A 57,671-nucleotide genomic window follows, 5' to 3' on the forward strand; every position below is an offset into this window, starting at 1 on the left:
CAATATGACTTATCACATTGTCTTCTTCCCTCTCTATTATAAACGGTTTAATTTGGAAATTGTTTCATAACTTTTACTTTTTTTCAAAATTTTATATGTTTTTTTAGGACGATCATATCCATACATTGAATACCATTTTCAAAAATCGCTTCTTCATAGTTATCTATGAAATAATTTTTTAGAATAGTCTCGATCCGAAAACCGCATTTTTGATAAAGAGCTAGCTGATTTATACTTGAATTGCCTGTTCCAATCACTACATGATGCTTACCGCTTGCCTCACTTTGCTTTGTGACAAAATGCAGGAGCTTTTTTGCTATTCCTCTTCCCCTATACTTAGCTTCCACAGCTATATTAACAATTTCATCTTCTTCTCCTCTTGGAACAACGACAATAACTCCAACCAATTCATGCTGATATTCCGCCACAAAAACGATACCAGTCTTAAGATATTCAGCTATTTTCATTTTTGAAGGGTCTGCTTCAAGAAGGAGATGATATGGTGCTTCCTCTGTTTCAAGGAGCTTCCGAATTACGATTTCCATAACTTTATCAACGCCTGTGTCCCACTGTTTTCTTCTCCAGATTGTGCTAGCTTTTCATATAGTTCATGTGCAAGCTTTAATCCAGGAGTTTGCAAATCCATATTTCCCGATTCTTCAAGGGCAATTCCCATATCTTTAATAAAATGCTTTACAAAGAATCCAGGTTCAAAATCATCAGCTAACATCCTTGGGGCGAGATTACTTAGTGACCAGCTTCCAGCCGCTCCTGTCGAAATACTCTTTAGGACATTAGCTGGATCCAATCCTGAACTTTCAGCATAAGCAATCGCCTCACAAACTCCAATCATCCCTGCTGCTATTGCGATTTGATTACACATCTTAGTATGCTGACCTGAGCCTGATTCCCCTTGATAAACAATATTTTGCCCCATTGTCTCAAAAATCGGTAAACAATACTCATATGCATCCTTATCACCGCCGACCATTATAGCAAGTCGTGCTTCCCTTGCACCGATATCACCACCTGAAACAGGAGCATCAAGAGCAAATAATTTTTTCCCCTTTGCTTCTTGATATATTTTCTTTGCTAAAGCAGGCTTTGAAGTTGTCATATCAATAATATATGTACCTGGACGAGCTGATTGAATAATGCCGTCTTGGCCTAAATAAACTTCCTCCACGTCTTGTGGATAACCAATGATCGTAATAATGACGTCACAATCGCCCGCTAATTCCTGAACAGTATTTTTCCATACTGCACCTTGCTCGATAAGCTGTTCAGCCTTTTTCTTTGTACGTGTATAGACTTGTAAAGGATAACCAGCGCGAAGAATATTTTTCGCCATGCTTTGTCCCATAACACCTAGTCCAATAAATCCAACGGTTTGCTTCATTTTTGTTCCCCCTTATAAGAAGTAATAGTTACATTATAAAAGAATAAAGTAGTATTTTACCATTTTTTTCACAATCATTTTAACAATATAAATTTTCTCTTTTTGGTTAAAATAGGATGGATTCTACAACGCTTGCAAAAAGGAGAAAAAAATGGGAACAGAAAATCATGCAATACCACATGATAGAAGCTTAGATAACAGCATTGCTCTCATGCGTGAAGGCTATCACTTTATGCAAAATCGTGTCAATAAATACCATTCAACTATCTTTGCAGCACGACTTCTAGGGGAAAAAGTTATTTGCATGACAGGAAAAGAAGCTGCTGAAATCTTTTATGATACCAATCGCTTCAAGCGAAAAGGAGCAACTCCAAAGCGGATCCAAAAAACACTTTTCGGTGAAAATGCAATCCAATTAATGGATGGTTTAGCACATACACACCGAAAAAAATTATTTATGTCCCTTATGACTCCTAAGCATCAAGCAGAGCTTGCAGCACTAACAAAGACCCACTGGGAAATGGCACGAAAGAATTGGGAAGAATCTAAACAAGTCATTCTTTTTGACGAAGCAAAGCTTGTCTTATGTCGAACAGCTTGTAAATGGGCAGGTGTCCCGTTAAAAGAGACTGAGGTTAAAGAACGTGCTGAGGATTTCAATGCAATGATTGATGCGTTTGGGGCTGTTGGACCACGTCATTGGAAAGGAAGAAGAGCCCGAACACGTGCTGAACATTGGATTCAATCGATGATCGAGGATGTCCGTGCAAATAAGATAGAGGTACAAAAAGGGACTGCTATGTATGAAATGGCTTTTTATAAGGATGAAATCGGTCAACCATTGAGTTCATTAATAGCAGCAATCGAGCTGATTAATGTTTTAAGACCTATTGTTGCAATTTCAACCTTTATCACATTTGCAGCATTAGCATTGCATAATTATCCAATTTGCAAAGAAAAGCTTTTTGAAAGTGATGATGCATATTTAGACATGTTTGTTCAAGAGGTACGACGCTTTTATCCGTTTGCCCCAATATTGGGAGCAAGAGTTAAGAACAATTTCATATGGAATAATTGCAATTTTGAAGAAGGGACATTAGTTCTCCTTGATGTTTATGGAATCAATCATGACCCTACTTTATGGGATAAGCCAAATGACTTTCACCCAGAACGATTTAAGCAATGGAAAGGCAACTTATTTGACTTTATTCCTCAAGGTGGTGGGGCTCCTGAAACAGGGCATCGTTGTCCTGGTGAAGGGATCACAATTGAGGTTATAAAGGCCAGCGTTCAATTTCTCGTTCATCATATAACCTACCAAGTACCTACACAAAACTTACATATTCCAATGAATCGCATGCCAACGTTTCCTGAAAGTGGCTTTATCATTGAAAATGTCAAAGAAAAGACCTCCATAAGATAAAATCTTTTGGAGGTCTTCATCCCCTTTATATAGACTTTACCATTCCGCCATCAACTAAAAAGGTTTGTCCGGTCATATAGGTGTTCATATCAGATAAGAGGAAACAAACATACGTAGCAAATTCCTCAGGCTTCCCATATCTTCCTAATGGAATTGTTTTGTTCATCATGTCCTCTATTTCTTCTTTTGTTTTCCCTTGCTTATTAGCAGCAATCTCATCAAGTGATGCAACTCTATCAGTAGCAATTCTACCTGGTGCAACTGTGTTAATCAAAATCTCATATTGTGCTAGCTCGCTTGCAAGTGTCTTCGTTAACCCAATCATTCCAGTTCTAAACGTATTTGATAAAATTAGTCCAGGAATTGGCTCCTTTACTGAGGAAGAAGCAATATTAACAATTTTCCCACCATTCTTTTTCATATAAGGTAATGTTTCCCGAATGAAACGTATGTAGCTTAGAAGATTTAACTCAAACGCATATTGCCAATCATCATCTGACATCTCTTCAAATGTTCCAGCAGGCGGACCACCAGCATTATTTACTAGTAAATCAATTGTTCCAAATTTTTCAACCGTTGCTTTTACTAATTGCTGAATTTCCTCCTTCTTCGTTACATTACATGCCTTATATTCAACTATTCCTTTGTTTACCTCAGTTAAATCTGTTTTTACCCTACTTAATTTCTCCTCATCTCGACTTGATATCATGACATTTGCACCTAGTGATGCAAGTTGCTCTGCAATTGCTTTTCCTAATCCTTGGCTTGATGCAATAACAAGTGCAGTTTTCCCTTGAAAATTACTGTACATATTTTCACCTCATCAATTTAGATCAATAGTATTACAGTTAATCTGCTTCTTTACCTTATTATTATGACTTATCATATTAATATAAAACAGATTCAATTTTATATTTATAGAGGAAAAAAAGTAGTGTTATAGAATCATTATCTAGAGGTGATTGGTAATGTTTAGGAAAGAGATGTATTTGTTTCATGATAATAAACCAGTCAAAACATTCTTTCGTCAGTATACAGAAGATGACTTTGAGCAATTGATTGCTATACAAAGGGAAAGCTTTCCACCGCCATTTCCGCCTGAATTATGGTGGAATAAAGCGCAGTTGCATAACCATGTAACAATTTTTCCAGAAGGTGCTCTTTGTGCTGAGATTGATGGAACGATTATTGGCTCGATAACTGGATTAATCGTACAATTTGATCCACTTCATCCCAATCATACATGGGAGGAGATAACTAATAATGGATACATTCATAACCATAACCCAAATGGAAATACGTTATATATTGTTGATATATGTGTTGCTCCGCCATATCGTAAATTAGGAGTAGGGAAATGGCTAATGCAATCCATGTATGAAACGGTCATTTCATTAGACCTCGACAGATTGTTAGGTGGAGGAAGACTTCCTGGCTATTCTAAGGTTAGTCATGAAAAATCAATTGATGAATATGTAAACAATGTTCTGAACGGAACATTAAAGGACCCGGTCATGTCCTTCTTATTGCGTTGCGGACGTACACCTGTTTGTCCAGTTAAAAATTACCTTGAAGATAAAGAATCTTGTAACTATGGCATGCTAATGGAGTGGCGGAATCCGTTTAAGAGTTGTTAACTGTCGTTCCTATTACAATTCGATAATTAATTGGAAGATATAAACAGAGGTGGTTATGAACAATGAAAAACGATAGAGATTTACCTGATAAATCTTATTTTTGAAGGCATTGAAAAGAAGGCTAGATGAGAGTCATATTGAAAGGACCAAAATTGTAGAAAAACTCTCGATTAACTACGCAGGCTTTCGAGGAGAACAATCGATTGAATATTACTCACTTTAATAGATAACAAAACAAATCGAATATTACACGAATATCAGGCTACAGAGAATCAATAATTGTTATTTTCAAATCGATTACCTCATCGTTAGCCAAAAGTATTGATAATTATGTAAGTAAAACATATAAAAGGGATACTTTATTTCGATAGAAAGTTTAATCAACTGCTCCGAATTGATGACTCGAGTAAAGAAACAGGCTTTCCTGACCCTATCCTTCAAGTAAACCGCCAAAAATCACAACTACAATATTTTCTCCGAAAACACAATTTACCTAATGTTCCAGTTATTCCATTAGTGATTATAAGTTATCCTTCAACAATCATTAAAGTAACTCCAGATCATAAAGATGTATCCCAAGTTGTCATACATTCAGGAGCATTACCATATAAAGATAGGAAATATATTCTAGAGATTTCCAAACTTAAAGAATCGATACGAAATACTGATTTGGAAGTATATTTAAGTAATTGAAAGTATTTGTGAATTAATGGAAGTATTTATTTTTACGAATGAAGATTATTCACAGTAATAGAGAAAAAGACAGGCTATATGCCTGTCTTTTTCAAATTATACATTAAATGTCTCTTTAACAAATGCAACGACTTCTTCAGTTGTGCTCATGCCAAGAACTTTTTCTTTTACAGATTGTGCTTCTGCTTTTGAAAGTCCTTTAATTTGAGTACGTGCTGGAAGAATTGATGTTGCACTCATAGAGAATTCATCAAGACCAAGTCCTAATAATAATGGGATAGCGATCGGGTCGCCAGCCATTTCTCCACACATACCAGCCCATTTGCCTTCTTTATGTGCTGCATCAATAACCATTGAAACAAGACGTAAGATTGCAGGGTTGTATGGTTGATATAAGTATGATACACGTTCGTTCATACGATCTGCTGCCATTGTGTATTGGATAAGGTCATTTGTACCAATACTGAAGAAGTCAACTTCTTTCGCAAATTGGTCTGCCATAACTGCTGTTGATGGAATTTCAACCATCATTCCAATTTCAATATTGTCAGATACTTGAACACCGTTAGCTACTAGCTTTTCTTTTTCTTCTAAAAGAATCGCCTTAGCTTCTCTAAATTCAGAAACAGTTGCAATCATTGGGAACATGATACGTAGGTTTCCGTATGTGCTAGCACGAAGTAAAGCACGTAATTGAGTGCGGAAAATATCTTGCTCTTCCAAACATAAGCGAATTGCTCTAAATCCTAAGAAAGGGTTCATTTCTTTTGGTAGGTGTAAGTATGGTAATTCTTTATCTCCACCGATGTCTAAAGTACGGACAACGACTGGCTTTCCTTCCATTCTTTCAAGAACAGCTTTATATGCTTCAAATTGCTCGTCCTCAGTTGGAAGCTGGTCTCTTCCCATGTATAAAAATTCTGTACGGTATAATCCGACTGCTTCACCGCCATTTTCGATAACACCTTTTACATCATCAGGTGTTCCGATGTTTGCAGCAAGTTCAACATGTTGACCATCTTTTGAAACAGTTGGCTCATTGACTAATTTAGCCCATTCAGCCTTCTGTGCTTCATATTTAGCGCGTTTTTCTTCATATTGAGCAATGACTTCTGCTGAAGGGTTAATGATAACATCACCATCTAAACCATCAACAATAACCATTACGTCATTTTCAATACTTGAAGTCGCTTGTTTAGTCCCTACAACTGCTGGTATTTCCATTGAACGAGCCATAATCGCTGAATGTGATGTACGACCACCAATATCAGTTGTAAAACCTTTAACAAATTGACGATTTAATTGAGCAGTATCAGAAGGTGTTAAATCCTCAGCAATAATAACAACCTCTTCAGAAATAAGGCTCGGATTTGGAATTTGAACACCAAGTAAGTGAGCAATTACACGTTTTGTTACGTCACGAATATCTGCTGCACGTTCTTTCATGTATTCATTATCCATAGATTCAAACATTGAAACAAACATATCAGCTGTTTCTCTCATTGCGAATTCTGCATTTACAGATTCTGTGTTAATTTTATCTAATACAGGATTAAGTAATTCGGGATCACTTAATACTAATAAATGTGCTGCAAAAATTTCTGCTTTATCAGCACCTAGTTCACGGTTTGCATGTTCTTTAATTTTTTCAAGTTCTTCTTTAGATTGGCTGATCGCTTGTTCAAAACGTTGCTTTTCAGCTTCCTTATCAGCAATCTCCCTTTTTTCGATCGTAAGCTCTGGCTCTTCTAAACGGTATGCTTTTGCAATCGCAATACCTGCTGAAGCTCCGATCCCTTTTAGGTTATTACTCATTATTCGCCAAGCCCCTCGTTTTTCAATGTTTCTGTAATTCCAGCAATTGCTTCATCTGCATCTGAACCAGCTGAAATAATCTTAATTTGGGCACCTTGAGGAATTCCTAAAGACATAACACCCATAATTGATTTTAAGTTAACAGTCTTACCGTTATATTCTAAGTTTACATCTGCATCAAATTTGCTAGCCGCTTGCACTAATACTGTTGCAGGACGTGCGTGAATTCCTGTTTCTGCTGTTACTGTAAATGTTTTTTCTGCCATTTTTCATCAATCTCCTTTAAAATCTTTCAATATTCTACAAGTTTCTATTTTAACAGTGAATGAACTCAAAAGACAAGTATGTCGTATTAGAAATAGAAATTTAATCATATTTTGCGCCTTACTATTCGTTTAGTAAGGCACAAAATAGCTTAGATTAACCCTCTATAGAAATAATATTTTCATCTTTTGCATTTACTTTACCAGTTGATTGAAGCTTAATTGATTGACCTTCTTTAAGATTTGTAAACACAATCGGTGTCATAATAGATGGTGCAAGTCCCTTCACTTTTTCGATATCGACTTCAAGTAGTTTTTGACCTTGTTCGACAATATCCCCTTCTTTTACAAAGGTTGTAAAGCCTTCACCTTTAAGATTAACTGTATCAATACCAAAGTGGATTAAAATTTCCTTTCCACCATCTGATTGGATTCCAATCGCGTGCTTTGTTGGGAATACATTCAGAATTTTACCATTTACTGGTGAGACAACTGTACCTTCTGTTGGTAAAATTGCAAATCCATCACCCATCATTTTTCCAGAGAAGACTTGGTCAGGTACTTCTGAAATTTCTTTTATTTCACCTGTTAGAGGTGCAACAATTGTTTCATTTACAATTTCGTTTTGCAGGCCATCTGCTACTACATCTTCTACTTGTTCACGAACTTCTTGCTGTTGAGAAGCTGTTTTTGTCACGCGAGGTTTCTTTCCTGCCATTACATCTTGAATTTGTGTTTTTAAATTATCCGATTTTGGTCCGAAAATTGCTTGAATATTATTTCCAACTTCAAGAACACCTGAAGCACCTAATTTTTTCAAACGATCTTTATCGACATTTTTCGCATCATTTACAGTAACACGTAAACGAGTAATACATGCGTCTAAATGTTTGATATTTTCTTGTCCACCTAAAGAAGCTAAAATTTGCACTGGTAATTCGCCAGCATCAGTTGTTGCTGCAGAAGAATCATCAGAAGTTTCAACTGATGCATCTTCACGACCTGGAGTCATTAAGTTCCATTTGCGAATCGCAAAGCGGAAACCAAAATAGTAAATAACTGCAAGAACTAAACCAACTGGAATTACTAACCACCAATGTGTTTGTGGATTTAACATACCAAAGAGAATAAAGTCAATTAATCCACCGGAGAATGTCATCCCGATTTTAACGTCTAAAATATGCATAGTCATAAATGATAATCCGGCAAAAATAGCGTGGATTCCAAATAGTACAGGTGCTACGAACAAGAATGAGAATTCAAGTGGTTCAGTAATACCTGTTAGGAAAGATGTTAACGCTGCAGAACCCATTAGGCCGGCCACAATCTTTTTATTCTCAGGTTTTGCTTCATGATAAATCGCTAAAGCTGCTGCTGGAAGACCGAACATCATGAATGGGAATTTACCAGTCATGAATGTACCTGCTGTTAAATCTTGTACACCATCTTTAATCTGGTTAAAGAAAATCGTTTGGTCACCACGTACAGTATCACCTGCAGCGTTAACATATGAACCAAACTCAAACCAGAATGGAGAATAGAAAATATGGTGTAAACCAAATGGAATTAATGAACGTTCAATGACACCAAAGATAAATGCAGCCAACGTTCTATTTGCATCTAATAAGTTTGTTGAGAATGCATTTAAGCCTGACTGAATTGGTGGCCAAACAAAATACATAATGATACCAAGAACAACAGCTGAAGCTGCAGTCGCAATAGGTACAAATCGTTTACCTGCAAAGAAACCTAAGTATTGCGGAAGTTCAATTGTAAAGAATTTATTATACATATAAGATGCCAATACCCCTACAATAATCCCGCCAAATACACCAGTTTGCAATGTCGGTATACCTAATACATTTCCATAAGCTGCACTATGGTTTGCTAAAAATTCAGCTAAAGCAGCAGAATCTGTCGGCATTACGCCTAAGCCTTTTAAAATACTGCTCATCGTAATATTCATAATTAAATATCCGATTAATGCAGCAATCCCTGCTACACCATCACCATTTGCTAAGCCAATTGCAACCCCTACAGCAAATAATACCGGTAAATTAGAGAAAACGATATTTCCCGCATTTTCCATTACACTTGCTATAAGAACTACCCAATCACTTGTTAGAAATGGAGCAAGATTAGTTAGTGTTTCGTTTTGCAAAGCATTTCCTAATGCTAGCAATAGACCAGCAGCTGGTAATAACGCAACTGGTAACATGAGTGCACGTCCAATCTTTTGAAGGACGCCAAAAGCATTTTTAAACATAATAAAATAAACCTCCTACCTTTTAATTAAGCAACAAGATAAACAAGAAACAAACAGAATTAACCGTTTACAGTTAACCTGCAAACAAGTCAAAACAAACAAAAAAGGCATGGTGAACAGGTGCTTAATTTACTAATAGGTATACTTCCCCAAAATAGCAAATAAAACACGCTTGTTCACTCATGCCTGATCGAATCAGTAACACGTGAATAAGATCGGTTACATTTATTTATTTGTTAAACGGTATAAGTGCATTGTTAAATATACGGTTTCTGCTTCATAAACAGGTTTCTTTAATACTTGTTGCATGACTTTAATCATTTTCCATGAAGTATTGTAGCATAAAGGATATTCCTTTTTCAACAAAAAAGATAATTTTTCTGGTTCAGCTAAAGATTCACCGGAGTTTACCCGCTCAATTGTATAGCGTAAATGTCGGACTAGTCTTAAATAATTCACACTTTCTCTATCAACAGTTATTTTAAGGGACTCCTCAATAACATCTGTTAAATGGCTTATTAGCTGTGAGTATTGATTTACCTCTGATAACGGCTTATTTGTGATAGAGCTATGGATATGCAAGGCAATAAAACCAATTTCTCCATTTGGTAACTGTACATTCAACCTCTTATTTAATCGTTTTATAACATCAGTAGCAAGTTCATACTCAAAAGGATAGAGAGATTTCGTTTCAAGCAAGAAAGGATTCTTTATATCCATCCCTTGTTGCAAACGCTTTAACGCAAAGGTGATATGGTCAGTTAATGCAATATGAATATGCTCATTAAGTGGATGGTTCACTCTTTCCGCAATATAACGTATCTCATCTTGAATAATCTCGAGCATTTCATCATCAATATCAGTCAATAGCATTTTATATTGCTCTTGTTCTTTTTTGTTTGTTAATACAAACATTTTTTCAATATTATCTTCTTCAATTACATCTCCTGGTTTCTTGCCAAATCCAATTCCTTTTCCTATTAAAACAACTTCGCCATATGACTGATGTTCAACAATTAAAACATTGTTATTTAATGATTTTTTTATGATAAAGGACCCCGTCATGAATCCACAACTCCTTTGCAATCCAATCCTTCATATCGTACAAGAGATATATGCCCTTTCCAGCTGTTGTATAAGTTCTTGTATTTTCTCTTCTGTTATTTTGGCTTTCTTTTTGAAAAAAAACATGTAAACTCCACCTACCATAAAATTATCAATTATGTATTAACTAAACGATTCCTTTATTCTCCATTTACCTAATTGTACCATTTGCTCTTGAAAGTAAAATCTCAAATTTTAAAAACAATGAACTTTAGCAAAAGTGGATGACTCAAAACCAAAGGGTCAGACCCCTCATCTAGAATTAAGAAACGAGAGTTAAAAGGATGGTGGAGTGTTTTTCATATATTGTTCTTAATAAAAAAAGGGCTGAACCCAGCCCCAACAACTAATTGGTTAGTTTTTTAAATATATCGCAAATTGTTCTTGATGAGATTATAGCTTCAAAGAATAAAACTGACTATTTATTTTTGACAATAATCATATTTACGGTTGAACGACTCCAACACCTGCATATTGAGTGACCATTGATTTTACATCCTCAACAGGAGTTAGCGTATAATTGTATGGGACTGTGTAATTTGTAGTGGATGATGTTGGTTGGCTGCCTGTGCTATTAAGATAAAGATTGTTTGAAACATTCCAATAACCTGTCTCGTCGCTGTACCAAAAACCTAATGGGTTATGTGAATTTTCAAATACATTGTTTTCGACAAGGAGTTCCGCACCCATTCGTGCATTTATACCTGAACCATCAATTCCTTCATAATAGTTGTTATAAAGATGTCCTTTGCCATAACGGAAGCTAGGAACACGGGAGTTTAAGTTTTTAAAATGATTATGGTGGAATGTGATATTTCGATCGGCATTATCACTATCTGATGAGCCCATCAACATTGCTTTCCACCCATCATGTACATAGTTCCAAGAGAAGGTTATATTATAAGCGTCACGCTTTACATCGAAAAGCCCGTCATAATAATCTTTGTCTACATTTAGGCTAGCATAAATCTCATTATGATCGACCCAAATATTACTAGAAGGACCTTCAATTGTTACGGCATCTTTATCGCCAGCTCTAACTTCGTGAATCGTGAGGTTTCGAATGATGATATTATTTGCTCTCCATACTTTGATGCCAATTCCATCAAATTCACCGTTTGTACCAACGCCTAATATGGAAACATCAGAAACATCTTTGAGGTTGATTTTACTATCAGAGGTGTTATTGGGTGTAATCGTTCCATTCACATAAATCGTTAAAGGTGTATTATCATCCTTATTATTTAAAGCTTGGATGATTTCATCTCCAGTCTGAACGGTAACCGTATCTCCACCTGCACCGCCAGTTGTTCCACCATTAGAAGTAGCAAAGCCTTTCATACTGAAATCAGGAGTAGCAGCAGAAACAGATTGAAAAGACAAACCAACAACTAAAATTATCATTGAGATACTTGCAATAAACATCTTTAATAATTTTGTTTTCATCTTTCTCCTCACGTCCTTTATTTAATTTATCTTTTCAAGCAAATTCTAGATGCAAATGGTCTACCCTCCTTCCAATTAGGATTAATGAAATCATAACACGTAAGCGTTATCATAAAATAATCATTACATCAGATGTTGAGTATTTAAGTAAAAAATTACCACAATAACTAAAACCTTTCTTAAATCTCCGTTTTTTTCCTATGACTGGACTATGCATTAAGTAGGACTATTACAGGTGCTCAAGGAAAACTAGGAATGATTATGTATGACTTTTCATTCAATAAAAAATGTAGGCACCTAACGAAATGATTACTAAGCTTTTCAAATTGTTAATTATAAACAAAAAAGATCTGATGCATTATCAGACCTTTTTGTTAAGATAAACGATTTCTTTATCTTTATTTATAAAATTTCACTCGATCTTCAAGTGGCTGGAATTCTTTATCACCAGGCTCTGCAGTAGGGTTACCGAAAGGCATTTGTGCAATCAATTTCCATTCAGCTGGGATATTCCATTCCTTTTTCACTTCATCATCGATAAGTGGATTGTAATGCTGTAATGATGCTCCTAATCCTTCTGCCTCTAAACCAGCCCAAACAACTAATTGATGCATTCCAGAAGCTTGGTTTGACCAGATTGGGAAGTTTTCAGCATATAGAGCAAATTGTTCTTGAAGAGATTTAATGACTGCTTCATCTTCAAAGAATAAAACTGTTCCATATCCTGCTTTAAAAGAGTCCATTTTTTGTTGAGTTCCAGAGAAATCTCCTTCGCCAACTACTTTGCGTAAAGTTTCAGTTGTAATATCCCATAATTTATCATGAGCTTCACCAGTTAATACAACAATACGCGCAGATTGTGAGTTAAAAGAAGAAGGTGTATGCTTCACAGCAAACTCAACGATTTCTTTAATTTTCTCATCAGTTACTTGTACGTCTTTATTAATTGCATAATAAGAACGTCTTTCTTTAAGAACAGAGTAAAAATCCTTTGACATACTATGTATCCCTCCAAAAATATTGTCTTTAAATTGAATATCTTGAAACAAGGATTATTTTAAACTAGTAAGTGGGATAGTGTCAAATAATTGTTTTTTTATTTTTTTGTAAAGGATGTCTGTAAACTTTGTTTCGTTTAATTAGTAGTTGTTAAGGGTATTTGCATTTGCAGTGCCCACTTTCCGCGGGGTGGGCGGTGAGCATTTGTTGTAAATACTGCAGGGTCTCACCTATCTCACGCATCCTGCAGGAATTTCGACTTACACTCAAAATCAACCTTTACAAACTTTAGCTAAAAAATAACTTTGTTTTAGAAAAGAGCTCTTTCATCTAAAAAATTGAAATAAGCTCTTTTGTATAAGAATGACGTTCCTTACTAAATAACTGATCACGGTTAAATTGTTCGATAAGCTTGCCGTTCTTCATCACCATCATCCTCTGGCTCATTTGGCTGACAGCGGCAAGATCATGTGAAATAAACAAGTAAGATAGATTTAAAGTTTCACGAAGCTCTGTCAATAATGAAAGCACCGCTCCTTGAGAAATAACATCGAGGCTCGCAGTTGGCTCATCGAGAACGATAAGCTCAGGCTCAATACTGATGGCCCGGGCAATTGTGACACGTTGTCGTTGGCCGCCACTTAATTCATGGGGATATCGATCGGCTAAATCAGGAGTCAGTTCAACAGCTTCAAGAAGTTGCTTTACAAAGGCCTCTTTAGAAGTATAGGAAAAATGGCTAAGATTAAGCTCCTTCCTATATTGAACAAATGGATCAATCAAGGAATCTTTTATTTTTAATTTTGGGTTCAATGCAGCAGATGGATTTTGAAACACGATTTGTATCTTTTTTCGATATGGTAACAGCTGACGTTCATTAAGCTTCTCAATCGGTTCACCCTTAAATTGAATTGATCCACTATCAATTGGTTCAATTCTTAACAAGCAACGAGCTAATGTACTTTTACCACAACCACTTTCACCGACAAGTCCAAGACATTCCCCTTTGTTTAGCTCAAATGAAAGGTTACTCACCGCAGCTTTACTACCTTGATATGATTTTGTTAGCTGTTTCACAGTAAGGAGATTCATCCGTTATTGACCTCCTGTAACCCTGATGGGAGGCCTCGTCCAAGTGTAGGCGCCGCCTCAATCAGCTTCTTAGTATATTCATGCTGCGGGTGGTCAAGTATACGATGCTTTCCACCTGCTTCAACGATTTGGCCCTCTTTCATAACAGCTAAACGATTCGCATATCGTCTGACATGACGCCAATCATGTGTGATGAATAAAATTGCACAACCTGTTTCGTTTTGCCGTTTTGCAAGCAACTCTAAAATCCTGTGTCCTGAAACACTATCAAGTGCCGTAGTTATCTCATCAGCAATCAATAAGTCCGGTGATAATAAAAGGGCTATTGCGATTGAAACGCGCTGGAGTTGTCCACCACTAAGCTGAAATGGATATTGATTGTACAAAGCGTCATCTAATCCAACTGATTCAAGAGCCTCCATTGACTTGTTTTGTCTTGCTTTTGCATCGAGAATACCATGAGCTCTCTGATATTCGTCAAAATGCTGACCAATCGTTCGAAACGGTGTAAAAGAACCCTGATAATCCTGAAAAATATAGGACAATTTTTGACCGCGAATATTCCTTATTTGTTTTGCTGATAATGACAGCAAATCTTCTCCTTTAAAAAGGATCTTTCCCTCAACCCGCAAATTAGGAGAAAGCATTTGTCCAATTGCTTGTGAGAGGATGCTTTTGCCGCTCCCGCTCTGCCCAACCAATGCATACCATTCTCCTTCACGGATGGAAAGAGATACGTTCTGAACGATTTTCTTTTCTTTACTGCTAATGGATACATTGTCAATCGATAAAGTCATTGCTACACCTCTTTCTTCACATCATAATAGTCTCGCAAATAATCCCCAAGCATATTTGTTAATAACACAACTATTACAATAGCTAACCCAGGATAGATCATTAATTCAGGCCTTGACTGAAAGTATGGGCGTGAGTCATTTAGCATTGCCCCCCATTCAGGAGTTGGTGGCTGTGCTCCTAGCCCAATGTAAGAAAAAGCAGAAATGAGCAAAATAATTTTACCGAGATCAAGACTTGCCAAAACGAGGACATGCCCAACAATATGCGGAAATAAATGCTTACGGATAATTTTCATTGAAGATAAACCATTTGTACGGGCAATCAACACATAATCTTTTTGGGATTCTGATAGAACCGTACTTCGCACAAGACGCGCATAACTAACCCATTTGACCATCACAATAGCAAGGACAAGATTACCGATGCCTGGTCCAAGTAAACCGCTCAGAACAATCGCAACAATCATATCGGGGAAAGCTAGAAATGCATCCGCAATTCGCATAAAGATCCGATCAACAATTCCTCGCTTATATCCGGAAATAAGACCAAAAGGGATTCCAATGATAAGCGCAGCAACAAGCGCAAGCAAGCTATAACCAATTGTCTGTTGCCCACCTAGCAAAAGCCTTGTTAGTACATCACGCCCTAGTTGGTCTGTTCCAAGTGGATGCTGAAGACTCATGCCTTGAAGTCGTCCATCAAGATTTGTTAATGTTGGGTCGTGCCGCAAATAAAAGAAGGCATAAATGACCATTACAATAACAGCCCCTCCGCAAATCATAGCCAATATCGCTTGCCAGCTATTCCTTTTTACCTTGGGCAAATGCATCGACATTTGTCTCATCAGTTGATTCTCCTTTCTTTTAGTCTCATTTCCGGATTTAAATACCTATAAGATAAATCCACACATGTATTTACAACAAAAACGATAATGGCCATGATTAATATATACCCTTGAATTAACGGATAATCCCGTTGACGTATCGCATCAACAACAAGCTTTCCGATCCCCGGATACGCAAACAATACTTCAATCACCACTACACCACCGATTAAACTTCCTAAGCTGACTCCAAATACAGTAATAACAGGTGGCAGGCTATGGCGAAATGCATGTACTAGAAAAATTCGCCGTTCTGATAGCCCGCGCGCTCTTGCAGCACGAATAAACTCCTGACTAAGCGAATCAAGTAAGCTTGAACGAAGCAAACGAACATATACGCTAGAGATAGCCAAGCCAAGTGTCAATGATGGTAAGATCAAAGAAACAAACCCTTCTCTCCCCATTGTTGGAAGCCAATTAAAGCGGACACCGAATAAATCAATTAAAATAAGACCTAGCCAGAAGCTTGGAATTGCAGCACCAATAATCGATAATACTCGACTTACTTGATCGATCCAACTATCTCTATATAGGGCAGATAAAGAGCCAAGTGGAACAGATACGATGAGCATAACAATTAATGCGCCGGCGGCTAGTTCGATCGTAGCAGGCAATCCCATTAAAATCATATCTATAACAGGTTGACGAGTGACATATGACGCCCCAAAATCAAGTTGGATAAATTTAAGGAGCCAAAGCCCGTACTGAACAAGCAATGGCTTATTAAATCCCAGCTCTTCTCTTAAAGTCTCTACTTGCTCCTGACTAACAGATAACTCATCAACATTCAAAATCGTTAAAACAGGATCACCAGGTGCCATTCGAACAAATAGAAAACTAACAAATGTAATAAATAACATAAAAAATAATACTTCAAAAAATTTCCGAGTAAGAATTTGGACCATTTACTTCACATCCAACTCGTTAGTAATCATGTAATACTCACTACGCGTTGTTAGCCAATTTTTAACCTTGTTTTCGTTGTATGCAACAATCGTCGATGGATGCAAAACAAATGAATTAATCACATTGTCATGGACATAATCAGCAGCCTGTTCTGCTAAAGTTGCCCGCTCCTCTTGATTGACTGTTTGATTAAGCTTGTCAATAATCGCCGTCAGTTCAGGCTCCTGGGCACCACTAAAGTTAAGAGCACCAGTTGGATGATAGGTTGCATTTAAATAATAGCCAGCATCTCCACGAGGAGCTGTTAAATTACTGTATGTGGCTAAATCCCAGTCACGGTTTGACGCCATGTATTCCTCTGGAATATCAATTTGGCGAATCTCCACATCAATGCCAATTTTTTTCGCATCCGATTGAAACACTTGGGCAATTAAAGGCAAGTCCGCTCGCGCACTATAGGTTAAAAGAGTAAACTTAAGCTGCTCTCCGTCTTTTTGCATTTTCCCGTCTTCAAGTGTATAGCCCGCTTCCTCTAAAAATTTAACCGCTACATCACTCCCGGTTTTACTCTGCTCATACGTTGGTGCAAATGGTAATGATGGTAAAAATGGACCGACAGCAGGTTCTGCGTAACCTAATAAAATTGTATCAACGATCTTTTGACGGTCAATCAGTGCATCTACAGCACGACGTACATTGATATCCTTCAAACTTTTACGTTCCATATTCATCGTCATTTGATGTACGCGGAATGTCGCAGTTGATTCAACTTTAATCCCTTCTTGTGCCCTTAATGATTCCAAGCTCTCTACTTCAGGGCGATAGACGATATCTACTTCCCCAGATTTCAGCGCTAGCGAACGGGCATTTGCATCCTCATTAAAGGAGAAAGTCACCGAGTCAAGCTTTGAGGCTCCATCCCAATAATTATCGTAACGTACGAGTTCTAGCTTGCTTCCAGGTGTAAATGATTTTAACGCAAAAGGCCCTGTCCCAATCGGTTTACCTACAATATCCTCTTCTGTTACATCAATGATCGAAACATTGGGATTAACAAGTTCTGAAACAAATTCCGGAAAAGGCTCCTTAGTTGTTATATGTAATGTATAACCATCTGCTTCAATCTTCTCAATTTTAAGTGCGTTCTGTATTGCCACACTCTCCTTTAACGCTCGTTCAAGAGAGGCTTTCACCGCTTTTGCATCCATTTGTTTACCATTTTGAAACGTGACATCTTCACGAAGCTTAATTGTCCAATGTTGCCCATCCTTACCTTCCCAGCTTTCTGCTAGCCATGGTGCAACCGTTAAATTTTCTTCATCTAATCGCACTAGAGTTTCCGTTATTCCTGCTCTAAGTGGGACATAACTTGAATCAACATGAGGATCTAGAGAATTAGTAGAGAAATTATAAAGAAAATGAATATGCTTATCCTCTGCGTTTTTCTGAACAGTTCTTTCAGAAACTTCTGTACAAGCACTTAACAAGCTAACACAAACTAGTAAAATACTTAATTTTAGTAAGTGAGTTTTTATGTATTTGCCGAAACTACTAAACTCTAAAAAGCCGTTCGAATTATTGCTTTTCCATAAGTTCATTTTTTTCCTCCATATTATTATTTCTTTTCTAAAAAACCGTAATGATTTCGATTTGAATTCTATCGTAATCATTACGATTTGACAAGTGGTAATTTCATTTTTCCTAAATCTTTTAGTATTGATCTCTGATTGTCTTATAAATACTTGCTTTTTAAATTATTTGTAACTACTCAACAATAAACGGTGGGAGTGGGTCGTGAAATTTGCTCCAGTCTTGAATCATCTCTTCGTCTGTTAGAAGACATTCATCTAAGGCCGCTTCAATTTGTTCTTTATTTAAATCTATTCCGATGAGAACAAGTTCATTCATTCGATCTCCATAAACTTCGTCCCAACGTTCGAGCAATTCAGGATCTTCTTCAAGAATTTTAGCTTGCTCCTGCTTAGATGCTGCAGCAATCCATTCACCAGCTCCTTGAAATATAATTGATGGTCCAGCTTGTGAAAGTAAGCCTGTCATATTATTACGGGTAGCCAGCCAAAAGAATCCTTTCGCACGGACAACTTCCACTGGCCAGTTTTCTAGCCACCTTAACCATCTTTCTGGATGGAATGGTTTTCTTCTTCGATAAACAAAGGAGGAAACCCCATATTCCTCTGTCTCAGGAGTATGCTCTTCGTTCAGCTCCTTGATCCAACCAGCAGCTTGACTAGCACGTTCAAAATCAAATAAACCTGTATTCAAAATACACGATAACGCCACAACAGAATATGCACTTTCAATTATCCTTGCTTCAGGATTCAATTTTTGTAAGACTAGTTTCAATTCCTCAATACTTTCTCGATCAACTAAATCAATTTTATTTAACACAAGAACATTAGCAAATTCAATTTGATCAATGAGTAAATCGACTATTTCCCTAGTATCCGTTTCATCATTTCCCTGCTTTCGATCTAGCAGACTTTCCCCTGAAGCAAAGTCATGCCAGAAACGATTTGCATCAACTACTGTGACCATCGTATCAAGCTCGCAGTATTCAGGTAGGTTAATCTTTAAGTTTTCATCAATATAGGTAAACGTTTGGGCAACTGGTATAGGCTCAGAAATACCTGATGATTCAATTAGGATATAATCAATGTCACCAGCTTTTACAAGCCGCTCTACTTCTACAATCAAATCCTCACGTAACGTACAACAAATACAGCCGTTCTGCATTTCAACTAGCTTTTCGTCAGTTCGGCTAAAGCCTCCTTTTTTAACCATTGTGGCATCTATGTTAACCTCACTCATATCGTTAACAATCACCGCAACCTTTAAGTTTTCTCTGTTTTGTAATACATGATTTAATAAAGTCGTTTTCCCTGATCCTAAATAACCACTTAGAACGGTTACCGGTACCTTTCTTTTCATCTAATCTCCTCCTAATTCGTATTCATTACGATTTAAAATTCATAGCCTAGCCACTATTCTCTCCGCTGCCTGCCTAGCACCGGAAATATTTCTAGCAATAGGGCCCATCTCCAACTCTGCCAACGGTCCCATTACATATAAATGAGGACACCACTCTAGGGCTTTATTGACAATTGGATAGCCGCAATGGGCACATGTTAAATGTTCCTCTTCAATTAGTCTCTCTATCCATCGATGACCAGGTCTTGTTGGTAAAAAACCTGTTGCAAGTAATACATGTCTAACTTGAAGTGAATTCGAGATTACGTTAAGATTCAATGTTTCCTTGTCTAAAGTAAATGAAGTAACTTCACCATCAATAATATGTAGCTTCTCTTTTGCCTCTAGTCTCTTCATTGCATATAACACATCTCTTGGAACAGAGCCTTTGAATCTAGCTCGTTTAATTTGCTCTCGACGTATTCGATAATCCTTCACCCTACTAAATGGTCCCTGACGCTTTAACCCTAACCAACCAGGATCGCTATCAAAGTCATGCACACGAAATGAATGACGTTTTATTAAAGATACTTTCCCAGGAAACTGTTGAGATAGCTTAATAGCTAGATGAGCAGCGGTAATCCCTCCGCCAATAATCGCAATAGGTGCTTTCAGCTTTGAAACATCCTTCATGTTTTCATCAAATATATGATGAACCCTTTTCGGACAATTGACAGCAAGCTCCTCTGCCCAAGTAGGAATCAAAAGCTGTTCATTCACGCTGATGGCAATAACGACATTTTTGGATTTAAACATTTCTCCGTTTTCCGTATACACTTCCCAAAAGTCCTTTCCTCTTTGAACCTTTCCAACTAATCCTTTATGCCAGCATTTCTTTAAACCTGTTTCGAATATTACTTTATCGCAATGCTCATTAAACAATTCTAATGAGGGACGTTTATAGATCCCATAGAAATCTTTATGTACATTTGATACTTTCCTTGCAAACTGCTGTAAACTAAAAGGATCAATATCAATGTGATGAACAGACGGCGAACGAAGATAGGACATTGATATTTTAGCAGTATTTTGCTTCCATCTAGTCATAGGTTCGCTATGAGGATCGACTATACAAAGCTTTAATGGTTCGACTTTTTTATGTTTAATTAAATAGGTAGAAATAGTACATCCGTGAATACCACCGCCAATAACTAACCAATCTAGCATTTACTTCCTCCTATAGCACAAATCGTAATAGTTACGATTTATATTTTAATCAACATATCTGATAAATACAAGTTTTTTCTAGACCCAATATATTTATTTGAAATTCCTTTCCATAAACAGGCATAAGAAACAGCCCCCTACGAAAAGTCCAATATTCTTTTCAACAGTTCTAAGGTATGATAAAGTATGTCCATACAAATAATCCTATTAACAAAATTTGAATGCGAACAACTTTGAAGTGAGTGAGTGAAATGAAACCAAAATATCAAGTTCTTATTGATGATATAAAAAGCAAAATACTTTCAGGTGATTACAGTGTAGGAGAACAAATCCCTACTGAATCTGTCCTGCAGGAAACATATAATGTAAGCCGTCACACAGTTCGAAAGGCCATATTAGAACTATCGAACGAGGGATTTTTAAGAAGTGAAAAAGGATCAGGTACTTATGTAAAAAGCCAATATCAATCAAAATCAGGTGGAAAGTCCAATAAAAAAACAATTGGTGTCATCACTACCTACATTTCTGATTATATATTTCCTTCAATTATTCGTGGAATTGAAAGAAGACTAAACGAAGATAATTATTCACTGCTATTAGCTAGTACAAATAATGATGTCGAACAGGAAAAGAAAGCATTGGAGATGATGTTATCATTTGGTGTGGATGGCTTAATTGTGGAACCTACAAAAAGCAATATATATAATCCAAATATCTCTTACTACTTATCATTTAAGGAACAGGATGTACCATTTGTCATGATCAATGCTTATTATGAAGAGCTGGATGTTCCTTTCTTTCGTCTAGACGACGCAGAGTCTAGCTATCTTGCAACAAAAGAATTGATATCAAAAGGACACACACAAATCGGGCTAATTTCAAAAATAGATGATTTACAAGGAAAGTACCGAATGAAGGGATATATCAAGGCACTAGGAGAAGCAAAATTACGTTTTCAACCAGAGCATGTGCTTTTGTATGATACAGAAACAAAGCTTGACTTATATACGAACTTAAAAGAGCTTCTTACTAAAAATCGAAATGTATTAACTGCCATTGTTTGTTATAACGATGAGGTAGGATTAGAACTAGTAAATGTATGCAGACAACTTGATATTTCTGTTCCTGAAAACATATCTATTATTGGCCAAGACAATTCTTATATTGCTAAAAATGCTAACATTAAACTAACAACATTAACACACCCCCAAGAAAAAATGGGAAGAGATGCAGCTGATTGGGTCATCAAAAAGTTGCAGGGCAAAAAGGATTTACCTAATGAAAACTATTACCAACCAGAGTTAATTGAAGGTGAAACTGTAAAAGAGCTAAATAAACAGTAGTTTTGACCTTTTGTAGTTAGTAAACAACCCCTTCTAATTACTCACACCCTCCCACATTATCTCAGGTTGCCAGAAAACAATATACTAAACTCTAAAAGGCTTCTCAAAAAATAATTTAATGAGAAGCCTTAAATTTTGGATTTTAATAGTAATTGGCTCTGCTTACCTCAACTATATGGATTTTCGGCTAAATATAAATAATGAACTAATTTATCAATCAACTATATCATTTTGATTCCCTACAATAATAGGAATGGCAATACAAGTAATATTGTAAAGTGAAGCTCCTTTCAAATATTTGTCCATACAAATTAATATTTCAATACCTAACAACTTAAAGGATACTTTCAATTTAATTATTTAAACATAATCAACCAGGTTCTTCTACCCCTTCTTAATCATTGATTAATTCTTCATATATCATCTATTTTACAGGAACTTATTAAAATTCCGAACAGTTCATTATGTCTACCTTCCGGATGATATTATTATATTCAATCATTTATCACTTATCAATAAATTTATACGAACAAATAAATTTATAATTGACAGATGTACGTTCAATTGCTAAGATTTTATACATCAAGACAGTTTCTTATGAATTTTCAGAAATGAAACCCCTTTATGAAGTTGAATTAGCAGATTCATAAAGTAATTCAACCTATTACATTATCAATTTAAGCGTTATCACGCATTATTAAGGAGTGTTTTAAGATGACAGAAGAAATATTAAATCCAATTGTTTTACAACGTGCAGATCCTTTCGTCTATAAACATACGGATGGCTATTATTATTTTACAGGCTCTCATCCTCTCTATGATCGCATTGTTCTAAGAAGAGCAAAATCGTTAAATGATTTACAAGAGGCTAAGGAAGTAGCTGTTTGGTGGAAGCATGAAAGCGGACCTTTAAGTGAGTTAATATGGGCTCCAGAAATTCATCGGGCAAATGGAAAGTGGTATATTTACTTTGCTGCAGCACCTGATACAAATATTGATGACGATACGTTCAACCATAGAATGTACGTTCTTGAAAACGCATCCGATAATCCACTTGAAGGAACTTGGGTTGAAAAGGGTGAAGTTAAAACGGAAATGTCAACGTTTTCTCTTGACGCTACAACATTTTTCCATAAAGGTGAACAATATTATGTCTGGGCACAGCAGGACTTAAATATTAAAGGACACTCAAATCTATATATCGCAAAAATGGAAAACCCTTGGACATTATCTACTAAACCAGTGATGCTAACCAAGCCCGAGCTACCATGGGAAATCAAAGGCTTTTGGGTAAATGAAGGGCCTGCTGTTTTAATTAAAAACGGAAAAGTATTTCTTACATACTCAGGAAGTGCCACTGGAGTAGATTACTGTATGGGGCTTTTAACTGCCAGTGAAGATGCTGATTTATTAAATCCTGATTCATGGACGAAAAGTCAGGAACCAGTATTCCAAAGCTGCCCTGAAAATGGTCAGTATGGACCGGGACATAATTGCTTTACAGAGTCTCCTGATGGTAAAGATACGATACTTGTCTATCATGCTCGTAACTATACAGAATTAGTCGGAGATCCACTTTATGAACCAAATCGTCAAGCACGCGCGCAAAAAATTGAGTGGGATGAACAAGGAAATCCGATATTTGGTGTACCCGTTCCCGATAAAAGATGGACTCCTAAGACACCAGAAGTTTTAAAATAGGAAGGAATTAACTAACATGAGTAACTTAAAACAACTTAAATTCTGGAACTTCGGCGGTATGTACTATTTTTACTTCATGATCTGGGCTTTAATATTTGCCTTCTTACCATTTTGGCTAAATAAAACAGCACATCTGGATACGAGTGTTTCAGGTTTAGTATTCTCAGCAATGGCTGTAACTGCCCTTATCTTGGAACCGCTTTATGGATTAATCCAGGATAAGCTAGGCTTAAAGAAATATTTATTCGGTTTCGTTGTTTTATGCCTGTTATTTATTGGGCCGTTCGTTCAATTTGCTTTTATTCCACTTCTTCAAATTAATGCTGTATTCGGTGCAATAGTTGGTGGAGCATTTTTAAGCTTGTGTTTAAACGGTGGTGTCGGGGTTGTTGAAGCATATATTGAACGTTCTACACGGGCAAGTAATTATGAATATGGGCATGTTCGTCTATTCGGTTCATTAGCTGGTGGAACAGCTGCATTTATTGGTGGAATCATGTTTGTACGTAACCCTTATAGTATTTTCTGGGCATGTACGGTTTCTGCCATTGTTCTAGGTGTACTCTTATGGGCACTTCGTGTCAAAAATGTAGATACTAGTAGTGAAGATTCTAAAGAGAATGAAGAAACTCCTGTTACAAAAGAAAATATCATGAACGTATTTAAAAACAGAAGCTTTTGGGGATTTTGTATCATGATGATTGGGATCGCCACAATGTTTGACGTCTTTGATCAACAATTCCCAAATTACTTTACTAGCTTTTTTGATGATGCATCTAGAGGAGAGCTCGTATTTAGCCGTATTGCCTCGATACAAGTCTTTATCGAAGCAGGTTTTATGGTGTTAACACCATGGTTTATTAATAAAATCGGAGCGAAAAACGGACTGATTCTAGCAGGGATTATTTTATTTATCCGTATTCTAGGGTCTGCATTTTTCACAGAGATTTGGATGCTGTCACTCTGGAGAATCCTTGCATCTATCGAAATGCCATTAATGCTTATTTCTATCATGAAATATATTACAGGTGTATTTGATGTTCGACTATCTGCAACTGTCTATATGCTTGGATTTAACTTCGCAAAACAAATTGGTATCACCATCTTCTCTTATGTAATGGGCTCCTTATATAAGACAATGGGATTCCAAAACTCGTATGTTATTATGTCATTGATGGTAATTGTATTCGTTACCATTGGTGCGTTAATTATGAAGAGTGAAAGACACCAGCAGCCTACCGTTAACAATAACTTGGTTGCAAGTAGATAAGTTTCTTGAATATATCAATTTCTAAGCTTGGCACAATTAGTTTTTTCTAGCTAATTGTGCTCTTTTTATTACTAATTATAGCTCTATGTACCTTCGTCGTCCAATTTACACTACTTTACTAACATTAAAAGATCATTTTTTCTAAAATTGCTTTTGGTGTTCAAAGCAATATACCTCTCCATTAAACCGCTCCTTATTTGTTAAACAATATTCCTTAACCTTTACTGTTAGAGGAGTGCCACATACTTTACACTTAGCTGTAGGAGAGTTACCAGAGCTTATTATGCTACTTGTTGATGATTTAAGAGCTTGTACATGTCTTTCTCTAATTTCATTATCCGTAATGTTTGTCTTTAATATCCGCTGATACAATCCCTCAATATCATCCTCTGAATATACTGGAGAGCTATTTTGCAGTTTTAACACATTTAGCTTCCTCGAAATAAATTCAGATAGCTCGATATCATATACGATTAACTCATTAGATTGAATCTTTCTTAGCTCTAAATCCACCTTGAACGTACAGCGTTTTGTGAATGAGATCATTGATACGATGTTTGAGCTATCTATCTCAGCAATTTTTTTAAGTGCTGAAATATGACCATAGTTTTGATGAAATGGATTCATCATTTGGTATTTCCCATCGACTGACCATGTTTTCCTGTCTTTACCACCGTATATAGTGCCTTGATAATTTTTCGTTTCAATAATAAATACAGCATATGGTATAAATACAATATGATCGATTTGCGAATACCCTGATTTTGACTTTGGGTTTGGGATAAGAATATCACTTAAATATTTGCTATCCTTTGGAAGTTGATCTAGTTGAATATTGATTTTATATTCTCCAATATCACCGATTCTATTAGGTTGTACCTTGACTTTCCTAGCTTGTTTTTCATCAGTAGTTTTCGGTTCGTTTCTTTTAGTTGAAGTGTTACTAGACCCTTTTTTGAATAGCTTTGAAAACATCATATGCCCCCTGTTTTATGTATTTATGGATATCACCCCTAATATCGGTATTTTCGTAATGTTTTTTACATTTTTAAGCATTCTTAAAGAGCAATAATAACAAAAAAAGACTACCTCCTTTTTATTTAGGAAGTAGTCTATATTTTTTAGAAAGGGTGAGAAATAGGTTTAACTATTTCTAGATGTTTGGCTTTGGGAAGCCTTACATCATGCCGCCCATTCCACCCATTCCGCCCATGTCAGGCATTCCGCCGCCAGCGTTTTCTTCTGGCTTGTCAGCGATAACAGCTTCAGTTGTTAAGAACATAGCTGCTACAGATGCTGCGTTTTGAAGTGCAGAACGAGTAACTTTAGTTGGGTCAACGATACCTGAATCGAACATGTTTACCCACTCGCCGTTAGCAGCGTTGAAGCCGATGCCAACTTCTTCTTTCTTCAAGCGGTCAACGATAACAGATCCTTCAAGACCTGCGTTGTGTGCGATTTGACGTACTGGCTCTTCAAGTGCACGTAGGATGATGTTAACACCTGTTTGAGTGTCGCCTTCTTCTTGGATTTCAGCAACTTTGTTATATACGTTCACAAGTGCTGTACCACCACCAGAAACGATACCTTCTTCTACTGCAGCACGAGTAGAGTTAAGAGCGTCTTCGATGCGTAGTTTACGTTCTTTTAATTCTGTTTCAGTTGCAGCACCAACTTTGATTACTGCTACACCGCCAGCTAATTTCGCTAAGCGCTCTTGTAATTTTTCTCTGTCAAATTCAGAAGTTGTTTCTTCGATTTGAGCACGGATTTGGCCAACACGGCTAGAGATTTGACTTGCATCTCCTGCACCTTCAACGATTGTTGTGTTTTCTTTTGTAACAACAATTTTAGAAGCGCGACCTAATTGTTCAATTGAAGCTGATTTAAGGTCTAGACCTAAATCTTCAGTGATTACTTCACCACCAGTTAGGATTGCGATGTCTTCTAGCATTGCTTTACGACGATCACCAAATCCTGGAGCCTTAACAGCTACTGCATTGAATGTTCCGCGTAGTTTGTTTACTACAAGTGTAGCTAATGCTTCACCTTCAACATCTTCAGCAATTAATAATAGTGGCTTACCTTGTTGAACAACTTGCTCTAATACAGGTAAGATTTCTTGGATATTTGTGATTTTCTTATCAGTGATTAATACATATGGATTTTCAAGAACTGCTTCCATTTTGTCAGAATCAGTTACCATGTATGGTGATGCATAACCACGGTCAAATTGCATACCTTCTACAACTTCTAATTCAGTTGAGAAGCCTTTAGATTCTTCGATTGTGATAACACCGTCGTTACCAACACGTTCCATAGCTTCTGCAATTAATTTACCTACTTCTTCGTCAGCTGCAGAGATTGCTGCTACTTGAGCAATTGACTCTTTACCTTCAATAGGTTTAGAAATTGCTTTAAGCTCTTCAATTGCAACAGCAACTGCTTTTTCAATCCCTTTACGAACGACCATTGGGTTAGCACCAGCAGTTACGTTCTTTAATCCTTCACGGATCATTGCTTGAGCTAAAACTGTTGCAGTTGTAGTACCGTCACCAGCAACATCATTTGTTTTGCTTGCTACTTCAGCAACTAGCTTAGCACCCATGTTTTCAAATGCATCTTCTAATTCGATTTCTTTTGCAATTGTTACACCATCATTTGTAATTAATGGAGAACCGAATTTCTTTTCTAATACAACATTACGTCCTTTTGGTCCTAATGTTACTTTTACAGCATCTGCTAACGCGTCTACCCCACGTAACATCGAACGACGAGCTTCTTCGCTAAATTTAATATCTTTTGCCATTTTAACTAGACCTCCTCAAATTTTTTAAAATGTATTCTATGATATGTTTGCTGCTTTCTTATCCGATAACAGCTAAAATGTCGCTTTCACGTAAAATTAAGTATTCAGTACCTTCATATTTCACTTCAGTACCAGCATATTTTGAGAAGATAATACGATCGCCTTCCGCTACTTCAAGAGCTACTTTTTCTCCGTTATCTAACACACGGCCTGTACCAACAGCAACTACTTTTCCTTCTTGTGGCTTTTCTTTTGCACTATCTGGAAGAACGATACCACTAGCAGTTTTTTCTTCTGATTCAACTAACTCGATAATAACGCGATCACCTAATGGCTTTAACAAGTGAAACAACCTCCTCAAATTTCTTGAAATTATGATAATTTTTCCTTTTTATTAGCACTCAGCATTCGTGAGTGCTAACACAATTTATATATTATATAAGATTTCTTTTAATTTCAAGTCTGAAGTGAAAAAAATTTTGAGAAACTTTTCTACTAGATTATGTCTTATTATAGGGAAATTTAAACATTGTTTGTCTATTTTTCAAATGTTCTCATACATATGATTAAAGTAAGGTATGATACAATAAGCAAGGATAACTAAGGCAAGAACATCGCTACTATTAAGAGCTCTTTTTTCCGAGGGTCAGTAAATCAAAGGAGGCTTTTATGAAAAAAAATTATTGGTTTATTATATTAACATATATCGTCATGCAATTCTCTGGAATTGTAGGAATCAAATTGTTTGCCTTATTACATATTGGAAACACAAACGCAGAGTTGGTGGCATATTGGACCATTTTCAGCTTTACAGTAGCCTTAATTATTACTCTCCTTTTATTAAGAAACGATCGGGAGGATGCGAGACTACTTCGGGGTGAACCCGCTTCAGTCGGGAGCTCAATTGGTTGGGCTATTGGTGGGGTATTTTTAGCACTATTTGCCCAAATGATTGCTGCCAATCTAGAAATGTATCTCTTTGGAATAGAACCTGGCTCGGAAAATACTCAAACAATTGTGAAGTTAATCAAAGCATCATCACTATTAATTATCGTAACCTCTGTTATTGGGCCAATTCTAGAGGAAATTATTTTTAGGAAGATTATTTTCGGTGTTATTTATCACCGTTCTAACTTCGTGATTGCGGCATTAATTAGCTCTTTTCTCTTCTCCATCTTACACGGAGAACCTGAACACTTTCTAATTTATGCTTCAATGGGCTTCACCTTTGCCTTTCTTTATGTCAAAACAAAAAGAATCATTGTGCCAATTTTTGCTCATGTTGCCATGAATACGTTAGTCATTATTATGCAATTTGTCTTAGCCGATCAAATTGAAAACCTCGAGAAAACATTAGAACAAATGGAACAAATGCAAGTGATTATTGGAGGCTTTTTATTGTGAGAACAAATCCTATCTCAATGGGAATCTTTTATTTAGTAATGGGATTGTTATTTATCTATTTAGCAATTTCAACTGCAAATGCTAGCAAAGGAATTTTCAGCTTTCCTACTATTCTTTTAATGCTTATGGCTACCTTTGACATCGGTGTAGCAATTAGAATATTTCTCTTCACTAGAAAAGTGAAAAAGAATAATAAGCAAAAATGAGGATATCCGAAGATTGGGGACTGACCCCAATCTTTGGATGATCCTCATTTTTTTGCATTTTCCTCTTCAAATTTTACCTTTTGTGCCTTTCGATAAGAAATTCGGGAAACCCATATACTTATTTCATACAAAATAAACAAAGGAATTGATACCATTAAATGAGAGGTCAGCTCTGGAGGTGTTATCAATGCCGCTATAACTAGTAAGACAAAATACGCGTATCTTCTAATCTTTGATAGAAACATAGGGGTAACAATTCCTAGTCTTGTAAGAAACATAACAACAACTGGTAATTGGAATAGTACACCAAATGGAATGACTAGCTGTAATAAGAAAGTAAAGTATTCATTAATCCCGATGACTTGGTTTATTCCTAAATCATTTGAGATTCTTTCCATAAATTCAACGACAAACGGAAATAAAATAAAATAAGAAAAGGCCACTCCTAATAAAAATAACCCTACTGAAATTGGAATATAGCTTAAGGTGACCCGTCTCTCCTTTTCATAGAGACCAGGACTTACAAAAGACCATAATTGATATAGTATGATCGGTGACGTAAGAACAAAAGCAATGATAAACGCAAATTTCATATAGACCATTAACGGGTCTGTTAAGTTAAAGGAGTTTAATGTTAAATTTCTTGCTTCATCAGTATGCTGCAAATAGATAATAATCGGTCTTGAAAGCAAAAAGCCAGCTATTACCGCTATGAAAAAGAAAACGACAACAATAATCAGTCGTTTTCTTAGCTCCGCAATATGTTCAAAGACCGACATTTCATTTTGTTTCATATCGGTTTCATTCCTATCTTACTTGACTTCTTCCTTGTTTTTTCCCTTTTGATCCTCATCGTCATCTGCTAACCCTTTTGTTGCATTCTTAAATTCTCTTAACGTATTTCCCGCTGCTTTACCTAGCTCTGGTAATTTTTTCGGTCCGAAAATTAATAACGCGACGATGACAATTAACACTAGACTCCCAAATCCTATGTTTGGCATAATGCCACACCTCCTTATGTTTATAGAAAGCTTTCTTTAAGATTTTTCATCAATCGGATAATGCTTTAAAAAGTAAACAAGTGATTGTAGCTCAACGGCAAGATCGATATGGTGAATTCGTATTTGATCAGGAACATTTAATCTTGCTGGTGTAAAATTAAGTATTCCTTTAATCCCTTTTACAATGAGACGATCGGTTATCGCCTGTGCTGCTGGAGCTGGGACAGTTAAAATAGCGACCGTTACATCATCAGGTAAAATCTCTTCAAGATCGTCTAAATTATATACCGGTACTCCACCAATCTCCTTCCCGATTTTCTCCTTATCAATATCAAATGCTAAAGAGATGACCGTATTATTATTTTTCGTAAAATTATAATGCAAAAACGCAGTTCCTAAATTCCCAACACCAATTAAGCAAACATTTGTTGTTTCATCCTGGTCTAATGTTTTTCGAAAGAATGACAACAAATAGTTCACATTGTATCCATAGCCTTTTTTACCTAGTGCTCCGAAATAGGAAAAGTCTCTACGAATTGTTGCAGAATCTACCTTTACTGCATCACTTAATTCTGCTGATGATACTCGCTGTTTACCAGACGAGTGTAGATTTTTCAGAAACCTATAATATAAAGGAAGCCGCTTCGCTGTCGCTTGTGGTATTTTTGATTGTTCTATATTCACTCTTATCCCTCACATTCATTCAAAAGCGTGACTTCGATTTTATTACCCATATCTTTTTTCTTCATCCTAACTCCAATGAGGGCAGGAGTTTATTCATTTCTTCTTTTATCATTTATGTAATAATAATCGTGAAGTCTTTACTTGCTGCTATTGATTGGAATCCCTTCTACTAGTTTCTGTAGAAGTTCCCGCTTTTTCCACCAGTTTTTTCTACTAAAAAAGTTGGTCCGATAATCATGCCTTTATCAACAGCTTTACACATATCATAAACGGTTAAGGCTGTTATGCTTGCAGCAGTTAACGCTTCCATTTCAACCCCTGTACTCCCTTTTGTTTTGACAGTTGTTGTAATAAGAAGGATATATTCATTATCCTTGATATCCCACTGAAATTCAATATCAACACCTTTTATCGGAATGGGATGACACATCGGGATAACCTGTGACGTTTGCTTTGCTGCCATAATTCCAGCTACTTGCGCAACGGAAAGTACATCACCTTTCCCCATTTCATAATTGTTTATCTTGTCATAAACATCCTTTGTAACCTGAATGCTCGTCTTCGCCTTCGCTGTTCTTGCTGTGTCATTTTTTTCGGTTATATCAACCATTTTCGCTCTACCTTGTTGGTTAAAATGCGTAAATTCTGACATATCTATTTCCCCTTATACGTAGACTATACACTATTTTTTATCATCTGTCTGTTTAGTATTTGTGAAAAATTTACTGAGATCATCACTCAAGTACAAGTCTTCTTCTTTCTTTTTTCATTTCTAATGATAGTAAATTTTTTTATTTAAAAGAGTGGTGGGAAAAATCCCCTTTAGTCTCAATGTTGCCCAATACATGTGATTTAAGCTACACTTAAATTATTAGTAGAGGTGAATGTTATGATTTTATTACAAATAAATCAGCTTAGTAAATCTTTTGGTGCTGACCCTATTTTAACCAATATTAAGCTAGAAGTACAAACTAAGGATAAAATAGCGATCGTTGGCCGTAATGGTGCGGGAAAATCAACGCTATTAAAAATTATCGCTGGCAATATGTCCTATGACAGTGGAGAAATTATTAAACCTAAGGGTGTTTCAATTGGTTATTTAGCTCAAGATACCGGTCTTGAATCACAATTATCTATTTGGGATGAGATGCTTACAGTCTATAAAGAGCTTCAAATAATGGAACATGAGATGAGACAGCTTGAACAAAAAATGTCGGTTATCGACCCTAGCAACAATTCTCGTGAATTTGAACAACTATTAAAAGAATATGATAGCCTTCAAATTACCTTTAAAGATAAAGGTGGCTATCAATATGAAGCAGACATTCGTTCCGTCCTGCATGGTTTAGGGTTTAGTCATTTGGATTCCGCTACAAAAATTTCCTCATTAAGTGGGGGACAAAAGACTCGTCTAGCTTTAGGTAAGCTGCTGTTAACGAATCCTGACTTATTAATTTTGGATGAACCAACAAACCATTTAGATATTGAAACATTAACATGGCTTGAACACTATTTACAAAACTACTCTGGTGCCATTTTAATTGTTTCACATGACCGTTATTTTTTGGATAAAATTGTAACACAAGTATATGAGATTAGTCGCCAAACGAGTACAAAATATCTCGGAAACTATAGTAGCTATTTAAAATATAAGCAAGAGAATTATGAAAAAGAATTAAAGGCATATGAAAGACAGCAAGAGGAAGTTGCTAAGCTGCAGGACTTTATTCAACGGAATTTAGCCCGAGCATCAACTACTAAGCTTGCTCAAAGTAGAAGGAAAAAATTGAATAAAATGAGTTTAATGGACAAGCCGCTCGGTGACGAAAAATCGGCCAACTTTCAATTTGATATTGAAAGACAAAGCGGAAATGATGTTCTAAAGGCTACTGACATTTCTGTCGCATATAGCCCAGGCAATCCAATCTTATCAAATATTTCCTTCTCTATTTCTCGTGGAGATAGCATTGCCTTAGTAGGACCAAATGGAATCGGTAAATCTACTCTGCTTAAATCGATCGTCCAAAAGCTTGATTCATTTACAGGTAGCTTTGCACTTGGCTCACATGTACAAATAGGCTACTATGATCAGCAACAAGCAGATTTAAATTCAAATAAGCGAGTTCTTGACGAGCTATGGGATGAATATCCTACGAAAACAGAAAAAGAGATCCGAACCGTTCTTGGTAATTTCTTATTCTCTGGTGACGATGTACTTAAGCCTGTTCACTCCTTAAGCGGCGGAGAAAAGGCTCGGCTTGCTTTATCAAAATTAATGCTGCAAAATGCAAATTTCCTCATCCTAGATGAACCAACGAACCATTTGGACTTAGATAGTAAAGAAATTCTAGAAAATGCGTTAATCGATTATCCAGGTACGATATTATTTGTTTCACACGACCGTTATTTTATAAATAGAATTGCGATGAAAGTATTTGAGCTATCTAGAGACAAAGTAACCGAGTACTTAGGTGATTATGATTACTACCTAATGAAAAAAGAGGAACAGCTAGAAATTGAACAATTAAATAAGCAAGAGAAGGAATCAGAGAAGAAGGATGTTGAAGCAACACAATCAACAGGTAAGCTTTCCTATCAACAGGAGAAAGAGTTAAAAAAACTTGAAAGACAAAAACAAAGAAGAATTGAAGAAATAGAAGAACAAATCAGCCAGTTAGAAGACCAAATAGAAAAAAATGAGAAGCTTCTATGTGATCCTGAAATCTATCAAAACCATGAGGAAGTTCAAAAATTAAACAATGAAAATGAACAATTACAATCAAAGCTTGAAGCTCTCATGAATGAATGGGAAGAATTACATTAAAAACGAAATTGAATCAATTTGGTTATCTCTCTGTGGGGACAGTCCCCGCTTAGGGATAACCTTTTTTATTTCCAGCATTTAAAATTTTTACAAGTATATTTATCAGATCACTATTCCTTTATCCACAATCATTTCCCCTTTAATTTCAACATATCAACAGACTTATGCACATTATCCACATTTTTTGTTGATTTTATCCAAGTTATACACAAGGCATTTTATGCATATTTGACAGGATTTTTAATGACTTTACACAATTCTACAAAAATCGTGCATAACCCTGTGGATAACTTGTATTTTCTATATCTAAAGCCACTTATTCGCTTCATTCAGTACTTTTATCCTGCTGAAAAGGAAATGTAAAGATAAAAAAAGCCTCCGAAAATCGGAAGCTCGTTAATATGGGAGTAACTCTAAACCAGGATTTGCGTTTAATGCTAAATTACTTCTTACACCTTTTTCATAGAGGATACTTCCCGCCGCTGCAATCATAGCTGCATTATCAGTACATAGAGATAAAGGAGGAATCACTAATTCAAAACCATCCCTTTTTCCAAACTCATTTTCTAGTGCTGTTCGTAATCCTTTATTCGCAGCAACACCACCTGCTACTAACAGCTGTTTAACTTGATACTTATCCACAGCCTGAGCTGTTTTTGTGACCAAAACGTCTATGACACTTGCTTGAAAGCTTGCAGCAATATCCTTAGCCTCTAATTCAATACCCTTTTGTTTTGCATTATGGAGCGTATTGATAACAGCAGATTTAAGGCCACTAAAGCTAAAATCAAATGATCCTTCACTAAGCCACGCTCTTGGCAAATCTATAGATGCTTGTCCTTCATGTGCAAGGCGATCAATATGAGGACCACCTGGATAGGGAAGACCTAATGTTCTTGCTACCTTATCATATGCCTCACCAGCCGCATCATCTAATGTTTCACCAATAACTTCAAAGCTTGCATGCTCCTTCATATACACTAATTCCGTATGTCCACCCGAAACAACAAGCGCAAGTAATGGAAAGTGCATCTCAGTTATGAGGCGATTTGCGTAAATATGACCTGCAATATGATGAACACCTATTAGTGGTAGCCCTTGTGAAAAGGCTAATGCTTTAGCTGCGTTGATTCCCGTTAATAATGCTCCAACAAGTCCAGGTCCTTCTGTCACTGCAATCGCCGATAAATCTTTAAAATCTAAGTTAGCCTGTTTCATTGCCTCATCAAAAACAACCGTTAGCTGTTCAACATGATGTCTTGATGCAATTTCAGGTACAACACCGCCGAATCTTTTATGGCTTTCTATTTGCGACGCTACAACATTAGATACGATTTCACGGCCATTTTTTATAATCGCTGCAGCCGTTTCATCACAGCTAGTTTCAATTCCTAATATATATTGGTCTGCTTGACTCATCCTAAATTCACCCACATTACTTTAGCATCTTCATAATTATCTGTATAATAATTTTTTCTTATTCCACCTGTTTCAAAACCAAGCTTTCTATATAGTGATTGTGCGATATGATTTGAGACTCTTACTTCTAGAGAAAGTCGCTTCGCACTCATTTCCTTGCATAGCTGCATAGAAAAACGTAATAGTGCTTCTCCTATTTTCCTTCCTCTAAAATCAGGATGTACCGCAATATTTGTAATCTGTGCATCATCCATAATCACCCACAATCCACAATACCCAATGACGCTTCCTTCGTACTCTACAACTAAATATTTTGCAAAAAGATTTTGTTCAAGTTCGTAATATAATGATTCCTTTGACCAAGGTGCGGTAAAAGACATTTTTTCGATTTCATAAACTTCCTCAATGTCTTCCTTTTTCATCGCCCTAATCGTAAATCTCTCATCCAAATTGTTCACCATCTTATTTTTGTTGTTCTAGCCATTTTGCTTCAGCTTCAGCTAATCGAATATAATTGGGAACAAGTGAATGAACGTCTGTTGCTATTTTTTTCATACCAATCATACCTAATTCACTAGGTCTTGGATTATGTAGCGTCATTGAACCTATCACAGCTTTTTCTGCTAATATCTCTTTAATAAGCTCGTTATGAATAGAGACATCATTTCCTAAAAAAAGTACTTGTTCACCTGTTTCTTTAAGCTTCTCTAGCCATTCTGTTAATAATAGATTGCAATCTTCCTCTATTGTTACTAGGTTATCATCAGAATAACGATATAATCCAGTATAGACCTGCCCTCTTCTCGCATCAAATAGAGGAGAAATGACTCCGTTAAAAAATTTCCCATTAGCTGCTAGGGCCTCTAAACTAGATACACCTACTATTGGAATGTTTAGTGACCACGCCATCGTCTTTGCAATCGACACGCCTATCCGGACTCCGGTGTATGATCCAGGTCCTGTAGCAACTACGATTTTATCAAGATCCTTCGGAGTGAGATCACATTCCTTTAATAATTGTTCAATCGCAGGCATTGCTCGAACAGAATGATTCTTTTTTAAATTGGTTATATATTCACCTATGACTTTATTTGCTTCTAAAATAGCTATTCCCAACACATTATTCGTTGTATCAATGGCTAAAGCTCTCATTTTTTAACTCCTTACATATCTCATCATAAAACTTTCCATGCGGAGTCATCATTAACTCCCGATTTGTTTCATCAATATATTTAATCGAAATATCGATTCTTTCTAAAGGTAATTGGCTTTCAATCAAATGTGCCCATTCTACAACCGTTACACCGTCACCTTGAAAATATTCGTCAAAACCTAAATCCTCTGCCTCATCTTCTAAACGGTAAACATCCATATGATATAAAGGTAATCTCCCACCTTTATACTCTTTAATAATCGTAAAGGTTGGACTATTTACATTTCGCTTGATCCCTAAACCTAGTGCTAATCCCTTTGTAAATGTTGTTTTCCCCGCTCCTAAATCACCCTCAAGTGTTAGTACCGAACCACTTGTTAGCTTTTCAGCTATACTTTTAGCTAAATTCCTTGTCTCTTCAGCATTGTTTGTACGAAATATGTATGATTCCAATTTTCTCACCTGACTTATTTTTTAAAATGATTAAAACCTGATTTATGAAGAGGTTCTCCATCTTTATCATTTTTCATAAGAAAAACTCCAGTATATTTCTTGCTGACATAGCCAATTTTAGTTATCTTAATCGATTGCTCATTACAAAGTCTTTTTAACTGTTCCCAGGATTCAGGTGATGTTGTCCCAACTAACTCAAAATCCTCTCCACCATAAAACATCCATTTCGTTATATCACAAGTCTGTTTTATTTGAGATAGCTCCTGACTAATTGGTAAATCCTCCTCATTAATCATAATTCCTACCCGACTTGATTCAGCAATTTCATGAAGCTCACTAGCTAATCCATCACTTATATCATTTAAAGAGGCCCTTTTTACACTAGAAATAATTCGACCAGCTTTCACTTGTGGAGTAGGTCGTTTATGCCGCTCGATGAGATATTCTTTTATTGAAGCATCATCTATCACATATTTCCCCAATAAAATATCTAAGCCAGCTGAAGAATCACCAACTGTTCCAGTAACAAAAACAATATCCCCATCCTCAGCTTCACTTCTTAACGTACGTACATTCTGCTCCACTTCTCCAATCACTGTTACCGTTACAACTAAATCCTTTGAGGTTGATACTGTATCACCACCGATAAGACTCATGTTATAATGTGAAGCAATTTCGTTCATTCCTTGAAAAATATCGATTAATTCCGATTCCTTCCAAGTATTTGGAATTGAAATTGCTACTAAATAGTAAAGGGGAACACCCCCCATTGCAGCTATGTCACTAATATTTACGGCTAACGCTTTGTACCCTATTTCATACGGAGTAGATAGATGTTTTAAAAAATGAACTCCTTCAACCATTGTATCTACACAGACAACTTGATCCTTTTCTGAATCAGGTCTATAAATAGCAGCATCATCACCAATACCCATTTTAATATTAGGATGGTTTCTTTTCTTTGGTGTTATTTTATTAATAAAATCAAATTCATCCATTTCATTCTCCCATGTTCAAGAAGATTTCTTAAAGTATGAAAAAACCTTAGGATTTACTCCTAAGGATTACTTTTGTCTCTTATTAGTTTATCTCATAATAGAAGTTTATCCAAGTTTTATCCATTCAATCATGTTCGCCTCAGATTCAATCGTTTATATCCAGGTTCTAAGAAAGATAACACTGGATAAAAATAGACATAAAAAAAACGAAACATAATGTGTTTCGTAAATCATCTATAATGGCGGTCCGGACGGGACTCGAACCCGCGACCTCCTGCGTGACAGGCAGGCATTCTAACCAACTGAACTACCGGACCATTTCATTAACTTAAATTGGTTGCGGGGACAGGATTTGAACCTGCGACCTTCGGGTTATGAGCCCGACGAGCTACCAGACTGCTCCACCCCGCGACGATAATATAAAGTTTTTACCTGGCAACGTCCTACTCTCACAGGGGGAGTCCCCCAACTACCATCGGCGCTGAAGAGCTTAACTTCCGTGTTCGGCATGGGAACGGGTGTGACCTCTTCGCCATCGTCACCAGATAATTAGTGTACGGCTTCCGATGAACTTCACATTTCTGCGTCATCTCATACGTCAGCATCCTCACGTACCGATGTACGCTCCGGTGCCTCCTCAATCGATTCCTTGAACTGTTCGTTCCTCGAAACCCTTTTACTTCATATAAAGTTATAAGGAATAATATATTCCTTCAAAACTAGATAACGATATTATATTCATTCACTTAGTTTAACGCTCTTTATATCTAGCTCCAGAAGCCATCGGCTTCTTCTGCTTTTTTAAATTAGGTTAAGTCCTCGAACGATTAGTATCTGTCAGCTCCACGTGTCACCACGCTTCCACCTCAGACCTATCAACCTGATCATCTTTCAGGGTTCTTACTCACTAATGTGATGGGAAATCTCATCTTGCATAAAAGAATTGGTTGATTTCCGCTTTTCCTTCCGCGAATATCACCATTGTCTTTTTATAAGATATTACCGCTTTTTTGTTTTACTAAAATATTCTGCCCCACCGCTTAGCTTTCGTTACAGGGTGAAGGTAGCTACTAAATGATAATGACTGAAAGGAGCTCATTACTGTGCGTAAGAAAATTCTCTGTTTCACCTTATGTTTGATGGTGCTATGTTTCTCTAGTCATCCAAAGACTTATGGTGCAGAAACGAATAAAAATGAAGATAACCAAAAGCTAATGAGCTTATATAAAAAGGTAGAAACGCTCACGACAATCCCGTGGTATGTTTTTGCGGCAATCGACCAATATGAAAGAAATGTAAGGCACTCGCGAAGAGATATTCCAAAAGCACCTGGGTTAATTGAAATTTATATTAAACCTGAGGTATGGACTGGACCACTCAATCCAAACCAAAAGGATACCGATCCGAGAACGATTGGCTTATTTGGCGGAATTGGTGTAGACGGAAATGGCGATAAAAAAGCTGAGCCTACTAATGATGAAGATGTACTCTACACAATTGCCAATTACCTGCAATCTTACGGTTCAGATCTTGATAACATCAAGATTGGGTTGTGGGAATATTACCATCGTGATAAAGCTGTAGGACTCATATTAGGGCATATGAAATTATTTCAAAAATACGGCCGTCTTGATTTAGAAGGACATGCTTTTCCAATCCCCCGTCAATATAATTTCACCTACCATAATACATGGGGGGATGCCCGTGGCTGGGGAGGAAGAAGAATTCATGAAGGGACAGATATTTTTGCGAATTACGGTGTCCCTGTTCGTTCAACCTGCTTTGGTGTTATAGAAATGAAGGGTTGGAATCGATACGGTGGGTGGAGAGTTGGAATCCGTGATATTGATAATACGTACCACTATTTCGCACATTTAAACGGCTTTGCTGATGGATTAAAGGTTGGACAGGTTGTTGAACCAGGTCAATTAATCGGCTCAGTTGGAAGCTCAGGCTACGGTCCACCCGGTACATCAGGAAAGTTCCCACCACATCTTCACTATGGACTATATAAGGACAACGGAAGAACAGAATGGTCCTTTGACCCATATCCACATTTAAAAGCATGGGAACGAGCAGAACGTAACAAGAAATAATCGTTAAAGACGCGCAGTATAAAGGGCTGACACAATCATGTCAGCCCTTTAACGTTCAATTATATTTATTTACTTACTCTGTTTCGCCTTAACTACTGCATTTACAATACTAGCAACTAAGCCTCCCCAGATTACGACAATACCAACGACCATCATTGTAATAGCAGATACACTCATCGTGATACCTCCTTATTTGCAGAAGCTGCTAGTGCATTATTCTTTTTTTTACTAATTGAGAATAGCACCCCAACAAAAATGGCACCTAACGCAACTGTCCATCCCCAATTAAATAAGAATTCACGAGGATAATCACCATATTCGCTAGTTAAATTCGTTTTTAAATTATCAAACATCATATATCCTAAAACGACTGGTGTAATAACTGATAAACAAATTCTCCACCAAGCACCAAGCTTAATATCTGATAAATCATCAGCATGCTTTTGAAGGTTTTTCAATTCTTTTGCAAACCAAGCAATCGCAACAACTTCAATGAATCCAGCTAAAGTAATTCCAAATGTGTTAATAAAGTAATCAACAGAATCTAAGAAGTAAAGTCCGCCTTTTGTTGCAAATAATAGAGATGCAACAAACGCTAGCCCTCCGCCATATGCAACTGCCTTCGTACGTGAAACATTGAATTTTTCTTGGATACCTGCTACATATGTTTCAATAATTGAAATTAACGAAGTCATACCAGCTAAAATTAATGAACCAAAGAATAAGAAGCCAAAAAGTCCGTTAAACGCCGGAAATTCATTAATAATTTGCGGGAAGACAACGAATGCAAGACCTACCCCTGAAGAAACAACTTCAGATACTGGAACACCTTGTTGTGTTGCCATAAAGCCTAAGGCACTAAATACACCAATACCGGCAAGAACCTCAAACGCAGAGTTTCCAAATCCAGTAATAAACGCATTGTTAGTAAGATCTGATTTTTTCGGCAGATAACTAGAATAAGTAATCATAATTGCAAAACCAATTGATAAACTAAAGAAAATTTGTCCGTATGCTGCTACCCATACCTTTCCGTCAAGCACCTTGCTCCAATCTGGTTTAAAAAATGCATCCAAGCCTTGTAATGCTCCATCAAGCGTAATAGCACGAACAACGATGATTGTAAACATAACAACGAGCAATGGAATGAAGATTTTATTAGCTGCTTCGATTCCTTTTTTAACACCGGCAAACATAACGCCTAATGTAATAACCCAAACGATAATGATTGGAATTAAGACGCCTGGCACTAAGCCACCGAAATCTCCAGGAGTTTCAGCAAGCTTTAAGTAATCATTGTAAAGGAAGCCTTCTGGGTCATCTCCCCACGTTTGCTTAAATGAAAAAATAGAATACGATGATGCCCAAGCAACAATTGCTGGATAATAACAAGAAATAACGAATGCGATCGCTAGCTGCCACCAGCCTAGCCATTCTTTTCCTTTGCTAATTTTCGAAAATGTTACTGGCGATGATCCACGGTACTTATGTCCTAAAGCAAATTCCATTACAAGCAATGGAATACCCGCAGTTAATAATGCAAACAAGTACGGTAGGAAGAACGCTCCTCCTCCATTTTCATATGCTGTTGCTGGAAAACGCCAAATATTTCCTAAGCCTACTGCAGAACCAACAGCTGCCATAATAAAGCCAGCCCTTGATCCCCACTGTGGACGATTATTCATTACAAATTTCCCCCTTCTCAAACTTGAACCAAATAACGGAACAATTTGAAATTACCTAATTTTCTGACTATTTAGTATAATCTATACATATTATAAATGGACATTATGCCTATGTCCACAAAAATTTGCGAAAAATATTATTTTAGTATGATTTATTCAGAAAATTTAAATAGTTCTGAAAGTAAATTACAATAATTTTCCTTTTAATATCTCTCCTTATAATCAAGGAAACAAAGCAATCCCACTCTAAAAAGTATTATTGAAAGCTAATACATTTTATCATTTTTTTCAACATAAAGTTATTCTATAAAAAACAATATAACTGCGCAAGCTCCAAAGTTTAACAATTTTGATAATAAAAAAGAGCAATGAACAACATGCTCATTACTCCTCTAATCCAGGTATGTCAACGTCCGGAAGATTTCCTTCAGAACCACCACCACCATGATATTGCGGAACATCTCCACGTTCTGAGAAATTTACGATTGGGATCGTATTCGTTGCTTTTATCACTTCTGTTGCAAATGGAATGACTACTTGAACACTTACCTCTACGTATAAAGATATTTCGTGTACTCCACCATTAATACCATATTCCTTTGTCTCACTTTTTGTATCAACAAATACATCGCCAATTAAATAATATTGAATCGGAATTTCCGGTCCTAAGGAACTTAGTAACGAGTTATTCGTAATTACCCCTAATGGAATCCCATACACAATTCCATCAGCCAACTCTGTATTTGAAGTTTTACTATGGAAATTATTCCTCTCAATTTGACTTAGCTTCTCCGTAATATTATCCTGAACTCTTTTTTTTGCTGCGTGTACTGCACGCTGATTTAAGTTAACTGATGTGACATTTCCATTACTATTTGTTGTAATATCAACCAGATTTTCTTGCTCAGCCTCTGTTAGCACTTCTTTTTCTACCGCATTATGTATGATAGTAGTTGCAACCTTATTTGCTTCAAACTTTGCTATCCTCATTAAAGTAGCTTCCACCTGAACATTAACAATCCAAAAGCTTACTGCCGTTAATATAATAAAAATAACTAACGTTAATAAGAGAACATAACGAAAAGGTAATGGCCCTCGACGGCGGCGTACACTTCTACCGCGAAATTTAGGCAAAATACATCCCCCCTTACAACATGTTTATGCTTGTAAGGGGGGATGTACGCATCTTTTTTATCTGATTCATGTTTGGTTATTTAACCGTTGTGTAAATGGACAACTTTATATCATTTTAAGCAAAGCATCTTTTCCTGCCATTCCAACTTCAATTCCGTACTTTTCAGCCTCATATGTTACTGATTCTAACGGTGCTTCAAGCAATTGTTCAATCGTTCTAACACCGACTGCTCTTCCAGCAATAATCCCACGATCCTTCAGTTTTTCATTTAATAAACCGACATCTAGAGCTCCACACATGATATACCCTTTTTCATTCGTTATCGCCATAAAATTTGTTTTTGGTAAAGCAATTGTAATCGCTGTAAACTGATTCCCGTCTATAACAATTGGCGTCATCGTTACCATATGCTCATACACTCCTTTCATTACTATATCTCTATGAGTGCATAAGTAATACGTGTAGATAAAACGCCTATGAAATTAAGGTTTTTTTGCCAATTGCCATGCTAATAAATCTCTCAATAATTCTGGCATATAAAATATTTTTTCCTTCGCATGGCTTATTGCAGGATATAGTGGCCCTAACGTAAACATATCCACGGTTGCCACTGCATATGTTTTTTCGGGATTGATCGGTTCTCCATGAACAAGTACTTCCGTAACATGCTGTTTCCCATCTTCTAATGTATCAGTTTGGATATCAATTCCCTCGTAAACCATTCTTCCCATTACTTTCCCTCTAAATCCTAACCCTTTTAATTGAAGATGCTCCATTTTTTCCTCTCTAGCTTGAACAATAACCTCTTTCAACACATCTCCCTTTAAATAAACCTTACATGGATTAATTGGGTGTGGACAAATTCGATGCAAGTCCTTCTTTGTTATCGGACCTTTCAATAAAGGCTCTAGTAACATTCCTGAATTAACCATAGCCACTTCACCATCACACCAATCTAATAATGCTTGGACTAAAAGTTGTGGGAAAGGGGACTCTCGAAACCAATCAAGCGGCAAATCTTTATCGATAACAGCAACAACTTCTGATAAGGTTGATTCACTTTTTACCATTTCCTTATTCAGCCATGATGCAGTTTCTTCGCAATACTCGACTTCCTCTTCCATCGGATAGACTTCAGCCTCACGTTGTACAATCTCTTTTTTGTGTGGATTGATTGTAAATGAGATATGACCGATATATTGTCCGTATTTACCAGCACCAGCAAGTAATGTACCATTCATTTCCTTCCCTTTTTGTAAAACATGATGTGTATGACCACCGATAATAATATCAATTTCTGGAAATTCTTTTGCGATGATTTCGTCATCAGTAATACCTAAATGAGAGAGGAGAATGATCAGATCAGCCTGATCTTTTACTTGATTGACCGTTTCTAATAAGCTCTGAAATGGGTCTTTTATTTGCCAGCCAAGTAACTCATAAAACTTCTCATAAAAAACCGTCACACCTAGGACAGCTATGCTCATACCATTTTCCAGATTCATCATTTGATAAGGAACAACCCATGACGGCCGCTCCCCTAACTCAGTGTAAAGATTCGATAATACGATAGGAAATGTTGCATGATCATACAATGTATCTAAATCATCATGGGCAAACGTAATTCCTTCATTATTGCCTATTGTCGCTGCATCATAATGAAGACGATTTAATAATTCGACATTTGCCTTCCCATGAGTCGCCTCTGTTATTGGATGAAATCTATCAGCATGATCTCCGATATCAAAGAGAAGCATCGTTTCATTATTTTGCTTATGTATGTCTCTCTTCTTATTTAAGAAATGGGCAATTTTAGGCCAATTTTCAAAATGACTATGTAAATCATTCGTATGATATAGGTGAATGGTTTCTAGCATGTCTCTCTCCCCTTTTCCATAAAGCATTTATGAAAAACGATCAGATTGGATTCAATGTCCAAGCTTTTATACTTTTTTAATCTATGAGCTATGTTCAAGCATATTGGTAATTTAGTGGATAGGTTTAGTGCCAACGTAAAAGGATTATCCATGGTTGGCTCACGCACTAAAAACCTCCCTCTTTAGCGAAATAACCGCAAAGAAAATAAACGTTTACGCTTAATAAGCCCTCTAATTATCATGTTAAGCCAGTCAATCCTTCATAAATTAGCTTTAATCCGACAATAATTAATACAATTCTTAATAGGGTGATAATTGTTTTACCCTTTAGCTTCGTATTGATAAGAGCACCAAATTTCCCTCCAAACCATGCACCTGGTACTAATATCGCCGCAAATAACCAATCAATATTTCCCAAAGCTATATGTGTAATCGAGCCTGTTGCAGAGGATAGGAAAATAATAAACATCGATGTCGCAACAGCTATATGTGGAGGAAACATAAATAATAAAACCATTGCAGGAACCATTAATGCTCCACCACCTATGCCAAATAGCCCGGATATAAATCCTACTACAAAAGCAATGACAATACCCAATATCGGTCGATAAGCATAAGTAAGCTCTTCTCCTTCCTCTCCAAAATAGGTCCGAACCACCTTTTTGCCTGGTCTTTCCTTTGCTTTTGGCAGTTTATCTCTCACCATTAAAATGATCGATATGAAGATCATAAACAAGCCAAACCATAATGAAAATGAGGATGAATTGAAAAACTTATTCACATAAGCTCCGATAATTCCACCTGGTCCACTTCCAATAAAGAAGATAAGACCACTTTTATAATCAACTTTTTTATACTTCATATAGGTCAACGTAGAGGAAAGACCAGTGAAAATAACAACTAATAATGATGTACCAACAGCAACCTGTGGTGATACATCATCAAATGCGGAAAAATAACTACCGAGTGTTAATAGCATCGGAACAACAATAATTCCTCCACCTAAACCAACAATACTACCAATCGTTCCTGCTATTAACCCAACGATTAATAAAATAATCCATTCCATTTTATAAGTTAACGCTCCTCTATATCACTAAACAGACTTAGTTGCTTCTCAGCAAGTCCGTCATAGGAGATGTCTAATAAATTCACCATCATTTTGGCATTATCTGCTGCATCTCCACCTGAATTATTATTAAATAACATATAAATTGTTTCTGTTTGCTCCTGTAGCTTTTGAATATGTTGTTTCCATTCAAGTAACTCTTCCTCATTATAGCGATACAAATAACGTACATCACGCCAATTGTCACCAGAGGAAGGTTTATTCCATCCATGAACATTTCGTCCATGAAGACGAATTAACGTTTTCTTAGAATCAGTTGGATGAAGAACAGTCGGAATGGATCGTTCACCAGCCTGTGGCTCATCAACAATACTATGAATCCAGTTTTCAGCTTTCATAAACGCTAATGTTTTATCATAAAACTCCCCTGAAAACCAAGTTCGATTCCGAAACTCAAGCGCTACATCAAAATCACCCATTTGTTCTCTACACCATTTTAAATACGTAACATTTTCCTTCGTACAAGCAAACCATGGTGGAAACTGAAAGAGAACCATTGCTAATTTATTTGATGTTCGAATAGGTTTTATCGATTGAATAAATGCATGAAACATTTCCTGTTTATTTGCAAATGGGATATCCCCACGTAAATGCCCTGTCATGCCTTGATATGCTTTTACAACAAATTGAAACGCATCCGGCGTATCCCGCAGCCACTTCACAATATTGCGCTCAGGCTGAATCGCATAAAAGCTCGTATCAATTTCAACTGTAGGAAAATGTGCTGAATATTCTTTTAATTTATTCGTTGAACTCGTTTTAAGCGGATAAAGAGAATCATGATCTCCCCACCCTGTTAATCCGATTTGTATTAATGTCACGTAAAAATCAACCTCATTATGTATAGATTGTTTCTATTCATAATATACCACGTAAACAGCAGTTAGAACATTGTTGCGCTTCCTTATGACCTATTGTCTGCAAGATTGAATCGTTCATCCATGATTTGTTGAAAGAATAAAATAGTCGAGGAAATAAGAAGTAATGTGGGATAAACTAAAATAAATGGGCTGACAAAAGAGATTGTCAGCCCATTTATTATTAACCGATAGAACCTTCCATTTCGAACTTAATTAGACGGTTCATTTCAACTGCATATTCCATTGGAAGCTCTTTTGTAAATGGCTCGATGAAGCCCATTACGATCATTTCAGTTGCTTCTTCTTCTGAAATACCACGGCTCATAAGGTAGAATAATTGCTCTTCAGAAACCTTAGAAACCTTTGCTTCGTGCTCAAGAGAAATATTGTCGTTTAAAATCTCATTGTATGGAATTGTATCTGATGTTGATTGGTTATCCATAATGAGTGTATCACATTCAATATTTGATCTTGCACCATCTGCTTTACGTCCAAAATGAACGATACCGCGGTATGTTACTTTACCACCTTGTTTCGAAATTGATTTTGAAACGATGGTTGAAGATGTATTAGGAGCTAGGTGAATCATCTTAGCACCAGCATCTTGATGTTGACCTTTACCAGCAATGGCAATTGATAACGTCATACCACGTGCACCTTCACCTTTTAAGATGACAGCAGGGTATTTCATTGTTAATTTTGAACCAATGTTTCCATCAATCCATTCCATTGTTGCGTTTGCTTCACAAACGGCACGCTTTGTCACTAGATTGAATACATTGTTTGCCCAGTTTTGAATCGTTGTATAACGGCAATAGCCGCCATCCTTAACGATAATTTCAACAACCGCACTGTGTAATGAATTCGTTGTATAAACAGGAGCTGTACAACCTTCAACATAGTGAACATGTGCGCCTTCGTCAACAATGATTAATGTACGCTCAAATTGTCCCATATTTTCTGAGTTAATCCGGAAGTAAGCTTGTAATGGTGTATCAACCTTTACACCTTTTGGTACGTAGATAAATGATCCACCAGACCATACAGCAGAGTTTAATGCTGCAAATTTATTATCAGTCGGTGGGATAACTTTTCCAAAATGCTCACGGAAAATATCCTCATTCTCTTTTAATGCTGTATCCGTATCCTTGAAAACAATTCCAAGCTCTTCAAGGTCTTCCTTCATATTATGGTATACAACCTCTGATTCATATTGCGCAGATACACCTGCTAAATATTTTTGTTCAGCCTCTGGAATTCCTAATTTATCAAATGTAGCTTTAATTTCCTCAGGAACTTCATCCCATGAACGCTCAGATTTTTCCGATGGTTTTACGTAGTACGTAATTTCATCGAAGTTTAATGATGCTAAATCTCCACCCCATTGAGGCATTGGCATCTTATAAAAATTATCTAAAGATTTTAAACGGAAATCTAGCATCCATTGTGGTTCAGATTTCATACGAGAAATTTCTTCAACGATTTCTTTCGTTAATCCTCGTTCAGAACGGAAGATGGAGACATCCTTATCAGCAAATCCATATTTGTAATCGCCGATTTCTGGTGCTTTTTTAGCCATCTACATTCACTCCTATCTAGTTAGAATTAAGGGCAATCCCTTATTTATTCGTCTTTGCTTTTAACGCCCTTTTCCATAGCCTTCCAAGCTAAAGTGGCACATTTAATGCGAGCCGGAAATTTCGTAACACCTTGCAATGCTTCAATGTCACCTAAATCAATATCACCTTCATACTCTTTACCTAACATCATGTCAGAAAAGATTTCTGAAAGCTTTAACGCTTGCTCTAACGTTTTTCCTTTAATTGCTTGAGTCATCATTGATGCCGATGACATTGAAATGGAGCAGCCTTCACCTTCAAACTTTGCATCCTTGACAACATCACCATCAAGGTCAAGGGTTAAGCGTATCCGGTCTCCACAAGTCGGATTATTCATATCAATTGTAAGACTATCATCAAGAACACCTTTATTACGTGGGTTCTTGTAATGATCCATAATGACCTGACGGTAGAGGGTGTCAAGATTAATTTGATTAGACATTACCGAAGTACTCCTTTGTTTTAATTATCCCTGCAACTAATTTATCAACTTCATCCTCAGTATTATACAAGTAAAAGCTCGCTCTTGCTGTAGCCGATACCTTTAACCATTTCATTAGAGGCTGTGCACAATGATGTCCCGCACGGACTGCAATCCCTTCAGCATCCAATACAGTTGCTACATCATGTGGATGAACATCCTCTATATTAAAAGTAACTAAACCAGCACGATGCTTTGGTCCATAAATCGTTAGTCCATCAATTTTACTAAGTTGCTCTAAAGCATATTGTGCAATCTTATGCTCATGTGCTTCAATGTTTTCCAAACCAATTTGCTCGAGAAAATCAATTGCAGCTGCTAAGCCAATGGCACCAGCGATGATCGGAGTTCCTGCTTCAAACTTCCAAGGTAGCTCTTTCCAAGAGGATTCTTGCAGCCCAACAAAGTCAATCATCTCGCCACCAAACTCAATTGGTTCCATCTTTTCAAGCAATTCCTTTTTACCATACAATACACCGATACCAGTTGGCGCACACATTTTATGCCCTGAAAAGGCAAAGAAATCACAGTCTAAATCTTGAACATCAATTTTCATATGTGGTGTGCTTTGCGCACCGTCTACAACCATGATTGCCCCATGCTTATGAGCTATTTTAGCAATTTCTTTTACAGGGTTGATCGTACCGAGTACATTTGAAACGTGCATAACAGAAACGATTTTAGTATTAGCAGTAACCGTTGCTTCGACATCACTTAATTCAATTGTACCGTCTTCCTGTAAAGGGATATATTTTAACGTCGCTCCAGTTACTTTTGCAACCTGTTGCCAAGGAATCACATTCGCATGATGCTCCATGTAGGTGATGACAATTTCATCACCAGCTTTAACATTCGTTAATCCATAGCTTTGGGCAACAATATTTAATCCAGTTGTTGCCCCACGAGTAAAGATAATTTCCTGTGTTGATTTAGCACCAATGAACTTTCTTACCTTTTCACGAGCACCTTCATATCCATCTGTTGCTCTCGTTCCTAATGTATGCACTCCGCGGTGAACATTAGAATTATATTCTCGATAATAGGTAGAAACAGCTTCAATGACAGCTTGTGGCTTTTGAGAGGTTGCTGCACTATCTAAGTAAACAAGGTCTTTCCCATTTACTTGTTGGTCCAAAATCGGAAAATGTGAACGAATATCACGGATATCCATTATTGAACTTTCCTTTCGATAACCTCAACCAACTGCTTTTTCACACCTTCGATTGGTAGTTCATTAACAACCGGTGCTAAGAAGCCATGAATAACAAGTCGCTCTGCCTCAGATTTCGGAATACCACGACTCATTAAATAATAAAGCTGAATTGGGTCAACACGACCAACTGAAGCAGCATGTCCCGCTGTTACATCATCTTCATCAATTAAAAGAATAGGGTTAGCATCTCCACGTGCTTTTTCACTTAACATTAGCACACGAGATTCTTGCTCAGCATTTGATTTTGTTGCACCATGCTCGATTTTTCCAATTCCATTAAAAATAGATGATGCGCTATCCTTCATAACACCGTGTTTTAAAATATATCCTTCTGAGTGTTTTCCGAAATGGACAACCTTTGTAGTAAAGTTTTGCTTTTGCTCTCCACGACCAACGACAACTGATTTTGTATCACCGAAAGAACCGTCACCAATTAGGTTTGTTACATTTTCAGAAATCGTATCACCGTCATTCATTAATCCTAATGCCCATTCGATTCGAGCATCTCGTCCAGCAACACCACGGCGGTTTACATAAGTTGTAATGCCTTTTGCAAGTGTATCAACTGCTCCATACGTAATTCGGGCATTTGTATTAGCAAAAACCTCAGAAATAATATTAAATACTCCAATTTCTGTTTCAACTGTTGAAATATAGTTTTCAACATATATGACAGAGCTGTTATCTTCAGCCACTACAATTACATGGTTAAATAATGTTGTTTCTGGATTATCGTGGACAAATACCGAATGAATTGGTTCAGAAACTTCCACATTTTTAGGAACATACACAAATACTCCACCATTAAATAACGCTGCATGTAAAGCAGTTAAACGGTGCTCGTCAACCTTGACACCGTCTGTCATGAAGTATTTTTGTACTAAATCAGAGTGTTCACGTGCTGCAGTATGAATATCAGTTAAAATAACACCTTTGTCTTTTAATTCATCTGATAAAACAGTATAAGCAGCAGTGTTATTTATTTGAACATATAAATTATTTGTAGCAGATTCAATATCAATCAATGCTTTTACATCTTCATGTAATTCATTTAATGATTGAATTTTGTTGCTTGTTACTGTATGCTGGCTGAAATTTGTAAAATTCCATTTATCGATTTTTGTTTTATCCGGTCTTGGCATCGGAAGATCTTCTGCTTTTGCAAGAGCATCTAAGCGTAGATTTTTGAGCCAATCCGGTTCACTAAGCTGTGCTGAAAAGCTAGTGATATAATCCTGATTGAAAGTTTTCGTTTCCATCTATCTCTACTCCCCTTTACGCTTAAGCTTCTTGTTCAACAGTTTCGTCTTCAATACCTAATTCTTGTTTAATCCAGTCATATCCTTCTGCTTCTAAACGTTGAGCTAGCTCAGCTCCACCTGATTTCACAACACGACCTTGCATCATTACGTGAACTTTATCAGGTGTAATGTAATTTAATAAACGTTGATAGTGAGTAATCATTAAGCAACCAAAATCCTCACTTCTCATTTTGTTAATACCTTTTGCAACAATTTTTAACGCATCGATATCTAGACCTGAGTCAATCTCATCAAGAATTGCAATTTTTGGTTCAATCATCATTAATTGAAGAATTTCATTACGTTTTTTCTCTCCGCCAGAGAAACCTTCGTTTAAATAACGTTGTGCCATATCTGGATCCATTTCTAGCTCTTCCATGTTTGCATCCATTTTACGAATGAATTTCATTAATGAAATTTCATCGCCTTCTTCACGGCGAGAGTTAATTGCTGAGCGTAAGAATTCTGCATTCGTTACCCCGCTAATTTCACTTGGGTATTGCATTGCTAAAAATAGACCTGCACGTGCACGCTCGTCTACTTCCATTTCAAGAACATCTTCACCATCTAATGTAATGCTTCCTTTAGTCACCTCATATTTAGGGTGTCCCATAATTGCAGATGATAAAGTTGATTTTCCTGTTCCGTTAGGTCCCATAATTGCATGGAACTCTCCGCCTTTTATTTCAAGATTTACACCCTTCAAAATTTCTTTCCCATCAATTTCTACGTGTAAATCCTTTATGATTAATGTAGAACCTGCCATAATGTTACCTCCATAATATATAAAATTTACTATTCTCACTTTATTCTCATTCTAATATTATAACAAATGAAAAGTGAACACAACCTTTAAGGATTATGGTCGATTTATGTCGGGATATGCCCACTTTTCTCTTGATTATGTGAGAAGTGATTAAGCAGTAGCAGTAGGTTACCTTTTCTAAATTTTTTTGTAAAGCTATTTTTTCATTTTTTTCACACTCTAAATAGTTTTCACTTCCATAAAAAAAACATTCTCTCACATTGAAATAAAAGAATGTCATTAAAAATAAAGAAAAAAGATGTCTTAAAAGGATAAGACATCAAATAATAAAGGTTTATTTTTTCATTTTTCTTTCCACTTCGGCATATATTAATTGACTCTTACGATAGTCCTCTTCACGATTTTTTTCAACGCTTATTCTTTTTTCATGGTGTAATGCGTATTCTGCATATCCCATTCCATGTGAATGATGCATCGCTTTTTCCATATCAGCTGTGTAATGGAGGTCTAGCTGATTTGAGTGAATAACAATCAATCCCTTCGTTTGCTTTCTCATTTAAAAGCTTATCAGGAATAAAAAGATAACTCAAAGACTGTAAGATTTCATTACATTTATTCACATATAATATCGAGGCATTTCGTTAGATTCTCATGCAGTTTTTAAAGAATTCCGACAATATACTCTGAAATGCTCCTGTTATAGGGAAGATTTTAAATAAGAAAAGCTATGCAAAAGGATTTGCTAAAAACAGGCTTACTTTTTAGATAAAATAAAAACCTGGACCAAGGTTGTTGTTAACCACATGATCCAGGTTTTATATTTGAAAATTAGTCCTTAGCTAAATTTTCGTATTTAGCCCTTTACATACTTTCGTTTTATTCAGTTACAGGAATAACTGAGTCTTTGTATTCTGACTTAATAAAGTCTTGAATTTCTTTAGATTTTAAAACTTCAACAAGCTTTTTAATGTTTTCATTATTTTCATCTTCTTTACGAACAACAATTAAGTTCGCTGGTACAACGTCACTACCTTCAAAGGCAATACCTTCTTCAAGATTTACGTCACCTTCAAGAGCATAGTTAGCATTGATAACGACAGCGTCACCTTCACCATTTTCAAATGAAGTTGCTAAAAGCTTTGCCTCAATACGTGTTGAAAAATCTAGATTTTTAGGATTTTCAACGATGTCCTCAACTCTTGCATTTTCACCAACGCCTTCTTTAAGCTTAATTAAACCAGCTTTTTCAAAGATAGGCAGAATTCGACCTTGGTCACTATCAGATGTACTAATAATAATTTCAGCACCTTCAGGAAGCTCTTCTAATGACTTGTATTTCTTAGAATAAATACCGATTGGTTCTTTATGAATTTCCCCAACACTTACAAAATCATAGCCCTTTTCTTCCATTTCTAAAGCCAAGTATCCAGGTGTTTGGAAGTAGTTTGCATCAAGCTCACCAGCTTCTAACGTTTTATTCGGTAATATATAATCTTGGAAAACTTTCACTTCAAGTTCAATACCTTCATCAGCTAAAATTGGTTTTGCTTTTTCTAGAATTTGCGCATGTGGAACAGCAGATGCACCGACAACTAGTTTGTTGGATTCTTCTTTGGAAGCTCCTTTTTCCCCATTACCGCAGGCAGCTAATACGACTAATAATAATGCTGTTAATAGAAGAGATAATTTCTTTTTCATTATTGTTTCCTCCTAAAATGTTTTTTTCTATCGTTTATCAATTATCTTAGTGAATACATCACCAATTATTTGAATGATAAATACAATGATTAAAATCAGAACAGTAGCAACAAAGGTTAATAACGTATTATTTCCTTGGAATCCTTCAAGATAAGCAAAATTCCCTAGTCCTCCTGCACCGATGACTCCTGCCATTGCGGTATAGCTAACTAACGCAATCGCTGTTACGGTTATACCCGAAATTAAGGCTGGAAGAGCTTCGGGTATTAACACCTTAAAGATAATTTCAAAATTAGATGCACCCATTGAATGAGAGGCTTCAATGACCCCTTTATCAATTTCTCTTAGAGCAATTTCTACCATTCTCGCATAGAATGGAGCAGAACCTATGATAAGTGCAGGCAATGCAGCATTGGCACCTAACATTGAGCCTACGAGTGCTTTTGTGAAAGGAATTAGTAGGACAATTAAAATAATAAATGGGATGGATCGGAATATATTAACGAATGTCGCAATAATTAAGTTAATAAAACGGTTTTCCCACATGTTACCTTTACCAGTTAAAAATAAGAGCAACCCTAATATAAGACCTAACACAAACGTTATGAAAACAGAGATAACCGTCATGTAAAGTGTTTCGATCGTTGCAGCTAGTAAATCTTCCCACTTAAGTAATTCCAACCATTCATTCATTTTCAACCACCTCCACTCCTATTTTGTTTTCCTTAATGAAGGCTATTGCTTGATTGATAATCGCTTCTTCCCCTTGTAATTGAACGAATAATGTTCCATATGCGCCATTTTGTGTTTGCGAAATCTTCCCTTGTAAAATATTCACATTTATATCAAATTGACGGACAAGATTCGTAATAAGTGGCTGTTCTGTTGAATCCCCAATAAAAGAAAGCTTAATCACTTTTCCATCTGGATAATGTTCTAATAATTGTTCAATAGTTTCCTCTGGTTCATTATCCTGGTTAAGGAACCTTTTTGTAATCGGCTGCTGCGGATTTTTAAATAGCTCGAGAACCTCTCCTTGCTCAACGATGCTACCAGCTTCAATGACAGCAACTCTATTACAAATCTTTCTTATAACATGCATTTCATGTGTAATTAAGACGATCGTCAGCCCAAGTCGTTTATTGATATCAACGAGTAAATCTAAAATAGAATCCGTTGTTTGTGGGTCTAATGCTGACGTAGCCTCATCACATAGTAATACCTTAGGATTGTTCGCTAGCGCTCTTGCAATCCCCACTCTTTGTTTTTGTCCACCACTTAGCTGAGATGGATAAGAGTCTTCACGACCTTCAAGACCAACAAGCTTAATTAATTCGTCAACACGTCTTTTTCTTTCTAGCTTTTTCACTCCAGCAATTTCTAAAGGAAATGAGATGTTTTCACGGACTGTTCTCGACCATAGTAAATTGAAGTGTTGAAAAATCATACTAATTTCTAAACGCGCTTTTCGAAGTTCTGCTCCACGGATTGAATCAATTCTCTTTCCAGCAACGGTTATATTTCCACTCGTTGGCTTCTCTAATCCATTCAATAATCGGATCAATGAACTTTTTCCAGCACCACTATAACCGATGACACCAAAAATTTCGCCCTTTTCAATCTCTAAATTGACATTATTTACGGCCTTAACTTCACCAGTTTTTGTATGATAAACCTTATTTACGTTTTCTAAAGTAATCAAGTTGTTCACCTTCTTCCAAACTTTTTCTCACCCTGCAATATTTGATAAATCCTTATTATAGTATCCAAATAAAGCAAAAAGCCTTTCTGCATGGGAACAGAAAGGCACAGTAAATTGTCCTTTCTCCCATCTTTCAAAGCAAAAAGCTTTGCGTGAATTGGCACCATTTCAGCAAAAACTGACGGTTGCCGGGCTTCATAGGGCACTTCCCTCCACCTCTCTTGATAAGAGAACAAAATTATATTGTAAAAAATCAATTTTTCAATTACGAATAGTATGTTTGTGATTCTAACAATATTTTTTCTTTATGTCAATTGATTTTTTCTTTAACTTCAGCAAAAAAAGAATGATTCAACACGTTGCCAATAATCAGCAATTTATTGTGAATCATCCTTTTATCAAAAAGATTATTTACTTTTTAACCCTGTCGCTTGATAAATCGCTTGCTCAAGGTCATCGATAATATCTTCAATATGCTCAATTCCAACAGATAATCGAATTAAGTCCTCTGTCACACCAGAGCTTTTTAAATCTTCTGCACCTAATTGCTGATGAGTTGTACTCGCAGGATGGATGATTAAGCTTTTGGCATCTCCGACATTTGCAACATGTGACCATAGCTCTACATTATTAATCACCTTCGCCCCTGCCTCACGTCCACCTTTAATACCAAACACAATAACTGAGCCAGCTCCATTTGGTAAATATTTTTCTGCTAAAGCTTTTGCAGGGTGATCGTCTAATTCCGGATATAATACCCATTCAACCGCAGGGTGTTGCTGTAAATATTTCACCATTTTTCTAGTATTCGCAATATGCTCCTTCATTCGAACATGCAATGTTTCTAAACCTAGACTAAATTGAAATGAATTATAAGGACTGATTGCTGGACCTAAATCTCTTAGTAGTTGAACCCTTGCTTTGATAATAAATGCTTGTTCACCTAAAGCTTCAGCATATACTAAATCATGATAGCTTGGGTCTGGTGTTGTAAAACCAGGGAATTTAGGGCTATTCCAGTCAAATTTCCCTCCGTCAACAATAACTCCACCAAGTGTCGTCCCATTTCCTAACAACCACTTTGTTGCGGAATGAACGACGATGTCAGCTCCATGCTCTATCGGTCTACATAAAAATGGTGTTGCAAACGTATTATCAACGATTAGAGGAATTCCTGCTTCATGCGCAATATTAGCAACTGCCTCAAAATCTAAAATATCTAAGCTAGGATTTCCTATTGTCTCTGCGAAAATCGCCTTCGTTTTATCTGTAATTGCTACCCGGAAATTTTCCGGATTTTTCGGATCTACAAAATTCGTTTTAATCCCATACTTAGGCAATGTATTTGCGAATAAATTATATGTACCACCATATAATGTCGAAGCCGATACGATCTCATCTCCTGCACCTGCAATGTTTAAAATCGAAAGAGTAATTGCCGCCATACCACTTGAAACTGCTAAGCTGCCAATCCCTCCTTCTAATTCGGCAATTCTTTCTTCAAAAACAGTTGATGTAGGATTATGGATTCTTGTATAAATATACCCTTGTTCCTTTAAACCAAAAAGATTTGCAGCATGCTCTGTATCATTGAATACATATGCATTTGATTGATAAATTGGTACTGACCTTGCACCAGTTGTTGCATCCTTTTTTAAACCACCGTGTATCGTCACTGTTTCCGGACGATATTTTTTCTCTGTCATAAATCGTTCCTCCCCTTAGAAACTTTAAATAGTAGTCAGCTTATTAGCCTAATGTTAGAATAATCGCAATATTCGATTGATTTCGGCTATTTTAATAGTAAACGATTTCAGATGCAATATTCAATAGAAACAGTTCAACTTAATTTAATGATTGCCTCTAATCTTAAGTAGTCACGGTAGGAACCTTTCATTTGAATTTTTCCAAAGGAGATCGATTGTTTAAGGCTTACTGCATTTAGAAGAACTTCCTCAATATCGT

General features: G+C 36.5%; 56 protein-coding genes, 2 tRNA genes, 1 rRNA gene and 1 riboswitch (1 of these 60 running past the window's edge). Of the genes, 10 read left to right on the forward strand and 49 right to left on the reverse strand.

Translation table 11 applies throughout. The features are described 5' to 3' along the window. Positions 1 to 83: 83 nt before the first annotated feature. Positions 84 to 545 carry a GNAT family N-acetyltransferase gene (locus HU235_RS00005; protein WP_217451413.1) on the reverse strand — a complete coding sequence of 154 codons (462 nt, stop codon included), beginning with the start codon at positions 543 to 545 and terminating at the stop codon, positions 84 to 86. After that, entirely contained in the window at positions 533 to 1,399 is an 867-nt protein-coding gene (locus tag HU235_RS00010) for an NAD(P)-dependent oxidoreductase (protein WP_174879036.1), read from the reverse strand. Before HU235_RS00010 ends, HU235_RS00005 begins: the two co-directional genes overlap by 13 nt. Positions 1,400 to 1,550: 151 nt before the next feature. On the opposite strand from HU235_RS00010, the gene HU235_RS00015 reads away from it, so the two are divergent. After that, entirely contained in the window at positions 1,551 to 2,822 is a 1,272-nt protein-coding gene (locus HU235_RS00015) for a cytochrome P450 (RefSeq protein WP_174879037.1), read from the forward strand. Positions 2,823 to 2,847: 25 nt separating this feature from the next. Here HU235_RS00015 and HU235_RS00020 read toward each other — a convergent pair whose 3' ends face one another. Next, complete coding sequence (locus HU235_RS00020) at positions 2,848 to 3,633, reverse strand: SDR family oxidoreductase (protein ID WP_174879038.1); 786 nt, start codon at positions 3,631 to 3,633, stop codon at positions 2,848 to 2,850. Between the two features lie 157 nt (positions 3,634 to 3,790). Between HU235_RS00020 and HU235_RS00025 the strand changes: the two genes are divergently transcribed. Next, positions 3,791 to 4,459 (forward strand): GNAT family N-acetyltransferase, encoded by a 669-nt coding sequence (locus HU235_RS00025; protein WP_174879039.1) that lies wholly within the window; start codon positions 3,791 to 3,793, stop codon positions 4,457 to 4,459. A 345-nt stretch (positions 4,460 to 4,804) separates the two neighbouring features. After that, positions 4,805 to 5,152: a nuclease-related domain-containing protein gene (locus HU235_RS25455; RefSeq protein WP_174879065.1), complete on the forward strand. Its 348-nt coding sequence runs from the start codon at positions 4,805 to 4,807 to the stop codon at positions 5,150 to 5,152. Positions 5,153 to 5,248: 96 nt separating this feature from the next. Here the strand turns inward: HU235_RS25455 and ptsP are convergent, their stop codons facing one another. From ptsP to HU235_RS00095, 13 genes are all read right to left on the reverse strand, one after another. After that, entirely contained in the window at positions 5,249 to 6,967 is a 1,719-nt protein-coding gene (gene ptsP, locus HU235_RS00035) for a phosphoenolpyruvate--protein phosphotransferase (protein ID WP_095299147.1), read from the reverse strand. Beyond that, a complete protein-coding gene (locus HU235_RS00040) occupies positions 6,967 to 7,233 on the reverse strand; it encodes a phosphocarrier protein HPr (protein ID WP_095299148.1) in 267 nt (88 codons plus the stop codon). The genes ptsP and HU235_RS00040 overlap by 1 nt, the downstream gene beginning before the upstream one ends. A 154-nt stretch (positions 7,234 to 7,387) precedes the next feature. After that, positions 7,388 to 9,496, reverse strand: a complete 2,109-nt coding sequence (gene ptsG / locus HU235_RS00045) for a glucose-specific PTS transporter subunit IIBC (RefSeq protein WP_174879040.1) — start codon at positions 9,494 to 9,496, stop codon at positions 7,388 to 7,390. A gap of 225 nt (positions 9,497 to 9,721) precedes the next feature. Further along, positions 9,722 to 10,561 (reverse strand): glucose PTS transporter transcription antiterminator GlcT, encoded by an 840-nt coding sequence (glcT, locus tag HU235_RS00050; RefSeq protein WP_095299178.1) that lies wholly within the window; start codon positions 10,559 to 10,561, stop codon positions 9,722 to 9,724. A 483-nt stretch (positions 10,562 to 11,044) separates the two neighbouring features. Next, positions 11,045 to 12,004 (reverse strand): pectate lyase family protein, encoded by a 960-nt coding sequence (locus tag HU235_RS00055; protein WP_370877290.1) that lies wholly within the window; start codon positions 12,002 to 12,004, stop codon positions 11,045 to 11,047. Between the two features lie 440 nt (positions 12,005 to 12,444). After that, entirely contained in the window at positions 12,445 to 13,044 is a 600-nt protein-coding gene (locus HU235_RS00060) for a nitroreductase family protein (RefSeq protein WP_095302223.1), read from the reverse strand. A 331-nt stretch (positions 13,045 to 13,375) separates the two neighbouring features. Then, positions 13,376 to 14,137, reverse strand: a complete 762-nt coding sequence (locus tag HU235_RS00065; RefSeq protein ID WP_095302224.1) for an ABC transporter ATP-binding protein — start codon at positions 14,135 to 14,137, stop codon at positions 13,376 to 13,378. After that, positions 14,134 to 14,934, reverse strand: coding sequence for an ABC transporter ATP-binding protein (locus HU235_RS00070; RefSeq protein ID WP_095302225.1), 801 nt, complete (start codon positions 14,932 to 14,934; stop codon positions 14,134 to 14,136). The genes HU235_RS00065 and HU235_RS00070 overlap by 4 nt, the downstream gene beginning before the upstream one ends. Before the next feature lie 2 nt (positions 14,935 to 14,936). Then, the gene (nikC, locus tag HU235_RS00075; protein ID WP_174879041.1) at positions 14,937 to 15,779 is read right to left on the reverse strand and encodes a nickel transporter permease; all 843 of its coding nucleotides are present in this window, start codon (positions 15,777 to 15,779) and stop codon (positions 14,937 to 14,939) included. Continuing rightward, positions 15,779 to 16,723 (reverse strand): nickel ABC transporter permease, encoded by a 945-nt coding sequence (nikB, locus tag HU235_RS00080; protein WP_174879042.1) that lies wholly within the window; start codon positions 16,721 to 16,723, stop codon positions 15,779 to 15,781. Before nikB ends, nikC begins: the two co-directional genes overlap by 1 nt. After that, on the reverse strand, positions 16,724 to 18,322 hold the full coding sequence (gene nikA, locus HU235_RS00085; RefSeq protein ID WP_174879043.1) for a nickel ABC transporter substrate-binding protein: 1,599 nt from the start codon (positions 18,320 to 18,322) through the stop codon (positions 16,724 to 16,726). A gap of 166 nt (positions 18,323 to 18,488) precedes the next feature. Further along, positions 18,489 to 19,673: a GTP-binding protein gene (locus tag HU235_RS00090; protein WP_095302229.1), complete on the reverse strand. Its 1,185-nt coding sequence runs from the start codon at positions 19,671 to 19,673 to the stop codon at positions 18,489 to 18,491. 39 nt (positions 19,674 to 19,712) lie between these two features. After that, complete coding sequence (locus tag HU235_RS00095) at positions 19,713 to 20,879, reverse strand: FAD/NAD(P)-binding protein (RefSeq protein ID WP_174879044.1); 1,167 nt, start codon at positions 20,877 to 20,879, stop codon at positions 19,713 to 19,715. Positions 20,880 to 21,130: 251 nt separating this feature from the next. Between HU235_RS00095 and HU235_RS00100 the strand changes: the two genes are divergently transcribed. From HU235_RS00100 to HU235_RS00110, 3 genes are all read left to right on the forward strand, one after another. Further along, complete coding sequence (locus HU235_RS00100; protein WP_095302231.1) at positions 21,131 to 22,222, forward strand: GntR family transcriptional regulator; 1,092 nt, start codon at positions 21,131 to 21,133, stop codon at positions 22,220 to 22,222. 714 nt (positions 22,223 to 22,936) lie between these two features. Next, positions 22,937 to 23,923 carry a glycoside hydrolase family 43 protein gene (locus HU235_RS00105; protein ID WP_095302232.1) on the forward strand — a complete coding sequence of 329 codons (987 nt, stop codon included), beginning with the start codon at positions 22,937 to 22,939 and terminating at the stop codon, positions 23,921 to 23,923. Between the two features lie 16 nt (positions 23,924 to 23,939). After that, positions 23,940 to 25,193, forward strand: a complete 1,254-nt coding sequence (locus tag HU235_RS00110) for an oligosaccharide MFS transporter (protein ID WP_174879045.1) — start codon at positions 23,940 to 23,942, stop codon at positions 25,191 to 25,193. A 141-nt stretch (positions 25,194 to 25,334) separates the two neighbouring features. On the opposite strand, the gene HU235_RS00115 is transcribed toward HU235_RS00110, so the two are convergent. The 3 genes from HU235_RS00115 to groES form a co-directional block, all read right to left on the reverse strand. After that, positions 25,335 to 26,168, reverse strand: coding sequence for a nuclease-related domain-containing protein (locus tag HU235_RS00115; RefSeq protein WP_174879046.1), 834 nt, complete (start codon positions 26,166 to 26,168; stop codon positions 25,335 to 25,337). 202 nt (positions 26,169 to 26,370) lie between these two features. After that, complete coding sequence (gene groL, locus HU235_RS00120; protein WP_095302235.1) at positions 26,371 to 28,002, reverse strand: chaperonin GroEL; 1,632 nt, start codon at positions 28,000 to 28,002, stop codon at positions 26,371 to 26,373. A 58-nt stretch (positions 28,003 to 28,060) separates the two neighbouring features. Next, positions 28,061 to 28,345: a co-chaperone GroES gene (gene groES / locus HU235_RS00125; RefSeq protein ID WP_095302236.1), complete on the reverse strand. Its 285-nt coding sequence runs from the start codon at positions 28,343 to 28,345 to the stop codon at positions 28,061 to 28,063. A 326-nt stretch (positions 28,346 to 28,671) separates the two neighbouring features. On the opposite strand from groES, the gene HU235_RS00130 reads away from it, so the two are divergent. Together HU235_RS00130 and HU235_RS00135 are read left to right on the forward strand one after the other, a co-directional pair. Then, on the forward strand, positions 28,672 to 29,406 hold the full coding sequence (locus HU235_RS00130) for a CPBP family intramembrane glutamic endopeptidase (protein ID WP_174879047.1): 735 nt from the start codon (positions 28,672 to 28,674) through the stop codon (positions 29,404 to 29,406). Next, positions 29,403 to 29,612 (forward strand): YdiK family protein, encoded by a 210-nt coding sequence (locus tag HU235_RS00135; protein ID WP_095302238.1) that lies wholly within the window; start codon positions 29,403 to 29,405, stop codon positions 29,610 to 29,612. The genes HU235_RS00130 and HU235_RS00135 overlap by 4 nt, the downstream gene beginning before the upstream one ends. A gap of 44 nt (positions 29,613 to 29,656) precedes the next feature. Here the strand turns inward: HU235_RS00135 and tatC are convergent, their stop codons facing one another. From tatC to moaC, 4 genes are all read right to left on the reverse strand, one after another. Next, complete coding sequence (gene tatC / locus HU235_RS00140; RefSeq protein WP_095302239.1) at positions 29,657 to 30,406, reverse strand: twin-arginine translocase subunit TatC; 750 nt, start codon at positions 30,404 to 30,406, stop codon at positions 29,657 to 29,659. Positions 30,407 to 30,424: 18 nt separating this feature from the next. Then, positions 30,425 to 30,613: a twin-arginine translocase TatA/TatE family subunit gene (locus HU235_RS00145; RefSeq protein ID WP_174879048.1), complete on the reverse strand. Its 189-nt coding sequence runs from the start codon at positions 30,611 to 30,613 to the stop codon at positions 30,425 to 30,427. A gap of 36 nt (positions 30,614 to 30,649) precedes the next feature. After that, complete coding sequence (locus HU235_RS00150) at positions 30,650 to 31,297, reverse strand: redox-sensing transcriptional repressor Rex (RefSeq protein WP_095302241.1); 648 nt, start codon at positions 31,295 to 31,297, stop codon at positions 30,650 to 30,652. A gap of 169 nt (positions 31,298 to 31,466) precedes the next feature. Further along, complete coding sequence (gene moaC / locus HU235_RS00155) at positions 31,467 to 31,949, reverse strand: cyclic pyranopterin monophosphate synthase MoaC (protein ID WP_095302242.1); 483 nt, start codon at positions 31,947 to 31,949, stop codon at positions 31,467 to 31,469. Between the two features lie 237 nt (positions 31,950 to 32,186). On the opposite strand from moaC, the gene HU235_RS00160 reads away from it, so the two are divergent. Beyond that, positions 32,187 to 34,121, forward strand: coding sequence for an ABC transporter ATP-binding protein (locus HU235_RS00160; RefSeq protein ID WP_174879049.1), 1,935 nt, complete (start codon positions 32,187 to 32,189; stop codon positions 34,119 to 34,121). Between the two features lie 396 nt (positions 34,122 to 34,517). On the opposite strand, the gene tsaD is transcribed toward HU235_RS00160, so the two are convergent. From tsaD to rrf, 8 genes are all read right to left on the reverse strand, one after another. Beyond that, complete coding sequence (gene tsaD, locus HU235_RS00165) at positions 34,518 to 35,540, reverse strand: tRNA (adenosine(37)-N6)-threonylcarbamoyltransferase complex transferase subunit TsaD (RefSeq protein WP_095302244.1); 1,023 nt, start codon at positions 35,538 to 35,540, stop codon at positions 34,518 to 34,520. Beyond that, positions 35,537 to 35,989, reverse strand: coding sequence for a ribosomal protein S18-alanine N-acetyltransferase (gene rimI, locus HU235_RS00170; RefSeq protein WP_255451951.1), 453 nt, complete (start codon positions 35,987 to 35,989; stop codon positions 35,537 to 35,539). Before rimI ends, tsaD begins: the two co-directional genes overlap by 4 nt. A gap of 13 nt (positions 35,990 to 36,002) precedes the next feature. Beyond that, a complete protein-coding gene (gene tsaB / locus HU235_RS00175) occupies positions 36,003 to 36,692 on the reverse strand; it encodes a tRNA (adenosine(37)-N6)-threonylcarbamoyltransferase complex dimerization subunit type 1 TsaB (RefSeq protein WP_095302246.1) in 690 nt (229 codons plus the stop codon). Next, positions 36,673 to 37,146 (reverse strand): tRNA (adenosine(37)-N6)-threonylcarbamoyltransferase complex ATPase subunit type 1 TsaE, encoded by a 474-nt coding sequence (gene tsaE / locus HU235_RS00180; RefSeq protein ID WP_170944446.1) that lies wholly within the window; start codon positions 37,144 to 37,146, stop codon positions 36,673 to 36,675. The genes tsaB and tsaE overlap by 20 nt, the downstream gene beginning before the upstream one ends. A 14-nt stretch (positions 37,147 to 37,160) precedes the next feature. After that, the gene (gene thiL, locus HU235_RS00185; RefSeq protein WP_095302248.1) at positions 37,161 to 38,144 is read right to left on the reverse strand and encodes a thiamine-phosphate kinase; all 984 of its coding nucleotides are present in this window, start codon (positions 38,142 to 38,144) and stop codon (positions 37,161 to 37,163) included. A gap of 240 nt (positions 38,145 to 38,384) precedes the next feature. Continuing rightward, positions 38,385 to 38,461: transfer RNA gene (locus HU235_RS00190), tRNA-Asp, on the reverse strand. A 17-nt stretch (positions 38,462 to 38,478) separates the two neighbouring features. After that, positions 38,479 to 38,555 (reverse strand) — tRNA-Met (locus HU235_RS00195). Between the two features lie 19 nt (positions 38,556 to 38,574). Next, positions 38,575 to 38,690: ribosomal RNA gene (rrf, locus tag HU235_RS00200) — 5S ribosomal RNA — on the reverse strand. A gap of 593 nt (positions 38,691 to 39,283) precedes the next feature. On the opposite strand from rrf, the gene HU235_RS00205 reads away from it, so the two are divergent. Beyond that, positions 39,284 to 40,240: a M23 family metallopeptidase gene (locus HU235_RS00205; RefSeq protein ID WP_174879066.1), complete on the forward strand. Its 957-nt coding sequence runs from the start codon at positions 39,284 to 39,286 to the stop codon at positions 40,238 to 40,240. 69 nt (positions 40,241 to 40,309) lie between these two features. On the opposite strand, the gene HU235_RS00210 is transcribed toward HU235_RS00205, so the two are convergent. The 18 genes from HU235_RS00210 to HU235_RS00295 form a co-directional block, all read right to left on the reverse strand. Beyond that, positions 40,310 to 40,417, reverse strand: a complete 108-nt coding sequence (locus HU235_RS00210; RefSeq protein WP_095297489.1) for a methionine/alanine import family NSS transporter small subunit — start codon at positions 40,415 to 40,417, stop codon at positions 40,310 to 40,312. Beyond that, a complete protein-coding gene (locus HU235_RS00215) occupies positions 40,414 to 41,925 on the reverse strand; it encodes a sodium-dependent transporter (RefSeq protein ID WP_174879050.1) in 1,512 nt (503 codons plus the stop codon). Before HU235_RS00215 ends, HU235_RS00210 begins: the two co-directional genes overlap by 4 nt. Before the next feature lie 384 nt (positions 41,926 to 42,309). Beyond that, complete coding sequence (gene yunB / locus HU235_RS00220) at positions 42,310 to 43,059, reverse strand: sporulation protein YunB (protein WP_174879051.1); 750 nt, start codon at positions 43,057 to 43,059, stop codon at positions 42,310 to 42,312. Between the two features lie 105 nt (positions 43,060 to 43,164). Continuing rightward, positions 43,165 to 43,467 (reverse strand): YunC family protein, encoded by a 303-nt coding sequence (locus HU235_RS00225; RefSeq protein WP_095297483.1) that lies wholly within the window; start codon positions 43,465 to 43,467, stop codon positions 43,165 to 43,167. Between the two features lie 75 nt (positions 43,468 to 43,542). Then, positions 43,543 to 44,937, reverse strand: coding sequence for a bifunctional metallophosphatase/5'-nucleotidase (locus HU235_RS00230; RefSeq protein ID WP_174879052.1), 1,395 nt, complete (start codon positions 44,935 to 44,937; stop codon positions 43,543 to 43,545). A gap of 238 nt (positions 44,938 to 45,175) precedes the next feature. Then, positions 45,176 to 46,006, reverse strand: a complete 831-nt coding sequence (locus HU235_RS00235) for a sulfite exporter TauE/SafE family protein (protein ID WP_174879053.1) — start codon at positions 46,004 to 46,006, stop codon at positions 45,176 to 45,178. Positions 46,007 to 46,014: 8 nt separating this feature from the next. Then, positions 46,015 to 46,887, reverse strand: coding sequence for a DUF72 domain-containing protein (locus HU235_RS00240; protein ID WP_174879054.1), 873 nt, complete (start codon positions 46,885 to 46,887; stop codon positions 46,015 to 46,017). Positions 46,888 to 47,107: 220 nt separating this feature from the next. After that, positions 47,108 to 48,505 carry a Fe-S cluster assembly protein SufB gene (gene sufB, locus HU235_RS00245; protein ID WP_095297475.1) on the reverse strand — a complete coding sequence of 466 codons (1,398 nt, stop codon included), beginning with the start codon at positions 48,503 to 48,505 and terminating at the stop codon, positions 47,108 to 47,110. Positions 48,506 to 48,549: 44 nt separating this feature from the next. Further along, on the reverse strand, positions 48,550 to 48,987 hold the full coding sequence (sufU, locus tag HU235_RS00250) for a Fe-S cluster assembly sulfur transfer protein SufU (RefSeq protein WP_095297473.1): 438 nt from the start codon (positions 48,985 to 48,987) through the stop codon (positions 48,550 to 48,552). After that, a complete protein-coding gene (locus tag HU235_RS00255; protein ID WP_174879055.1) occupies positions 48,980 to 50,197 on the reverse strand; it encodes a cysteine desulfurase in 1,218 nt (405 codons plus the stop codon). Before HU235_RS00255 ends, sufU begins: the two co-directional genes overlap by 8 nt. After that, positions 50,197 to 51,498, reverse strand: coding sequence for a Fe-S cluster assembly protein SufD (gene sufD, locus HU235_RS00260; protein ID WP_174879056.1), 1,302 nt, complete (start codon positions 51,496 to 51,498; stop codon positions 50,197 to 50,199). Before sufD ends, HU235_RS00255 begins: the two co-directional genes overlap by 1 nt. Before the next feature lie 22 nt (positions 51,499 to 51,520). Further along, complete coding sequence (sufC, locus tag HU235_RS00265) at positions 51,521 to 52,306, reverse strand: Fe-S cluster assembly ATPase SufC (RefSeq protein WP_174879057.1); 786 nt, start codon at positions 52,304 to 52,306, stop codon at positions 51,521 to 51,523. 334 nt (positions 52,307 to 52,640) lie between these two features. Beyond that, entirely contained in the window at positions 52,641 to 52,862 is a 222-nt protein-coding gene (locus HU235_RS00270) for a hypothetical protein (RefSeq protein WP_095297465.1), read from the reverse strand. A gap of 320 nt (positions 52,863 to 53,182) precedes the next feature. Next, positions 53,183 to 54,004 carry a MetQ/NlpA family ABC transporter substrate-binding protein gene (locus HU235_RS00275; protein ID WP_095297463.1) on the reverse strand — a complete coding sequence of 274 codons (822 nt, stop codon included), beginning with the start codon at positions 54,002 to 54,004 and terminating at the stop codon, positions 53,183 to 53,185. Between the two features lie 27 nt (positions 54,005 to 54,031). Further along, on the reverse strand, positions 54,032 to 54,697 hold the full coding sequence (locus tag HU235_RS00280; protein ID WP_095297462.1) for a methionine ABC transporter permease: 666 nt from the start codon (positions 54,695 to 54,697) through the stop codon (positions 54,032 to 54,034). Continuing rightward, entirely contained in the window at positions 54,690 to 55,706 is a 1,017-nt protein-coding gene (locus HU235_RS00285) for a methionine ABC transporter ATP-binding protein (RefSeq protein ID WP_174879058.1), read from the reverse strand. Before HU235_RS00285 ends, HU235_RS00280 begins: the two co-directional genes overlap by 8 nt. A gap of 123 nt (positions 55,707 to 55,829) precedes the next feature. Then, a riboswitch (SAM riboswitch) is annotated at positions 55,830 to 55,937 on the reverse strand. 176 nt (positions 55,938 to 56,113) lie between these two features. Next, positions 56,114 to 57,412: an O-acetylhomoserine aminocarboxypropyltransferase/cysteine synthase family protein gene (locus tag HU235_RS00290; RefSeq protein ID WP_174879059.1), complete on the reverse strand. Its 1,299-nt coding sequence runs from the start codon at positions 57,410 to 57,412 to the stop codon at positions 56,114 to 56,116. A gap of 134 nt (positions 57,413 to 57,546) precedes the next feature. Next, positions 57,547 to 57,671, reverse strand: partial view of an SCP2 sterol-binding domain-containing protein gene (locus HU235_RS00295; RefSeq protein WP_095297459.1) — the 3' portion only. 193 nt of this gene lie beyond the right edge of the window; the window shows 125 of its 318 coding nt (coding positions 194-318); the start codon falls outside the window, past its right edge; its stop codon occupies positions 57,547 to 57,549.

Origin of the sequence: Metabacillus niabensis, from assembly GCF_902829255.1 — a bacterium.
In the GTDB taxonomy this organism is placed as follows: Bacteria; Bacillota; Bacilli; order Bacillales; family Bacillaceae; genus Metabacillus; species Metabacillus niabensis.

Excerpts from the sequence above, each read along its gene's own strand:
- HU235_RS00235 (WP_174879053.1), bottom strand. The coding sequence starts at position 46,006 with ATGGAATGGATTATTTTATTAATCGTTGGGTTAATAGCAGGAACGATT.
- HU235_RS00025 (WP_174879039.1), top strand. The coding sequence starts at position 3,791 with ATGTTTAGGAAAGAGATGTATTTGTTTCATGATAATAAACCAGTCAAA.
- sufC (WP_174879057.1), bottom strand. The coding sequence starts at position 52,306 with ATGGCAGGTTCTACATTAATCATAAAGGATTTACACGTAGAAATTGAT.
- HU235_RS00210 (WP_095297489.1), bottom strand. The coding sequence starts at position 40,417 with ATGAGTGTATCTGCTATTACAATGATGGTCGTTGGTATTGTCGTAATC.
- HU235_RS00280 (WP_095297462.1), bottom strand. The coding sequence starts at position 54,697 with ATGAATGAATGGTTGGAATTACTTAAGTGGGAAGATTTACTAGCTGCA.
- nikA (WP_174879043.1), bottom strand. The coding sequence starts at position 18,322 with ATGAACTTATGGAAAAGCAATAATTCGAACGGCTTTTTAGAGTTTAGT.
- HU235_RS00215 (WP_174879050.1), bottom strand. The coding sequence starts at position 41,925 with ATGAATAATCGTCCACAGTGGGGATCAAGGGCTGGCTTTATTATGGCA.
- sufD (WP_174879056.1), bottom strand. The coding sequence starts at position 51,498 with ATGGAAACGAAAACTTTCAATCAGGATTATATCACTAGCTTTTCAGCA.
- HU235_RS00255 (WP_174879055.1), bottom strand. The coding sequence starts at position 50,197 with ATGGATATCCGTGATATTCGTTCACATTTTCCGATTTTGGACCAACAA.
- HU235_RS00290 (WP_174879059.1), bottom strand. The coding sequence starts at position 57,412 with ATGACAGAGAAAAAATATCGTCCGGAAACAGTGACGATACACGGTGGT.
- HU235_RS00110 (WP_174879045.1), top strand. The coding sequence starts at position 23,940 with ATGAGTAACTTAAAACAACTTAAATTCTGGAACTTCGGCGGTATGTAC.
- tsaB (WP_095302246.1), bottom strand. The coding sequence starts at position 36,692 with ATGAGAGCTTTAGCCATTGATACAACGAATAATGTGTTGGGAATAGCT.
- ptsP (WP_095299147.1), bottom strand. The coding sequence starts at position 6,967 with ATGAGTAATAACCTAAAAGGGATCGGAGCTTCAGCAGGTATTGCGATT.
- groL (WP_095302235.1), bottom strand. The coding sequence starts at position 28,002 with ATGGCAAAAGATATTAAATTTAGCGAAGAAGCTCGTCGTTCGATGTTA.
- HU235_RS00225 (WP_095297483.1), bottom strand. The coding sequence starts at position 43,467 with ATGGTAACGATGACGCCAATTGTTATAGACGGGAATCAGTTTACAGCG.
- HU235_RS00115 (WP_174879046.1), bottom strand. The coding sequence starts at position 26,168 with ATGTTTTCAAAGCTATTCAAAAAAGGGTCTAGTAACACTTCAACTAAA.
- HU235_RS00275 (WP_095297463.1), bottom strand. The coding sequence starts at position 54,004 with ATGAAAAAGAAATTATCTCTTCTATTAACAGCATTATTATTAGTCGTA.
- HU235_RS00145 (WP_174879048.1), bottom strand. The coding sequence starts at position 30,613 with ATGCCAAACATAGGATTTGGGAGTCTAGTGTTAATTGTCATCGTCGCG.
- HU235_RS00270 (WP_095297465.1), bottom strand. The coding sequence starts at position 52,862 with ATGAGAAAGCAAACGAAGGGATTGATTGTTATTCACTCAAATCAGCTA.
- HU235_RS00005 (WP_217451413.1), bottom strand. The coding sequence starts at position 545 with ATGGAAATCGTAATTCGGAAGCTCCTTGAAACAGAGGAAGCACCATAT.
- tsaD (WP_095302244.1), bottom strand. The coding sequence starts at position 35,540 with ATGAGTCAAGCAGACCAATATATATTAGGAATTGAAACTAGCTGTGAT.
- HU235_RS00065 (WP_095302224.1), bottom strand. The coding sequence starts at position 14,137 with ATGAATCTCCTTACTGTGAAACAGCTAACAAAATCATATCAAGGTAGT.
- glcT (WP_095299178.1), bottom strand. The coding sequence starts at position 10,561 with ATGACGGGGTCCTTTATCATAAAAAAATCATTAAATAACAATGTTTTA.
- tatC (WP_095302239.1), bottom strand. The coding sequence starts at position 30,406 with ATGAAACAAAATGAAATGTCGGTCTTTGAACATATTGCGGAGCTAAGA.
- HU235_RS00020 (WP_174879038.1), bottom strand. The coding sequence starts at position 3,633 with ATGTACAGTAATTTTCAAGGGAAAACTGCACTTGTTATTGCATCAAGC.
- HU235_RS00060 (WP_095302223.1), bottom strand. The coding sequence starts at position 13,044 with ATGTCAAAGGATTTTTACTCTGTTCTTAAAGAAAGACGTTCTTATTAT.
- HU235_RS00095 (WP_174879044.1), bottom strand. The coding sequence starts at position 20,879 with ATGCTAGATTGGTTAGTTATTGGCGGTGGTATTCACGGATGTACTATT.
- HU235_RS00160 (WP_174879049.1), top strand. The coding sequence starts at position 32,187 with ATGATTTTATTACAAATAAATCAGCTTAGTAAATCTTTTGGTGCTGAC.
- HU235_RS00070 (WP_095302225.1), bottom strand. The coding sequence starts at position 14,934 with ATGACTTTATCGATTGACAATGTATCCATTAGCAGTAAAGAAAAGAAA.
- HU235_RS00230 (WP_174879052.1), bottom strand. The coding sequence starts at position 44,937 with ATGCTAGAAACCATTCACCTATATCATACGAATGATTTACATAGTCAT.
- HU235_RS00130 (WP_174879047.1), top strand. The coding sequence starts at position 28,672 with ATGAAAAAAAATTATTGGTTTATTATATTAACATATATCGTCATGCAA.
- thiL (WP_095302248.1), bottom strand. The coding sequence starts at position 38,144 with ATGGATGAATTTGATTTTATTAATAAAATAACACCAAAGAAAAGAAAC.
- HU235_RS00040 (WP_095299148.1), bottom strand. The coding sequence starts at position 7,233 with ATGGCAGAAAAAACATTTACAGTAACAGCAGAAACAGGAATTCACGCA.
- HU235_RS00010 (WP_174879036.1), bottom strand. The coding sequence starts at position 1,399 with ATGAAGCAAACCGTTGGATTTATTGGACTAGGTGTTATGGGACAAAGC.
- HU235_RS00055 (WP_370877290.1), bottom strand. The coding sequence starts at position 12,004 with ATGATAATTTTAGTTGTTGGTTTGTCTTTTCAATCTGTTTCTGCTGCT.
- HU235_RS00100 (WP_095302231.1), top strand. The coding sequence starts at position 21,131 with ATGAAACCAAAATATCAAGTTCTTATTGATGATATAAAAAGCAAAATA.
- nikC (WP_174879041.1), bottom strand. The coding sequence starts at position 15,779 with ATGAGACAAATGTCGATGCATTTGCCCAAGGTAAAAAGGAATAGCTGG.
- HU235_RS00205 (WP_174879066.1), top strand. The coding sequence starts at position 39,284 with ATGGTGCTATGTTTCTCTAGTCATCCAAAGACTTATGGTGCAGAAACG.
- ptsG (WP_174879040.1), bottom strand. The coding sequence starts at position 9,496 with ATGTTTAAAAATGCTTTTGGCGTCCTTCAAAAGATTGGACGTGCACTC.
- HU235_RS00090 (WP_095302229.1), bottom strand. The coding sequence starts at position 19,673 with ATGAAAAGAAAGGTACCGGTAACCGTTCTAAGTGGTTATTTAGGATCA.
- sufU (WP_095297473.1), bottom strand. The coding sequence starts at position 48,987 with ATGTCTAATCAAATTAATCTTGACACCCTCTACCGTCAGGTCATTATG.
- sufB (WP_095297475.1), bottom strand. The coding sequence starts at position 48,505 with ATGGCTAAAAAAGCACCAGAAATCGGCGATTACAAATATGGATTTGCT.
- HU235_RS00105 (WP_095302232.1), top strand. The coding sequence starts at position 22,937 with ATGACAGAAGAAATATTAAATCCAATTGTTTTACAACGTGCAGATCCT.
- nikB (WP_174879042.1), bottom strand. The coding sequence starts at position 16,723 with ATGGTCCAAATTCTTACTCGGAAATTTTTTGAAGTATTATTTTTTATG.
- moaC (WP_095302242.1), bottom strand. The coding sequence starts at position 31,949 with ATGTCAGAATTTACGCATTTTAACCAACAAGGTAGAGCGAAAATGGTT.
- HU235_RS00015 (WP_174879037.1), top strand. The coding sequence starts at position 1,551 with ATGGGAACAGAAAATCATGCAATACCACATGATAGAAGCTTAGATAAC.